The organism is Gilliamella sp. HK2 (assembly GCF_001690265.1).
Classification (GTDB): Bacteria; Pseudomonadota; Gammaproteobacteria; order Enterobacterales; family Orbaceae; genus Gilliamella; species Gilliamella apicola_C.
Genome location: NZ_LZGV01000099.1, coordinates 57,672 through 113,403, shown reverse-complemented (window position 1 = coordinate 113,403; position 55,732 = coordinate 57,672). Strand labels below are relative to the sequence as shown.

The 55,732-nt window shown below is 34.4% G+C and carries 44 protein-coding genes (1 of these 44 running past the window's edge); 10 read left to right on the top strand and 34 right to left on the bottom strand.

The annotated features are described in order from the left end of the window. Nucleotides 1-690 precede the first annotated feature (690 nt). The 8 genes from ggt to A9G45_RS12340 all read right to left on the bottom strand — a co-directional run bounded on the left by ggt (nucleotide 691) and on the right by A9G45_RS12340 (nucleotide 10,218). Nucleotides 691-2,391 (bottom strand): gamma-glutamyltransferase, encoded by a 1,701-nt coding sequence (gene ggt, locus A9G45_RS12375; RefSeq protein WP_065566918.1) that lies wholly within the window; start codon nucleotides 2,389-2,391, stop codon nucleotides 691-693. 413 nt (nucleotides 2,392-2,804) lie between these two features. Then, nucleotides 2,805-4,157: a PTS cellobiose transporter subunit IIC gene (gene celB, locus A9G45_RS12370; RefSeq protein ID WP_065566917.1), complete on the bottom strand. Its 1,353-nt coding sequence runs from the start codon at nucleotides 4,155-4,157 to the stop codon at nucleotides 2,805-2,807. A 14-nt stretch (nucleotides 4,158-4,171) separates the two neighbouring features. Then, complete coding sequence (locus A9G45_RS12365; protein ID WP_065566916.1) at nucleotides 4,172-4,660, bottom strand: hypothetical protein; 489 nt, start codon at nucleotides 4,658-4,660, stop codon at nucleotides 4,172-4,174. After that, nucleotides 4,657-5,019 carry a PTS cellobiose transporter subunit IIA gene (locus tag A9G45_RS12360; RefSeq protein WP_065566915.1) on the bottom strand — a complete coding sequence of 121 codons (363 nt, stop codon included), beginning with the start codon at nucleotides 5,017-5,019 and terminating at the stop codon, nucleotides 4,657-4,659. Before A9G45_RS12360 ends, A9G45_RS12365 begins: the two co-directional genes overlap by 4 nt. 2 nt (nucleotides 5,020-5,021) lie before the next feature. Next, the gene (locus A9G45_RS12355; protein ID WP_218057129.1) at nucleotides 5,022-7,037 is read right to left on the bottom strand and encodes a BglG family transcription antiterminator; all 2,016 of its coding nucleotides are present in this window, start codon (nucleotides 7,035-7,037) and stop codon (nucleotides 5,022-5,024) included. Nucleotides 7,038-7,194: 157 nt separating this feature from the next. Then, nucleotides 7,195-7,512, bottom strand: a complete 318-nt coding sequence (locus A9G45_RS12350) for a PTS cellobiose transporter subunit IIB (RefSeq protein ID WP_065566914.1) — start codon at nucleotides 7,510-7,512, stop codon at nucleotides 7,195-7,197. 78 nt (nucleotides 7,513-7,590) lie between these two features. After that, entirely contained in the window at nucleotides 7,591-9,027 is a 1,437-nt protein-coding gene (locus A9G45_RS12345; RefSeq protein ID WP_065566913.1) for a 6-phospho-beta-glucosidase, read from the bottom strand. 963 nt (nucleotides 9,028-9,990) lie between these two features. After that, complete coding sequence (locus A9G45_RS12340; protein WP_065566912.1) at nucleotides 9,991-10,218, bottom strand: ChaB family protein; 228 nt, start codon at nucleotides 10,216-10,218, stop codon at nucleotides 9,991-9,993. A gap of 270 nt (nucleotides 10,219-10,488) precedes the next feature. Here A9G45_RS12340 and A9G45_RS12335 point away from each other — a divergent pair, with 270 nt between their 5' ends. After that, on the top strand, nucleotides 10,489-11,544 hold the full coding sequence (locus A9G45_RS12335; RefSeq protein WP_065566215.1) for a DUF3829 domain-containing protein: 1,056 nt from the start codon (nucleotides 10,489-10,491) through the stop codon (nucleotides 11,542-11,544). A 105-nt stretch (nucleotides 11,545-11,649) separates the two neighbouring features. Here A9G45_RS12335 and A9G45_RS12330 read toward each other — a convergent pair whose 3' ends face one another. From A9G45_RS12330 to A9G45_RS12295, 8 genes are all read right to left on the bottom strand, one after another. Further along, on the bottom strand, nucleotides 11,650-12,387 hold the full coding sequence (locus A9G45_RS12330) for an acrylyl-CoA reductase family protein (protein ID WP_218057130.1): 738 nt from the start codon (nucleotides 12,385-12,387) through the stop codon (nucleotides 11,650-11,652). A 428-nt stretch (nucleotides 12,388-12,815) separates the two neighbouring features. Beyond that, nucleotides 12,816-14,066 carry a serine/threonine transporter SstT gene (gene sstT / locus A9G45_RS12325; RefSeq protein ID WP_065566216.1) on the bottom strand — a complete coding sequence of 417 codons (1,251 nt, stop codon included), beginning with the start codon at nucleotides 14,064-14,066 and terminating at the stop codon, nucleotides 12,816-12,818. Nucleotides 14,067-14,246: 180 nt separating this feature from the next. Further along, nucleotides 14,247-17,498: a hypothetical protein gene (locus A9G45_RS12320; RefSeq protein WP_065566217.1), complete on the bottom strand. Its 3,252-nt coding sequence runs from the start codon at nucleotides 17,496-17,498 to the stop codon at nucleotides 14,247-14,249. Further along, complete coding sequence (locus A9G45_RS12315) at nucleotides 17,488-18,837, bottom strand: SWIM zinc finger family protein (protein ID WP_218057128.1); 1,350 nt, start codon at nucleotides 18,835-18,837, stop codon at nucleotides 17,488-17,490. Before A9G45_RS12315 ends, A9G45_RS12320 begins: the two co-directional genes overlap by 11 nt. A 131-nt stretch (nucleotides 18,838-18,968) precedes the next feature. Further along, the gene (locus tag A9G45_RS12310) at nucleotides 18,969-20,726 is read right to left on the bottom strand and encodes an acetyl/propionyl/methylcrotonyl-CoA carboxylase subunit alpha (RefSeq protein ID WP_442902998.1); all 1,758 of its coding nucleotides are present in this window, start codon (nucleotides 20,724-20,726) and stop codon (nucleotides 18,969-18,971) included. Beyond that, the gene (locus A9G45_RS12305) at nucleotides 20,710-22,308 is read right to left on the bottom strand and encodes an urea amidolyase family protein (RefSeq protein WP_065566220.1); all 1,599 of its coding nucleotides are present in this window, start codon (nucleotides 22,306-22,308) and stop codon (nucleotides 20,710-20,712) included. The genes A9G45_RS12310 and A9G45_RS12305 overlap by 17 nt, the downstream gene beginning before the upstream one ends. A gap of 91 nt (nucleotides 22,309-22,399) precedes the next feature. After that, on the bottom strand, nucleotides 22,400-23,176 hold the full coding sequence (locus A9G45_RS12300; RefSeq protein ID WP_065566242.1) for a LamB/YcsF family protein: 777 nt from the start codon (nucleotides 23,174-23,176) through the stop codon (nucleotides 22,400-22,402). Nucleotides 23,177-23,191: 15 nt separating this feature from the next. Next, complete coding sequence (locus A9G45_RS12295; protein WP_065566221.1) at nucleotides 23,192-24,433, bottom strand: NRAMP family divalent metal transporter; 1,242 nt, start codon at nucleotides 24,431-24,433, stop codon at nucleotides 23,192-23,194. 477 nt (nucleotides 24,434-24,910) lie between these two features. Between A9G45_RS12295 and A9G45_RS12290 the strand changes: the two genes are divergently transcribed. From A9G45_RS12290 to A9G45_RS12275, 4 genes are all read left to right on the top strand, one after another. Continuing rightward, nucleotides 24,911-25,744 carry an ABC transporter substrate-binding protein gene (locus tag A9G45_RS12290; RefSeq protein WP_442902999.1) on the top strand — a complete coding sequence of 278 codons (834 nt, stop codon included), beginning with the start codon at nucleotides 24,911-24,913 and terminating at the stop codon, nucleotides 25,742-25,744. A gap of 2 nt (nucleotides 25,745-25,746) precedes the next feature. Further along, nucleotides 25,747-26,472 carry an amino acid ABC transporter permease gene (locus A9G45_RS12285; RefSeq protein WP_065566223.1) on the top strand — a complete coding sequence of 242 codons (726 nt, stop codon included), beginning with the start codon at nucleotides 25,747-25,749 and terminating at the stop codon, nucleotides 26,470-26,472. Nucleotides 26,473-26,478: 6 nt separating this feature from the next. Continuing rightward, nucleotides 26,479-27,153 carry an amino acid ABC transporter permease gene (locus A9G45_RS12280; protein ID WP_065566224.1) on the top strand — a complete coding sequence of 225 codons (675 nt, stop codon included), beginning with the start codon at nucleotides 26,479-26,481 and terminating at the stop codon, nucleotides 27,151-27,153. A 407-nt stretch (nucleotides 27,154-27,560) separates the two neighbouring features. After that, a complete protein-coding gene (locus A9G45_RS12275; RefSeq protein WP_065566225.1) occupies nucleotides 27,561-28,142 on the top strand; it encodes a response regulator in 582 nt (193 codons plus the stop codon). Here A9G45_RS12275 and A9G45_RS12270 read toward each other — a convergent pair. Then, entirely contained in the window at nucleotides 28,105-28,731 is a 627-nt protein-coding gene (locus tag A9G45_RS12270) for a YrbL family protein (RefSeq protein ID WP_065566226.1), read from the bottom strand. The genes A9G45_RS12275 and A9G45_RS12270 overlap by 38 nt on opposite strands. A gap of 275 nt (nucleotides 28,732-29,006) precedes the next feature. On the opposite strand from A9G45_RS12270, the gene rplM reads away from it, so the two are divergent. The 4 genes from rplM (at nucleotide 29,007) to A9G45_RS12250 (ending at nucleotide 31,197) form a co-directional block, all read left to right on the top strand. Next, on the top strand, nucleotides 29,007-29,435 hold the full coding sequence (gene rplM, locus A9G45_RS12265) for a 50S ribosomal protein L13 (protein WP_065566227.1): 429 nt from the start codon (nucleotides 29,007-29,009) through the stop codon (nucleotides 29,433-29,435). A gap of 11 nt (nucleotides 29,436-29,446) precedes the next feature. Beyond that, complete coding sequence (gene rpsI / locus A9G45_RS12260; protein WP_034915459.1) at nucleotides 29,447-29,839, top strand: 30S ribosomal protein S9; 393 nt, start codon at nucleotides 29,447-29,449, stop codon at nucleotides 29,837-29,839. Nucleotides 29,840-30,115: 276 nt separating this feature from the next. After that, nucleotides 30,116-30,748 carry a stringent starvation protein SspA gene (gene sspA / locus A9G45_RS12255; protein ID WP_065566228.1) on the top strand — a complete coding sequence of 211 codons (633 nt, stop codon included), beginning with the start codon at nucleotides 30,116-30,118 and terminating at the stop codon, nucleotides 30,746-30,748. A gap of 47 nt (nucleotides 30,749-30,795) precedes the next feature. Next, nucleotides 30,796-31,197, top strand: coding sequence for a ClpXP protease specificity-enhancing factor (locus A9G45_RS12250; protein WP_065566229.1), 402 nt, complete (start codon nucleotides 30,796-30,798; stop codon nucleotides 31,195-31,197). A gap of 242 nt (nucleotides 31,198-31,439) precedes the next feature. Here A9G45_RS12250 and A9G45_RS12245 read toward each other — a convergent pair whose 3' ends face one another. From A9G45_RS12245 to A9G45_RS12175, 15 genes are all read right to left on the bottom strand, one after another. Further along, complete coding sequence (locus tag A9G45_RS12245) at nucleotides 31,440-31,895, bottom strand: A24 family peptidase (protein WP_065566230.1); 456 nt, start codon at nucleotides 31,893-31,895, stop codon at nucleotides 31,440-31,442. Nucleotides 31,896-31,897: 2 nt separating this feature from the next. Continuing rightward, a complete protein-coding gene (locus A9G45_RS12240) occupies nucleotides 31,898-33,319 on the bottom strand; it encodes an RCC1 domain-containing protein (RefSeq protein WP_176701593.1) in 1,422 nt (473 codons plus the stop codon). 61 nt (nucleotides 33,320-33,380) lie between these two features. Continuing rightward, entirely contained in the window at nucleotides 33,381-35,357 is a 1,977-nt protein-coding gene (locus tag A9G45_RS12235; protein ID WP_065566232.1) for a pilus assembly protein, read from the bottom strand. A gap of 31 nt (nucleotides 35,358-35,388) precedes the next feature. Continuing rightward, nucleotides 35,389-36,150 (bottom strand): tight adherence pilus pseudopilin TadF, encoded by a 762-nt coding sequence (gene tadF / locus A9G45_RS12230; RefSeq protein ID WP_065566233.1) that lies wholly within the window; start codon nucleotides 36,148-36,150, stop codon nucleotides 35,389-35,391. A 15-nt stretch (nucleotides 36,151-36,165) separates the two neighbouring features. Beyond that, nucleotides 36,166-36,636: a TadE/TadG family type IV pilus assembly protein gene (locus A9G45_RS12225; RefSeq protein WP_141673683.1), complete on the bottom strand. Its 471-nt coding sequence runs from the start codon at nucleotides 36,634-36,636 to the stop codon at nucleotides 36,166-36,168. 30 nt (nucleotides 36,637-36,666) lie between these two features. Further along, nucleotides 36,667-37,830: a hypothetical protein gene (locus A9G45_RS12220; RefSeq protein ID WP_065566235.1), complete on the bottom strand. Its 1,164-nt coding sequence runs from the start codon at nucleotides 37,828-37,830 to the stop codon at nucleotides 36,667-36,669. An 18-nt stretch (nucleotides 37,831-37,848) separates the two neighbouring features. Further along, nucleotides 37,849-39,279 (bottom strand): type II and III secretion system protein family protein, encoded by a 1,431-nt coding sequence (locus A9G45_RS12215; RefSeq protein ID WP_065566236.1) that lies wholly within the window; start codon nucleotides 39,277-39,279, stop codon nucleotides 37,849-37,851. A 2-nt stretch (nucleotides 39,280-39,281) separates the two neighbouring features. Continuing rightward, nucleotides 39,282-40,154 carry a hypothetical protein gene (locus A9G45_RS12210; RefSeq protein WP_065566237.1) on the bottom strand — a complete coding sequence of 291 codons (873 nt, stop codon included), beginning with the start codon at nucleotides 40,152-40,154 and terminating at the stop codon, nucleotides 39,282-39,284. A 45-nt stretch (nucleotides 40,155-40,199) separates the two neighbouring features. Then, entirely contained in the window at nucleotides 40,200-41,609 is a 1,410-nt protein-coding gene (locus A9G45_RS12205) for a tetratricopeptide repeat protein (protein ID WP_065566238.1), read from the bottom strand. Nucleotides 41,610-41,622: 13 nt separating this feature from the next. Continuing rightward, the gene (locus A9G45_RS12200; protein WP_065566239.1) at nucleotides 41,623-42,492 is read right to left on the bottom strand and encodes a type II secretion system F family protein; all 870 of its coding nucleotides are present in this window, start codon (nucleotides 42,490-42,492) and stop codon (nucleotides 41,623-41,625) included. A 3-nt stretch (nucleotides 42,493-42,495) separates the two neighbouring features. Further along, nucleotides 42,496-43,425, bottom strand: a complete 930-nt coding sequence (locus A9G45_RS12195; RefSeq protein ID WP_065566240.1) for a type II secretion system F family protein — start codon at nucleotides 43,423-43,425, stop codon at nucleotides 42,496-42,498. Beyond that, nucleotides 43,422-44,729: a CpaF family protein gene (locus A9G45_RS12190; protein WP_081297921.1), complete on the bottom strand. Its 1,308-nt coding sequence runs from the start codon at nucleotides 44,727-44,729 to the stop codon at nucleotides 43,422-43,424. Before A9G45_RS12190 ends, A9G45_RS12195 begins: the two co-directional genes overlap by 4 nt. 190 nt (nucleotides 44,730-44,919) lie before the next feature. Further along, a complete protein-coding gene (locus A9G45_RS12185) occupies nucleotides 44,920-45,153 on the bottom strand; it encodes a Flp family type IVb pilin (protein WP_065566241.1) in 234 nt (77 codons plus the stop codon). Between the two features lie 595 nt (nucleotides 45,154-45,748). Further along, a complete protein-coding gene (locus tag A9G45_RS12180; protein ID WP_065567969.1) occupies nucleotides 45,749-45,982 on the bottom strand; it encodes a hypothetical protein in 234 nt (77 codons plus the stop codon). Between the two features lie 270 nt (nucleotides 45,983-46,252). Next, entirely contained in the window at nucleotides 46,253-46,474 is a 222-nt protein-coding gene (locus A9G45_RS12175; protein WP_065567968.1) for a Flp family type IVb pilin, read from the bottom strand. 239 nt (nucleotides 46,475-46,713) lie between these two features. Here A9G45_RS12175 and A9G45_RS12170 point away from each other — a divergent pair, with 239 nt between their 5' ends. After that, nucleotides 46,714-48,315 (top strand): phosphoethanolamine transferase, encoded by a 1,602-nt coding sequence (locus A9G45_RS12170; protein ID WP_218057126.1) that lies wholly within the window; start codon nucleotides 46,714-46,716, stop codon nucleotides 48,313-48,315. A 231-nt stretch (nucleotides 48,316-48,546) separates the two neighbouring features. Here the strand turns inward: A9G45_RS12170 and pbpC are convergent, their stop codons facing one another. Both pbpC and A9G45_RS12160 read right to left on the bottom strand, forming a co-directional pair. Beyond that, on the bottom strand, nucleotides 48,547-50,844 hold the full coding sequence (pbpC, locus tag A9G45_RS12165; protein WP_065567967.1) for a penicillin-binding protein 1C: 2,298 nt from the start codon (nucleotides 50,842-50,844) through the stop codon (nucleotides 48,547-48,549). A 115-nt stretch (nucleotides 50,845-50,959) separates the two neighbouring features. Beyond that, nucleotides 50,960-55,732, bottom strand: the 3' portion of a protein-coding gene (locus A9G45_RS12160) for an alpha-2-macroglobulin family protein (protein ID WP_065567966.1). It continues 381 nt past the right edge of the window; 4,773 of the gene's 5,154 nt are visible here — the last part of the coding sequence; its start codon lies beyond the right edge, outside the window; it ends in the stop codon at nucleotides 50,960-50,962.

Sequence of the window (55,732 nt, the reverse complement as noted above, 5' to 3'; positions counted from 1 at the left end):
TTATATGTTCGAAAAATAATGAAAACCGCCAGCAACGTCCCATAAAAAACTTTTGGTAAATCGTTATTATTTATAATTAAATATATATGTTTATTGTTAATTCGGAGTTAACATAAAAGGAAAAATATAAATACACTTGAAAGTAAAGTTATTAATTAATCATAAAGCTACTTTACATTCCAAACCGAATCATACAACAGCTAGAGCAACCATACCAATATAATTTCTTACCAACTTCTGGTAATGCATTACTATACTTCGATAATATTTTAGGAAATGCTTTTTCAACCAAATAACGATATTTATATAGGCTCCAATAATATTATCATTACCTTTTCATGAGGTTATTTAGTGTGCCTTTTTGACCAGAGATTGAAACGAGACAAAATAGTGCTCAACTCCCCAAATTTACTAAAAATATCTTGCCACAAACAACTATTAATCGGCACTATATATACCTCTAGCATTTCATGATATGCTCATTTATTGTAAATTTGACCTGTATTTGAAATTAAATTGTTTCGTTTTTCCTGATGGGTATGTGTTATTCTAGGCATAAAATGTTGTTATTGTTAGTTTCTGAGAAAATTATACTATAACAACATCTTTATGCCTTTGTATTGAAAGCTCAACAGCCCTAACAAAAATAATTAAAATTACTGTAATCAATAATACATTATAAAAAATGCACTATTTCACAATAATTGATTTACCCCTACCACGGATATCTGATACTGCTTCAGGTTTTTTATCTGTGATTTTTATCGCCTGAATATCACCGCTAAAATCTTGCTGCTCAAAGTGGTAGCCCATTTGCTTGAGTTTATCTTTTAAATCCTCTGGTACTTTGTTTTGAAAGCGTTCAATAAAAATAAGATTAGTTGGTAATAATTGATGATGATAACGAGGCGCATCCATTGCTGCTTTTAATGACATATGATTATCAAAAACATTAGTTACAACTTGAAAGATGGAGGTAAAAATTCTTGAACCACCTGGCGTACCAATAACCATTGCAACATCATTATTTTTAATAAAAATACTTGGTGTCATAGAAGATAAAGGACGCTTATTAGGCTCTATGGCATTAGCATCTTTGCTCACTACACCAAACTGATTAGCAACACCTGGCTTACTACTAAAATCATCCATCTCATTATTGAGTATAATACCTGTACCCTCAATCACAACCGCAGATCCAAACCAACCATTGAGAGTGTAAGTATTAGATGCTGCATTACCCCATTTATCTACAATAGAAAAATGCGTTGTCTGTAATTTTTCATGGTTGTTGTTCAGACCAGGTTTAACTTGTTCGGTAATAGAAATCGCTTTTGGGTTAACTTGTTTTGCTCTTTCTGCCAAATAATTAGCGTCAATCAGTTTAGCAACAGGGACCGAGATAAAATCAGGATCGCCCATATATTCTGCTCGATCAGCAAACACACGTTTTTCTATTTCTGCTAATAAGTGAATATATTGAGGTGAATTGACCTTAACATTCTTAAAATCATTCGCTAAATTTTGCTTCATTAATAATAGTTGAATTAAACCTACACCGCCTGAACTTGGTGGTGGTGCAGTTACAATTTGCATATCTTGCCACTTAGCAACTAATGGTTCTCGCCATTTAGCTTGGTAATTAGCTAAATCATTTTCAGTAATTAAACCTGCATTTTCTTGCATCTGTTTTGCAATTAATTTAGCCGTTTCACCTTTATAAAAACCGTCACTACCTTGATCGGCAATACGCATTAATACCTTGCCAAGCTCGGGCTGCTTAAATAGTTTTCCTTCTTGCATAGAACCAAAGTATTGCTTAAAGTGGCCATTAGCCGGCGCTAGTGATTCTACTTCATGATACCGTTTAACGAGTAGTTTATCTACGGTAAACCCTTCATTGGCAAATCGTATAGCTGGCGCCATAACTTCTTTCCAGGATAATTTACCAAAACGTTGATGCACAGCCCACATACCAGCAACCGTACCTGGTACGCCTGAGGCTTTGTAGGAATATAGACTTAAATTCGGGATCACATTTTTATGATCATCAAGGTACATATCTCGATCAGCCTTATTTGGGGCAATTTCTCTATAATCGATAAAATAAGGCTTGCCTTCCATCCAAAGCGTCATAAAACCGCCACCACCAATATTACCCGCTTCAGGATAGGTAACAGCCAGAGTAAATGCTGTAGCTACAGCAGCATCAGCGGCATTTCCCCCTTTTTCTAATATCTCTTGCGCAGCTAGCGCGCCATAATAATCTGGGGAGGCAACGGCTCCAGCCTCAAATTTTTGTTTTAAATTGTCTACAGCAAATACTGGGCTTATCACTAAAAAAATAACAAGGCTACAATACGTTATCAGCCTGCGTTTAAGATAGAACATGTTGTACCTCCTAATAAAATATGATTTATTCGCCCCACTTAACACAAAATCGCATAAAAAAATAGGAAAAATTATGCAATATTTGGTTAAGGGGAATTATCAATATAGCATAGAAAATAAAAATGTTGAGTAAATATTGATCATATAGAAATTTCTATACTTGACTTTGTGATGATTTTCTTATTAATTTCTAATCAAGCCTGCTTAGATAATTTTGATTTGCCTATTTTTTGTAAAAAAGATTCAGGAATCTATGCCGTTTCAATTATGGTGAGGATTCAATACATGATTAAAAGAAAATACTTTCTTATTCATCACTTTTAGAATTGGATTTCGTGTAATTAGCTCAAAACAATTAAAAAAGAGTGTAGCAAACTAAATGGCATACACCCTTTAATATAAACTAATTAAAACTAAGCTGTTTGAGCTTGATTTGCTGATTTACCTTGTTCATCTTTATAAAGTTTATTGTCATATAGTTTGACAAAAGGAATATAAATTAGCAGAGCTAAAATGGCCGACACGACCGCAATAACAGCAGCTTTATAATCACCACCCGTACCAATAAATGCACCTATGCCCATTGGTGATGGCCATGGAATTAATGCAATGATTGGATGGATAAAACCCGTATTAATTGCAAAATAACCTAATGTTCCACACGCCATCGGCGCTAAGAAAAATGGAAATGCCAAGTAAGGATTATATACAATCGGCATACCAAAAATAATAGGTTCGTTGATATTGAATATTGCAGGCACTGCTGAAGCTCGTCCCAAGATTTTTAGTTGGCTAGACTTAGCGCAAAAAGCAATAAAGAATGTCATTAATAAGGTAGAGCCCGAACCGCCTAAAATCACTAATGAATTATTAAATTCCCCAGCAAAAGGAATATGTTCACCACCAAGTGCATTTTCGTTCATATTAGCTAACATAATTGGGGTGATAAATGCGCCAATAATAGTAGCGCCATGGATCCCAACAACCCATAACGCATGGATTAAAAAGAGAATGACCATAACACCTAGCCAACTTTTGGTTAAATTGGTCACAAAAGCAAATGGCACAGCAATAATATTAAAAATATCAGTACCAAAATAGATAAAAACGCCATTAATAATGATCACAAAAAACGCAATAATAAACGTTGGAATCAGCGCAGTAAAAGACCGCGAAACACCTAGCGGTACAGTTTCTGGCATTTTCACAACCCAATTTCGCCTAACACATAAAAAATAAAGATGAGTTGCCAAAATTGCCATTACGATTGCAATAAATATACCCGATGTACCTAAGCGGAAGATAAAAGGTTTTAAACGTAGCCCATTAAAGACTAAATTACTTTCATCATTAAGTAATGTAATCACGCCTTTTTGCATAACTAATTCAGGCAAAGTCATGAAAAAAGCAAAAATAGATAACATAGCGCCGTTAAGAGGGTTAACTTTAAGACCAGTTTCTTCTTCTTCGATTTTAGTCAGTTCATAACCAACAACAAAGTTAAAATAAAGAGCTAAAATGCCGATAGTTGCTGTGTTGGCAATCATATAAAGATCGCTCACTCTAAAAAAAGTATTTTCAAAAAAGCCTTCTAACCCTGTAAATGTCATTGGTAAGGTATTGAATACTAAAAACATAGATCCCACAATTGAGAAAGGCACTGAAGCCATCCCCGCGGCCATTACTGCTCGAACAATTTTAAATTGCGATACTTTAGCCATTGGCGCCATTAAAAATTTCTGTAAAATTACAAATCCCGTATTCATTTTGTTATCCTCATCTAATTAATGACCTGTTGGTAAGCTTGAATTCTTTGGAAAGATTTATCCTTATTAAGCTCAATCTTTTTTATTTTTTTAAGCAGTAAAAAATTAATTAATAAACTTGCTGTTAACACTATCATTACGCTATTTAAGACATATTGAGTGTTTTTAAAAAACGGAAAGAATAGATAAAATAAGGATGTATTTACCGAAATCAGCAAAACAATACAAATTACCGATAGTGTAGAATAAAGCGCCTTTGCATACGGTAAACGATTATTATGAATTCGATAAAGTTTAATCTGCTCATACATCGTTAATATCGCTAGCACAAGGATCGATAGTGGCAAAAAGGCCACAATAGATAATGATCCACCTAAAAATACAAACCAATACAGATTGATAAATAAAAAAAATGCCGTGCTATAACGAATAGCTAAAAAGCGATTAAAATAGAGGTTGGTTAGGCTCGTTTTTTGGTGCATTTCTAATTTTTTAGTTGTCATATGATGGATTCCCCCCCTAATTTGACTGCTAAGCGGTGGTTTTGCTCATACAAATGAGCCATCTCAAGTGCAATTTCACGCATTGTCATTGTTGTCATTAAGTGATCTTGCGCATGTACCATAATAATTTCCATGGTGATTTTTGTACCGTTAGCATAATTTTGTAGTAACTCTGTTTGTGAGTAGTGAGCTTGTAAAATATCTTCATTCGCTTCGTCAAGAAGCTGGTTTGCGGTAATAAAATCGGCTTGTCTCATTGCCTTAAATGCATCATGAATTTTAGTTTTAGCATTACCGCTATATAAAATAATATTAAAAGCGATAAGTTGAATATCTTCTGAGCTCATTTCATCGTTCATTACTATGCTCCTTTTTCAATAAGTTGGATAAAAAGCCGTTTAAATTGGCCATAGTTATGCGTTTTCAACAGTTTTGATTGCATTGCTAAATCATCAATTAAATTAATAATGGCTTTAGTTATCATCGCTAAAGTTGAATTTTGATAAATAGAAGGGGAAATCATAAAAACAAAGCGAACCTGTGGGTAATTATCATCCCAAAATAATCCATCAGGGATCATCGCAACGCCAATTTTAGATAATTTCCCTACAGGAATTGCAGGGTGTGGCACCACTATCGCTTGGCTAAAAAAGATATCACCTAATAGCATACGATTTTGCATTTGCTTTATCATTTGTTGCTTATAATTGCTATCTTCATTTAACGCTAAAAGATCAAGTAAAGAATCTAAAATATGTTCTTTGCTTTGAGGTTGTCGGCATGGGTAGAAATAATCTGCAAATAAATCATCAATAATTTGCTCAATATCAATAAAATGATTGCAAGATTTTTGTGTTGCAAACATTGGAATTTGCATTCTACGCTCAGAGACAGGCATATTTCGTGACGCAAGATAACGGCGAATTTTTTGTACATCATCATCCGTTAAGAATACAGAAACATGAAAAACAGGCACTTTAAATACTTGCGCGGATAAATCAACGGACGAAATAATAAAATCGACCTTATTTAACGTTTCTGGTTCAATTTCATAATATCCTTGTGTCGCAACAATTTTGATTCGCTCATCAAACTCACATTCAACTCGATTTTTTAGTAGCTGGGCACTGCCAAGACCCGTTGCACAAATAATTAGCACTTTGGTTTTTTGTTCATTTTTTAATTTTTCAATCGAAGCTAAAAAGTGCAAAGTTAAGTAGCCCCACTCATCATCGTGAATCGTAAATTGATTAAGCTGGGGTAACTGGCTAAGGTAATTTTTAACTAATTCAAATAATTCTGGTGAATTGGCTTTAATTTCATCAAGTAATGGATTTTCTAATTTAATATTTTGTTGTAAACGAACGATCATCGGTTTTAAATGTTGAATAACGCCGTTTTTCAATTGTTCGTCATTTAAAAATAAATACCCTGTCTGCTGCTCAATTTCGATTAATATATTAGTCACAGATAAATATAATTCGCAATCCACATCATTATGAGTAACATTTGATTTACTCATCAAATGTAAAGTTAAATACATTTGTTCTTCTTTGGGAAAACAAAAACCAATTACTTTTTCGACTCTATTGATAATTTTCTTAGCAACTTGATATTCCAATGTATTTTTTGTCGATTGTGGCATATCAAGATTTTGAATAGAAAGCCCTGATTGTAAACGTTTAATGCTGAGTGATAGATGTAACACGATATTTTGCATCATAACATCAGATAATTTTATCTTTGCCTCACGACATTCATCTAAAATAATAATGGTTAAGGAGTCAAAGCTAATTACATCACTAAACTTGTTCAAATAAGTAAGGTGTTGTAAAAAATTAATTGATTCTTCATGAAAAAAATAACTTAAAATAAAATGCCTTTTAGCTTTTTCTTCGCCTTCAACATAAAATAAGGATCGGTTTTTTTTGACAGTAAGTCCATAAGGTTGAAGCTGGTGTTTGATTTCTAAAATATCTTTATTTAGTTGAGAAGAGCTAATAAATAATTGTTCTGATAACGCCTCTATATCAATTTTTTGGCTTTCTAATAATAATAGATTAAGAATATGGTGCTTTCTTTGACATGCTTCTCGGCAGTTTGCTTGCTCTTCGTTACGATCAAATAAATGATGTTCAATTAAAAATAGGTTGAAAGCCGTTCTATCTTTAATTTGTAATTGATAACCATAACCTTGTTTACTAACAATAGTTCCGCCATTGTTTTCAATCAACGGTTTTAAGTCCTTAAGGTAAGTACGAACAGTTCGATCTGATAATGATAATTCACTTGCCAGCAATGCGCTGCTTTTGAATAGATTTTTAGAGCGAACCATTAAACTAATTAGATCTCGTTGTTTGTTCTTAATCACAATCATCCGTACCTGTGACAGCTAAAAATAGGCTGTTAATCATAGAGTAGTTACTCTGATATGTTAGATAAGCACACATCAAGCAAGTTAATAAGGCGCTGCCATGTCTGGTAACCTAATGACAACGCCAAGCCATTTTTCTAAAACAAAGGCTTATTTTGGGCTATTTGATATTGTCTTCGGTTAACTTAGCCAATTGCTCAATACCCGACGGTATAGGGATATAGGCCTGAAAAGGAATACTTACTACAGGCTTACCCACTTCATCACCCAAATTTTTCAACTTATCAAACATCATCATCGTTTGTGGACTGATTAAAAATAATGAGAAATCACTATTTTTAATCATATTGCTTCCTTCGGTTGCCGATACTGCATCAACCGAAATAGCTTTATCTTTACTAGCAAAATATTCTGTTACTTTTTTAGCCATTAATGATGATGACATTCCTGCTGCACAAATAATTAATGCTTTTTTCATGGTTTTTCCTCAACGCAATTATGATCCCTTAATAAAACTTTTATAGAGCTTCTACTTTTATAGAGCATCTATAAGTTTCTATAAAACTTCACCGTTTGAAGCAATGACATTCTTAAACCAAGCAAATGAATCTTTTCGGCTACGTTTTAAGGTTCCATTACCTTTATTATCTTTATCCACATAAATAAACCCATACCGTTTTTCCATTTCACCAGTGCCCGCCGAAACCAAATCAATACATCCCCAAGGGGTGTAGCCCATTAAATCAACGCCATCTTCTTCAACAGTAATCTTCATTTGTTTGATATGTTCTTTCAAATATTCAATACGATAAGTATCATGAATGCTACCATCTGCCTCGACTTTATCATATGCACCAAACCCATTTTCAACAATAAACAGTGGTAATCGGTACATATCTGTTAACCAATTTAAGGTATAACGTAATCCTTCAGGATCAATTTGCCAGCCCCAATCAGATTTTTTAACGTATTGATTACCAATCAGATCCTTTTTTTCGTCATAGCTATAGCTGTTATCATTTTCCTTTTTCCTAATAGCATTGGACATGTAATAGCTAAAGCCAATATAGTCAACCGTGCCTTTAGTAAGTACTTCAAGATCCTGCGCTGTAATATCAAGCTCAAAACCATTGCGTTGCCAATATTTTTTAATATGATTTGGATACTCACCATGCACATGAACATCAGCAAAGAAGTATTTACGTTCCATCGCTTTTTGTGCCATCAAAATATCACCTGGTTTACAAGTTTCAGGGTAGATTGGTATTACCGCCAACATACATCCAATTTTAAAATCAGGGTTAATGGCATGACCGATTTGTACTGCTTTAGCACTAGCAACTAATTCATAATGGGCAGCTTGATACATAATCTGTTCGCGATTATCGCCTGCTTTATAGTAAATACCAGAATTAGTAAATGGTGCAAAATCTTCATTAAAATTAGCTTGATTATTAATTTCGTTAAAAGTCATCCAATATTTGACTTTATTTTTATAACGATCAAAACATACTTCAGCAAAGCGAACAAAAAAGTCGATCAATTGACGATTACGAAATCCGCCATATTCAGTGACAAGATAATAAGGCAACTCAAAATGAGAAAGGGTTACAACAGGCTCTATATTATGTTTCAGACATTCATCAAATAGATCATCATAAAATTTTAAGCCCTCTTCATTAGGAGCAAGCTCATCTCCGTTTGGAAAGATACGTGTCCAAGCTATCGAAGTTCGAAAACATTTAAATCCCATTTCGGCAAATAGCTTAATATCTTCTTTATAGTGATGATAAAAATCAATTGCATCGTGGTTAGGATAATATTCCCCTTCAATAATGCCTTCGGTGATCTTACGATAACTTTTAGGCGACCCCACCGTCATCACATCGGCAACACTAATACCTTTACCACCCGCTTGCCAAGCCCCTTCTAATTGGTGAGCAGCAACTGCACCTCCCCACAAAAAATCTTTTGGTAACCCGTTATTTTTCATAATCAAATACCTACATTTATTAATAATTCAAATTTAGTATAAGAAGAAAAAAATAGAATTACTAACCAACTTTTTCCGTATTGATCAGGAAAAAGATAAATACATTGTGAAAAATTTTACTTAATAACATTATTAAACAATAATTTTATGCGATTAGTTACACACATTTAGTGTGTAACTAGCTTAGTGCCCGATATCAAGAATATAGGCATGATGTGCCAGAGAGAAAAGCAAACTGGTCATGATAAAAATTAGTCAGAAAACCAATTGATTTTATTGAAGTTTTTATTTTAACAACAAATAACATTACTTCTTTTACTACAAACCTATCTTATGATGCAAGGCCCAATACATTAAATAAATACATTAAATGGGTAGTTTAATCCAGAAAAAACAATACAACCTTATAACGCATTTATATAGGTGGATGCGGCTAATATTTTGACTAGGATGAGATATTTTTTACAGGTGCATTTTGACACCAAATCCTTTTCTTACATAATTCACCCAATTCGGCATCTACTGTTATGACTTACTTTCTAAGCGCTGCCTGTCGCATTCTTGTTCCATAAGCTTGATAGTGATAATACCTCACCCACTTTAGCACTGAGCGCTTTGTTGTTTTTTCCAGATAAATTAGAATTGAGAATTAAATCGATCTCGTAGTATATCCATACTTTTCAGTAGCAAAAAGATAAAATCATGAAAATAAACACTAATTAGGATAGCCTATCCAAGCAATAATTTTGTGGAATTTAATGATTTATCGAAATGCGACAAACACAGCTACACTAACTTTTAGCATATAAGTAGCTTTTAAGTAAGTAATATATCATCACAAATTCTTTTCTGCTCAATCAATGAGAAAGGGTATATAGGTCAGTATATCGATAAAAATAGTAGATTTTCTCACTAATCGGGCAGAAAAAATTAAAGATGTTTAGTTTTATGGTTCAGCTTAAATTATTTAGCAACCCAGTTACCCTCTTCATCTTTATGATAGGTCTTTTCAACAGCAGCCCAAGCTACTTTGAAGGCAATCGTTTCTGGATCACTATGATCGCGCCTTTTGTGGGGATCTTGATATTCTTTTATTGCGCTATTAAATGCTTCTTTAAAAATATCTTGCGCATGCGTTGGCAAAACATGACGCACAGAAGCTGGCAAATCATCACGAGTTTGATATGGCATATAGATTTCCTCCATAAATTAATCTTTTATGGTTAAAAATTCCAAATAGCAATCGCAGGCATCATTTGCAAAACAACTTATAAGCGTCAAATTTATGACTTTTTAGAAAGAAACACAAGCATTATTAATAGCTAATAAACAGTATATTTTCTTTTCAGTTTTCCAAAATTAATATATAACACTAAAATAAACACATATTTTATTGGAAAAAAATAAAAAAAAATGTAAAGTGTCAAATTATTAAACTAATAATAACATTAAGGAAAAAAGATGCAGAAAAAATTCTTAACAATATTTATTGCTGGGCTTTTAATGATTGGTTGCAATGATCAATCAGAAAGTAAAACCGCTCAGTCGACCACAGTTTCCGAAGCAAAAACTTCAGAAAAAACTTCACAACAAATAGCAGCAAAAGCGAATAAAGGTAATCTGTGGTTAAGTGTTTTTAACACCAATTTTTCTTTAGCCGAGCAACAGTTAACAAACAGAGTTTCCTTGCCATCTACACTGATTAATCTTGATAAGGAAGTTGACAGATATTTAAAACAATTTCAAGACAAAAATGGTAACATCGATTACAATCGCATAAAAAATGATCCAACAAAACGTATAGATCTTTTTGTCGGTTCCAATCCTTCTCCTGAAGATCTTGATGATTATAAGCAATTGATTAATAAATTAATAGCAATCAAACCAGAACTTCCCGAGCTTGATAGTGCTGGCAAAGCCTTAGGTGATAAATTTGTTGAGTTAGGCTTAGCTTATGACAAAGCTGCTAAATATTATACAACGAATGAATATAAGTTAGATGAACTGGCTAAATTACCTGAACTATTCAACAATCTAGAAAATGCCTATAATCAATATATTGAAGCAGAAGATATTGCTTTTATCGCTTACGATAAATTATATAAAGAGATCCACGCATTTCAAAAAGCAGAAATTAAAAATCAAGGATTAATGCTTCACTACAATTGTATTGAATTCATAGATATATCTGAAGAAGTTGTAGCATTAATTAATCGAAATTTTGCTGAAAATAATGACTTTAAAAATCTTGATAAATCAATAATTGAACCAAAAATTGAACAACTAGAATCTATAGCCAATGAATTAATTGCCAATAAAGGCAAAACTGACTTGATCAAAAAACAAGCTTTGAACAATATTTATTATGATAGGTTTGCCGATACATTACCTCAATTGGTTAATCAAATGAAAGTTGTTTTAAAAGAGTTACAGACTGCCAAGATAGAAAATGAAGTCAAGTCTTTGAATGGTACACTTGACCATGTTATTGACCGCTATAATTCGGTAATCAATTAAAATTACGTTATAAACTAAGTTGGTGGTAATGCTGCACCACCAACTTTTAAGCGTTTGAGTGACTACAAGCGCTATTGATCAATATAATAGCCCAATATTAGCATCCTAAGTCGATTTGTTTACATCAACAACACAACGCCCCTTTATTTGCCCAGCTATCATTTTATTTGCTGCCTCAACACATTCAGTTAATGAAATTGTATTGCTAATATGCGATAGCAGTTTTTCATCTAGGTAATATGCCAATAAATTCCACGCAGCAATACGCTTATCATAACTCGCCATCACACTATCTATACTAGTTAATGTAACACCGCGTAAAATAAACGGTGCAACCGTTGTTGATAAATCTATACCTTGAGCAAGTCCACAACAAGTTACAATACCACCATATTGGGTTTGCGCACAAATATTGGCTAAAGTATGTGACCCAACAACATCCACAGCAGCTGACCATTGCTCTTTTTGTAATGGCTTACCTATTTCTTTTAATGTTTGGCTATCAATGATATTAACTGCGCCAAGTTGACGTAAATAATACTCTTCATCAATTTTACTAGTCGATGCGGTAACTTGATACCCAAGTTTGGCCAGTAACGCAACGGCAATTGAGCCAACACCACCTGTTGCACCTGTCACTAAAATCAGACCATCTTGTGGTTGTATACCAAAATCAATAATTCGTTGAACACAAAGTGCAGCAGTATAACCCGCTGTGCCAATAGCCATTGCCTGATGAGCGGTAAACTGATTGGGCAAAGGTATTAACCATTCAGACTTTAAATAAGCATATTGTGCCAAGCACCCCCAGTGAGTTTCACCGCACCCCCAACCATTTAAAATAACGAAATCACCAGACTAATAACGGCCACTTTGACACTCAAAAACCCTACCATCAATGCCCGGCACCATTGGCCATTGTCTAACAATAAGGCTTGTATTGGTCAATGCTAATGCATCTTTATAATTGATACTCGAATATTCAATTTGAACTAAAGTATCGCCTTGTTGTTGGCATAATTGCTATTTAGTGATAGTTTTTAGCGAATTTGAAAATCCATTAACCTCATCTTTTTCTAAAACAATAGCATTGAAAGGCATATATATTCCTTATTTTGTATTATGCGAATATAAATAATTTAATATTAACTCATAATAAATAGTCATATCACTAAAAGCAATAATTTGCCTTTTGATTAAAGAACTCAATTAACAAAAAAGCCTAATATCGATCAGGCTTAATTATCAATAGTCACTAAATTATAAATAAGTTATGAAAAAGAAGACATTTCCTTTCTTTTATCGCGTTTTAGTTTTGCCGAGACGGCACCAATAAAGACCACATCACTTGACGAGTTAAGTGCTGTTTCAACAGAATCTTGAACGACGCCAATCATAACACCAATAGCAACAACTTTCGCTGAAATATCATTCGGTATGCCAAACATACTACAAGCCACAGGAATAAGCAGTAAAGAGCCGCCCGCAACCCCTGATGCACCACAGGCACACACGCTAGAAACAATACAAAGTAATACAGCAGAAAATATATCAATATGTATATCCATTGAATATACCGTTGCTAATGTTAGCACTGTGATAGTAATGGCTGCGCCAGACATATTAATGGCAGCACCTAATGGCACAGCAACGGAATACGTATCCTCATCCATGTCTAATTTTCTACAAATTTCAATATTCACTGGAATATTTGCAGCAGAACTGCGAGTAAAAAAAGCAGGAATAGCACTATCTTTTAGTGATGTTAAAATCAATGGATATGGATTTTTTCGCATGACCAAAAATGCTAAAAGTGGATTAATAATCAGAGCTACGATGAACATACACGAAACTAACACTACCAATAAATGCGCATATTTTTTGAGTTCATCAAAACCAGTTTCAGCCAATGTAGAAGATACCAGGCCAAACACACCAATTGGCGCAAAGCGAATAATAATTTTAACGATAAACGAAATGGCTAAAGATAGATCGTGCATCATCGTTTTGGTTGTTTCACTCGAATGCCTTAACGCAATCCCAATACCTACACCCCAAACAATCAACCCAATATAATTAGCATCAACAAGTGCATTGACAGGATTGTCGACCATCTTATTCAATAACGTTGCTAATACCTCAATAATACTCCCTGGTGGCTCTACTTTGATTTGATCAATATCTGCCCCCAATGAAATTTTAGAAGGGAAAATAAAGCTAGCTACCGCTGCCAGTAATGCTGCCATCATCATACCTGCAAAATAAAGTATAAGTAATGTGCCCATGTTGGCGCGTTTACCATGTTGATGATTAGATATTGAAGCAATAACTAAAATAAGTACCAAGATAGGAGCAACTGATTTGAGCGCGTTAATAAAAAGAACACCAATAAAGGACATATTTAATGCAACGTCTTTATAAAAATAGGCTAATGCAATACCTAAGGCTAAGCCTAAAATAATTTGTGGTATTAGCCCAATTTTAAAATAAAAACGAATCAAAGGATTAGTTGAGTGTGTCACAGTATTTTCTCGTTATATAAAACAGTCCTAAAACCTTAACATAATTTGACAACATTTTTATAGAGAACAGTTATCATCATAATGTTTTTTTATATAACAATTTGAATAATTACTAAATTTAATTATTTACAAATTAAACATGCTTTACATTACCAAATATATTTTTAATAAATAACTACATTACTTAATAAACTCAAGCAATTGTCTTGCTTTATTTACTGCCGTTGATTTTACTTTTGCATGGGCTATGTCGGCTAATCCTTGCCAATGGGAATCAGATTCAGAGAGATAACCACGCTTTGTTGCTTCTTGTAAATAAGGCACATAAATGAATGACATATCTAAAATTCGATTGATCCAAGCAGGTATTTTTTCACCTCGTTTTGCTATTTTTCCTACAAACTTAATGCACTCAATTAATACAGGGTAAAATACTGATAATAAATTAGGCTTTTTTTCCAGTAATCGGATTAATTTAGCTGGGCTAAAATCGGGATAGTCAAGGAATAAGATAATTGCTTTACGCATGATATCAGCGTCAATGACGCCTTGTTCAACATTTTGTTCAAAAATTGAATTTGTGTGATAGGTATCACTATCTTGCGCTAATAATCCAATAATCACCATTACCAATGCGTTAGAAAAAATTAAGTTATTGGCATTTTTACCATTTTCCAACCAATATCGGCTCTTTTCAACAACCAAACATTGGCTCGCTTCACTCCAGTGTAACCAAACGCTTTCTGTTTGAGAATCAATGCAAAATTCTGAATGATTCAATGGCGCGGGATAAGCTTCGCATTGCCATTCGTTTTCTAAATCATAATACCAATCACCTTTAACAATCTGGAAAACTTGATTTGCTACATTAGGAAGTTTCAAAGTAAATAATAACGATTTAGACAAACGTTTAGAAAATTGAGAAGATGGGTTAATGACAGGTTTACTCACAGAAATAGAAACATTATCTTCAGGTACAACGCTAATTTTTTCCGTCTTTACCCATACTTGATCAAAATCATCAGGCGCCAGCATAGACACTTCTTGTTTTAAAGGCGCTGGTGCTATATTAGGGAGCTTGTCAACTATCGCTTGGGCTTTCTTTATTGCATTAGCACTACCTTTTTTACTGGCTAACATCCTGATGCCTAATAATTGTAATTGGCTTGCATCAGCTATACCCTGATCAACAGCATATTGAACTTCAGGTAAAAATTCAGCGATGGCATCGACCGTTTCAACAGTGCCTGATAACATTCTTAGCGCATTGCATGAAGCAATAATTAATTGATCGAAAATGGGCCAAACTACCGAAAGCATCCCTTGTTTTCCAATATCAGCTAATACAGCAACTAAACTTGCTATACGGGAAGGGGGCGAGCCTAAACGCTCCAATAGCAAAACATCGGCCACTCCAGGTATAAGCAATCCTCGTTGCCATGCTTGATTCACGGCTTGTGCTATATTACCAAGCACATGAGAGGAATGAGATCGCTGTGCTGCTAAAAGTGTAATTGCTGAACGAGGGGGAAAAGGAGAGCGTTTTTTAACAAGTTGCTCAAACACAAAACCTTGATGATATGATTTGGCCCAATCAATATCGGAAGGTATAGCACTATCGCCCCATAAAGGAAAAATAGAAAAAAGCTCAGCAGTATACCAACTATTGCCTATTCGTTCTGGAAAATCACTTAATGATTGAGGAAGAAACGATACATCATTAATATTAGCATTTAACGCTAATTTTGGTTCAATCACGGGATCATTAAGATACTGTAAGACCAAAGCCTCGGCATTTTGCGACATTCTTTGCCCTGACGGCAAAGTGACAGTAATTTTTAGTTTACTAAGTTTTTCTTTCGTTGATGATGATTGTGTCGATACATCAAGACGAGTCAATGCTAAAAATAGATCCGCTTCTAATACATCAATATTTAATTTCTGATAAGTTTCTAATCGCTGACAAAGATCATCCACGGTTATTGACAAATCACTCATACTCGGTGTTGACAGTAAACAAGGGATTTTTCCTAAGTTTTTACAGACAATATAATCGCGCGCAGTTAATAAACAAGTAAAATTATCGTGATACGGGATCTCTTTGCCTTTGCGCCAATAAAATATAAAACCGAGTAACTCATCAGCTCGCAATTTTACGCCGACTAAACTCGCTTTTGCGGCTTGAGGATCGTTATAAGCGATCGTATTGGCGACAGCTAAAAACCGTTCCATCACACAATCATGGGCAGATACGTCCCTTTTTACCAATTCAGAGGCTAGCTCTGTTAATATATCGGGTGAAATAGGCGCTAACTCGAAAGGTGGTAATTGCCAAAGCGATGGCGTTGGATGCCAAAGTTGCTTTAATGCCACTGGGCTAGCTTGCGTAAAATCACCATCAAGCTGCCACTGTGTAATTATTTTTCTGGTTAAAGCAACAATCGAGTCATCGGTTTGGCTAAGTAATAAAGTAAATAAAGGCATAAACCGATCAACATTTTGGGGTATATTACGGTTGAGTGCTGTTTTTAACACCAATTTTTGCGTCGATTTTATTTTAGACGATAAACTGGCCGTCATCACTTCAACTAGTAATTCATCATCAACAAACGGAATTAAAACAGGTGCTAATCGATTAATCATCGCAGCCTCCCCCGTTGTTAGCAATGGAATTAAAGCAGATGCCCGTTGGCAAAATTCAGCATCAGTAATACCTAAACCATCAAGTGTATAAAGCCATGCTTTACGATCTACAGGGCGAGAGGCGATATCTAGGGCTAAGAAAAGAAGTTCTTTTGCTTGCTCATACTCAAGCCAACCTAATTCTACCCCTAAACTAAATAACTGAGTAAAAGATTGTGTTGCTGGTATATTTAACGCTATAGCAATATGAATGTGTTCAAAAAATCGGCGCTGACATTGCGCTAAATTTGGCGGGGTTTTATCGTAAAAATGCTTTACAATATCGTCACCCCGCATAGCAACGGCTGCGTACAAAGTCCAATTACTTATATAATTGGGATTTTCTGGAATCGCTAAATTTAATTGATCGACTAACTGAGCAACAAGATCTGTTGGTGCTGATGCTGATTGTACAAATTTCTGCGCATAATTCTCACCGCGCGCCATAATAACGGGCAATAACAAAGAGGAATGGGCATAACGCACAAGCTTTAGTGCTCGGCTGGCTGATACCCCAATCCTAATAGCATACAACACTAAATATGCTTTATTACACTTAACATAGTCTTGTAGCTCGAAAGAGTCTCCCCTACGAACATACCCATCCCATTCGCCACTTTTTAATCCAGAAAGGGCAATTTTTTGCTGTTCCTTACTGCCTAACGGCTGTTGCAAAATATTATCTGGTGTAACATTATTCCAGTTTAATGAAGTAAAAATAGCTTCTGCTTTTTCTAAGTTAGCATTCATAAATATTTTCCTTAATTTGAACCGCTAAAATATGTTTGCAAGGTCCTTTTTTAAGCTGATGATTTAAATACCATGAGCAATTACATTGCGATACCATTTCATTATTCTGTCTAACTAAACGGACTTGATAATCTTCATCATTAGAATGAACAATCCAAGTGGTTTCATCAATCTGATCAATAAATTCAACTAGCTTATAGGCCGATTTTAAACGTGGGTTATCTTTTATGACTCGATTAGGATCTTCAGGCAATTGGCGATGAAAATAGTTTTTTTGATAGGCATCAAAACCAAGTTTGCCTGAAACAGCAAGGTAAGCCAACGCACTATCGATATTCCGAGCATCTAAATGAGTTTTTGAAGATAATTGCGCTGGATCAATCTGCGAATCAAATTGCAAAATAGATTGAACAAGTTGAACATTTTGTAATTGCTGTTTTGGCACAAGCGATTCAAGTAATGCTCCTTCACCTGAATACCCCTGCCATGGCTGAGCAGTTAAGCTTAAGGTAAGCCTTGCACCATCAAGAGCGACTTCAACCATGCATGGCCCTTGTTCTCCGCTTTCCAATCGATAAAACGTTAAGCTTTTTATGTTGGTCATTAACCGCTTCAGTGCACTTAATCTATGTAAGCCAGAAATATAGACACTATTAATATCACCTTGAGACGCCAATTTAACGCCCGTATTAGATGGAACGACCCAACTTGCTTGTTGTTTGCTTGTTACTGCTGGTAATCTTGCAATAAAAGTTTGCGCATGAATTCCCGCTACAGTAAAAACAGCCGCCATTTTAGTATGAATTTCAGTAAGATTGCCAAGTGCTCGAATCCACCTATCGGGCATTTCAACTGGGCGCTCAACAACAGTTTTTATACTGATCACATCGTGATCTTGTTGTTGGATATGGCGCGTTGCTAAGCCTTGCTCACCAATATTGAGGTGAAGTTTATCCTTACTATTAACCTGATTAAGTGCTTGCCTTAAACCAAGGCCAATATCGACATTGGTTGTACCGCGTAATATTTGCCCATCGAAGCCTTGTTGTAATAAATCCAAACGAGCATAAACACTATTACAGGCAGAAAAAACCTCAGCTCTTAATTGATCCCCCTGAGCAGATAAAATAGGATCTCGCAAAGCCACTGGTACGGGTTTAAAATATCGGGTCGCAGTAATATCTGCTAATACAAGTAAACATCTAGCAAGAATTTGTGGATAAAGTGCGTAACCAGTAAAAAATTGAGGGTTATCAATAATCCCATTAGGTGTTAAGGCTGATGATAATGCTAAAGCTAAAGCCCCATTTGTTAACGTTGATTGCTGAGAAAACTTCAATATAAATCATCCTACATATGAACATAGACAAACTATCTGACGCAACGAGTATAAAATAAGCTTAATATATCGTCTATATTTGATTATTTCAGTGATTTTGATAAAAAACATGATTGTTTTTTCTGTTTAATCTATACAATTTCAGCAATGGCAACATCCGCATTGACATAGTTACCTTCTTTGATTATTTGTTTTAAAACACCATGTCGATGTGCTATAACTTGCACTTCCATTTTCATGGCTTCCATAATAGCAATCACATCCCCTGCATTTACCCTTTGATTATCGTTTATCGCCCATTTAAAAAGGCTACCTGAGACAGGCGATGGGACAATTAACTCAGAAAGCGCCGCTTTGCCACAAGAAGGTGTAGCCAAATTAACATCTGTTTGCAAAGATAATCCAGCTAATAATTGTGCAGGTAAACCAAGTTTACAACGCTTACCATCAATTTCAATAAAAGTATGTGTAAGTATTTCTTCTTTTTGTGGTACTTGCCTTTTTGCTGACGCTATCGCGGTATCAAATTCAGTTTCGATCCAACGTGTATGCACGTTAAAATCATCACAAAAATCAGGGTGCTCAATGACCGCACGATCAAATGGTAATACACACGCAACGCCCTCAATTGAAAATTCCGCTAATGCACGCCGAGCTCTTGCTATAGCTTGCTGTCGGTTATTTCCAACAATAATAAGTTTTGCAATAAGTGAATCAAACATTGCAGGAATGGACGATCCCGCAACTACGCCACTGTCTAAGCGTACACCAGGACCTGTTGGCGCATCAAAACGCGTAATCGTTCCAGCTACGGGTAAAAAACCATTTGCCGCATCTTCAGCATTAATACGAAATTCAATAGCATGACCTTGTGGTTTAGGCGTTTGAGCAATACTAAGTGGCAAGCCTTGCGCAATGCGTAGCTGTTCAATAACAAGATCAACACCGGTTGTTTCTTCTGTAACAGGGTGTTCAACTTGCAACCGAGTGTTGACTTCAAGAAAAGATAATTTGCCATCTTGGCTAAGTAAAAATTCAACTGTACCAACACCTACATAGTTTGCTTTGGTACAAATAGCAATCGAAGCTTGAATAATTTGTTGTTCTACATGCTCGGAGATAAAAGGTGCGGGTGATTCTTCAATTAATTTTTGATTGCGACGTTGCAATGAACAATCACGTGTTCCAACAACTACGACATTTCCTAACTTATCAGCAATAATTTGTGCTTCAATATGCCGAGGGTTATGTAAAAATTGTTCTAAAAAGCATTCTCCACGCCCAAATGCCGCTGTCGCTTCACGTACAGCGGAATGGTAAAGCTCTTCAACCTCGTCCTTGTGCCAAGCAACTTTTAAGCCTCTACCCCCCCCGCCAAAAGCAGCTTTAATCGCAATCGGTAAACCATGAGTATGAGCAAACTCAACCACTTCTTTAACATCTTGTACTGGCGCTTTTGTTCCAACCACTAAAGGAGCGCCAACTTGCAAAGCAAGCTGTCTGGCTTTCACTTTATCGCCCAGTATGTCAATCGTTTCTGGATTAGGACCAACCCATATTAAACCAGCTTCTTGTACTGATTTAGCAAATTCAACACGCTCTGATAAAAAACCATAACCAGGATGTACCATTGTGGCACCTGCTTTTTTTGCTATCGTAATGATTTTAGCAATATCAAGATAAGTTTCACTTGGTAGATTACCTAACAACCCATAAGCCTCATCAGCCATTTGCGCATGAAGTGCATCAATATCTGCATCGGCATAAACTGCGATAGACAAAAAACCCATATCACGACACGCTCGTATAATACGTACGGCAATCTCACCTCGGTTAGCAATCAATACTTTATGAGTTATTTTTTGACTACTTTCAGACATGATCAACATCACTCCCTTCAAATTCTTTAAATATCCCGATAGGATTAAATTTTATTCTAGCATTAACTGGAATTTGACCGGCTAAATCTAAATGATAATTACACACAGCGCCAATAACAGGATATCCCCCAGTTAATGGGTGATCATTTAAAAATAGCACGGGTTGCCCATTAGCAGGAATTTGTATTGCACCAACACAAGTTCCTTCGCTTGGTAATTCTTGTTGCTTGTCACGACTTAAAGCTATGTCACCAGATAAGCGTAAACCAATGCGATTAGAGGCTGGTGTAACCTGCCATAGTTGCGAAGAAAGTAATTCTACGGCTTGCTTAGTAAACCAGTCAGTGCGCGGCCCAAGCACAATATCTAATACAATAACATCATCACAAGTAGGATAGCGCATAGCGGGGGTTTCCATTAATGACACCGCATTTAAGTTTTGATTGTGCTTAATAGCTAGCGTTTGACCAACATTAAGCGGTGATGGCCCAACTTGCGCAAGAGTATCATAAGAACAACTTGTTAAAATAGGCGATAGCTGAAAACCACCGCGTACAGCAAAATAACTACGTACACCACATTTTGCGCTGCCTAAGCTAATAATATCACCGGTTTCCAATTGGATCGGTTGATACATTGCAGCATGATACATTTCACCCGCTGATGTTGTAATACTTATTTCACATTCAGCCCCTGTGACGGCAACTAACATACTACGATTTATCTGTGCTTTAAACCCACCTTGCGTAATTTCTAATACTGCTTCATTAATTGGATTTCCTAAAATACGATTGCTACTGTGCAGAGCTCCCTTATCCATGGCGCCAGACTCAGAAATACCTAACGCTGCCTGACCAATTCTACCCTTATCTTGTATGAGTGTTTGTAATCCCGTTGCTAATATTTTAATATCTTGTTGTTGGCTAATGCTTTTATTGGCTTTTTTAGCAGCCGGTAAATAATATTTTTTAGATGACTTACTAGCATCAATGAAATTAACGCGGTTACCCGGCTTCAATAACGCAGGTTGATCACGGTTTAAGTCCCACACTGCTGTATCAGTTGTTCCAATAAGTTGCCAACCACCAGGGCTTGCTTGGGGATAAACACTGCTAAATTCACCCGCTAATGCAACAGAGCCAGCAGGAATACGAACTCTTGGTGATTGACGGCGTGGCACGTTAAGTTCAGCATTTTTAGCTACCATATAAGCAAAGCCTGGAGCAAAACCACAAAAAGCCACTTGATATTCATTATTGGTATGTCTGGCAATGACTTCACTAACGGTTATCCCTAGATATTCAGCCACTTGGGATAAATCCTCGCCATTATACCTAACTGGTATTATGATCAATTCGCCAGATTGCATTACATGTTCTGCAATATCCAATTGAGCAATATGCTTAGCAAGCGTATTAGCATCAGTCACAATGGGGTTATAACGAATTAATATCGTGCGTGCAGCGGGGATTATTTCTTCTATATTCCAATGTGGAATAACATGTTGAAGTGCATCAGTCAACGCCATTGTTTGTTCAAGGCTTTTGAGTTCAACAATAAGCGCATCAAGATTAACAGGTAAAAATCTCATTAAGCACCTCTATACATAGATCAAGTCCTAATTACCAAATATATAAATTTTATTTTGTTATATCATGTTAAAAGATACATTTATAGCCAACTTAAGCAGCAACCTTCTTGGCAAATGGGGTTATTATGATGCCATTTTGTTGTAATTTCTCCCGTACTTTTTGTGCCATAGCTAAGGCTCTAGCACTATCGCCATGCACACAAATTGATTCAGCATTAATATCCACAAACTGCCCTTCTACAGAGATAACTCCCCCATCATTAACAAGCTGTAGCATACGCTCAGCTACTAAATCAGGATCGTGTAATACAGCACCAGCTTCTTTGCGAGAAACTAATGTTCCATCAGCACAGTACGCTCTATCAGCAAAAGCTTCAGCAACTACACACAAACCACTTTCTTTAGCCCATCCAATGAGTGGTGATCCAGCAAGAGCAACCAAAATCAACGAAGGGTCCATAAGGCAAATCGCATTAATTACCGCCATTGCCTGACGTTTATCATGTGCTATAGTATTATATAATGCGCCGTGTGGTTTCACATACCGAACGTTGGTACCAATCGATTTTGCTAATCCTTTAAGTGCACCAATTTGATAAATTACATCAGCGCTTAGCTCATCGGTGGCAATGTCCATATTACGGCGACCAAAACCAACTAAGTCAGGATAACCGACATGGGCTCCCACCGTCACATTATTCGCCTTAGCGGCTTTTAAGGTTTTTAAAATACCCTCTGGCGAACCAGCATGAAACCCACAAGCAATATTAGCACTACTAACAACATTTAGTATTGCCTCGTCATTGCCCATTTTCCATTGTCCAAAACTTTCGCCAAGATCACTATTTAAATCAATAAATTTAGTTATTGTCATATTGTCCTTCTATTTTAAATAGTTAAAGATAGTGGCTACAGACATCGCCCCCATATACCAAGTAATGGCACAGACAATCAGACCTGACCACAATAACCATCTAGGATAATGATAGCCTGACATAAGATCGGCACGCTTCCAACCAATATAAATAAAGATAGTTAAACCAATTGGCAATACTAGACCATTAAAACCACCGGCAAAAACCAATAATGATACAGGTGCGGTTCCCATTGCTAAATAAATAGCCAGAGAAGCCATAATAAAAATAGTGGTTGCAAATTGGCGTTGCTTTTCAGTAATAGAACGCCTAAAAGGAGTAATAAAAGTCATTGAGGTATAAGCAGCACCAATAATACTAGTTATTGCAGCAGCCCATAAAATTAATCCAAAAATCCGTAATCCTAATTCACCCAAAGCTGCCTGAAAGGCTTGCGATGCAGGATTGGCAGCATAACTTGAAATATCAATAGTGACACCACTTGCTACCACGCCTAAAATGGCTAAAAATAAGATATAACGCATCAAACCCACAACTATAATTCCTTTTGTTGCTGCGCCTGAAACATATTTAATATGCTGAGCGCCAACCATCCCTTTATCAAGTAAACGGTGAGCTCCAGCATAAGAGATATAACCACCAACCGTACCACCAACAATGGTCGTAATTGAGGCAAAATCAATATTGCTTGGAAAAACGGTTTCTTTTAAAGCTTGTCCAATTGGTGGATGTGATGCAAATACCACAAATAAGGTCAAAATAATCATCAACAAACCAAAACCAATCATTAAGCGATCAATAAAATTGCTGGCTTTGCGTGATGAAAATATATAAACCGCTACTAATGCGCTGATTGCACCACCCCACTTAGGATCAAGCCCAACAAGTGCATTTAAACCTAAGCCTGCACCCGCTATATTACCAATATTAAACACCAACCCACCAAATATGATCAGTACTGCGAGTACATAACCACTGAATGGAATAGTCACATTAGCAATATCCGAAGAGTTCATTTTAGTTAATGCAACAATTCGCCAAATATTTTGTTGAACAACAAAGTCGATAATAATAGAGGCTAAAATACCAAAACCAAAAGCAGTGCCAAGGGTAACTGTAAAAGTCGCTGTTTGAGTAATAAAACCTGGGCCAATTGCTGAAGTTGCCATTAAAAAAATAGCACTGATTAACGAAGCTCGCCGATTTTTAACAAAAGCAACGGCGCTACTGCTATGATCTTGATCTTTCATGTGCTTATCTCCTTTTAATTTGTTTTTTTTAATTATCGACACGGCCACCCTATTTACGAATTTTTACTACTTTTGTAAGTAATGCAAACATTATGCCATAGGCTAACAACATCTATTAATAACAAGAATGGTTCCTATAATTACTGTTTTCGAGTAAAAAAACTAATTAAAAATAATTATAATTACCTACCACCAAGGAATGATAAGCGAATAATTAACACACAATAACGCTAATTTGCACCAAAATGAACATTAATAACTTAATTTAGTGCATCTTGCGTTAGTAAAAGTTAGTAAAATTTTCTATCTTGGTATGTGATACCCAACTTTTATTAGTTTTATTCATTATTGATAAAATCCTTAATCAGATAATTCTCCATATAACTTTAAGTTATAACCATGTGAATATTTGCTATTTATTCATTTGATTCTTTATTGATAGACTTTAAACGTAGATAAAAACCTTTATAGTGGAGAATCAAGATGAAATTATTAACCAAATTACTTACGACTATTACCTTAATAAGCACACTATTAGGTACCAGTTCTGCCTACGCAGATCGGCTTGATGATATTGAAAAACGAGGCGAAATCAAAATAGCGGTATTTGATAGTAACCCGCCGTTTGGGTACATTGATGAAAAGACCAATAAAATTACAGGACTTGATGTTGATTATGCTAACGAGATAGCCAAAGGGTTAAACGTTAACGTTAAGCTAATCCCAACTAATCCCGCTAATAGAATTCCGTTATTGACATCAAAAAAAGCTGATTTAATTGTCGCTAATTTTACCATTACTGATGAAAGAACAAAAACAGTTGATTTTAGTCTGCCTTATTTTGCGACTGGTCAAAAATTTGTAGCAAAAAAGGGGGTATTAAAATCAGCTGACGATTTGAAAAATCTTCGTATTGGTGCTGATAAAGGTACAGTTATGGAAATTACATTACGTGAAAAATATCCAACGGCTAAGGTGATTTCTTATGATGATACGCCATTTGCATTTGCAGCATTACGTAATGGTGTTGTGCAGGCAATCACTCAAGATGATGCAAAATTAATTGGCTTATTAGCCAATTTACCTGAAGAGCAACGAGCAGCATTTGAAATTTCACCATTTAGTATTACTGAAGAATATCAAGCTGTTGGTATACCAAAAGGGGAAACTCGTTTAAAAGATAAAGTAAATCAAATTTTGTTAACGCTTGAAAAAAATGGCGAAGCATTAACAATTCATAACCGTTGGTTTGGACCTGAAACAACATCGGCTATGCCTCGTGGTGATTTTAAAATAGGTAAAGGTCAGTAGTTATGTACGAGCAATTACTTGAACCACGTTATTTGTGGTGGTTATGGGATGGTTTTTTAGTTACGTTGGCTATTTCATTGCTTACCATTATTTTTTCAACATTACTGGGTTTTTTACTAGTTATTGCTCAACAAAGTCGAATTAAAATCATTCAAATAATCGTAATGGGGTATAGCGCAATTTTTCGTTATTCTCCGTTACTACCTCAACTCTTTTTTTGGTATTTTGGGGTAGGTAGTTTATTGCCAGTCGAATTTAAATTATGGTTATTTGAAGAACCACAAATTCAATTGTTCTTTTTTTCAGTGAAAATGCCATCATTTGAATTCATCATAGGCTCAATTAGTTTAACTTGTTATTCCTGCGCTTTTATTGCCGAAGAGTTTAGAGCAGGTATTGCTGGAGTTAGAGGAGCGCAAGAGCAAGCCGCATTAGCATTGGGTTTAAGTTGGTGGCAAAGTATGCGCTTTATTATTTTACCACAAAGTTTTCGCATTGCTTTTCCACCTTTAATTGGTCAGTACATGAATATTATTAAAAATTCATCGTTAACTATGGCTATTGGTGTGTTAGAACTTTCTTATGCCTCACGCCAAATCGAAACTGAATCATTAAAAACCTTTCAAGATTTTGCCATTGCAACTTTACTTTATATTATAACAATAGTAATAGTTGGAACTTTAGGCAATATTTATCAAACAAAACAATTGCAAACAGGTAAGGTGTGATTATTTATGGGCTTTAAAGGATTTGAAGTTATTTGGCATAATTTAGGTTACTTAATGTGGGGAAATTTCCCTGGAGGTATTTTCTTAACATTACTAATAAGTATTATCGCTATCTTGTTTTCAACAATTTTAGGTATTTTGGCAGGGGTAGGATTAACGGTTTTAAAAGGGATTTTACACAATTTATTAATTAGTGTGCTTAGTTTTTTTAGAGCTATTCCGGTTATTATGCTTATATTTTGGAGTTACTTTCTGTTACCTATGGTGCTTCATGTTGATATACCAGCAATTGCAACCGTGATATTTGCTCTATCTTTAATAGGTGCTGCATACATTGGTCATTCCGTTCATGCCGGCATGATTGCGGTGGCTAAAGAGCAATGGCAAGCAGCGTTTTCATTAGGTTTAACTAAACAACAGGTGATTATATTACCTCAAGCCGTTAAAATGATGTTACCGTCTTTTGTTAACCAATGGGTATCGCTTATTAAAGATACTTCTTTGGCTTATATTGTCGGGGTGGCTGAATTTACTTTTGTTGCAACACAAATTAATAATCGTAGTATGGTCTATCCAACCGAAATCTTTTTATTTGTCATTGTAGTTTATTTTATTATTTGTGCCACACTTGATCTTGCGGCTTCGATTTTACCAAAATACTTATTATGCTTTTTTAAATAATACATTATCTATTTTCTATCCTTATTTCTTAATTGTTTTTTTATTTTAAGGTTGCCTTAAGGTTTTTGCGTTAAATTATTACTAGGTTAAATAGATCTAGAAAACGGTTTATTTGCATAATTTACAAGCAACCTTTTATTTTTGATTAACAAGTCAAAATATAAATCCCACTTATTTTTATGTGACATGTTTTGGATATTCAATTGTCATTAGGGGTTATTGTTGGATTTATTGTGAGCCTCATATCCGCATGTTTAATTAAAAGCTTGGGATAAATATTCATAAATTTCTTAATCGATTGTCGCTTTATTGGACTAAATAAACAGATTTAGCAATGTAAAGCCCAATATAAAATAAATTATTGCGCATGTTCAATAATGCTAAAATCGGTATTAAGGTAATGAACAATGAAGATATTAATTATTGAAGATGATAGTTTGTTACAAAAAGGACTATACGACGGTATAACTTCAAACGGTTATGTCTGTGAAGTTGCACAAAATGGTAATCAAGCTGAACAATATATCCAATTTGGACAATTTAGCTTAATCATTTTGGATTTAGGGCTACCTGATTGTGATGGACTTGAATTGCTAATGCATTGGCGAAAAAATGGTATTACAACACCAGTTTTGATTTTGACGGCACGAGATACAAGACTACTAACACGTAATTTAGTTGAAAATAGTTATCAATACAGCCCCAATGAGACTAAAATCTTGGTAAGTTGCAATAAGGATAAAAAAGACATCCTTATCACTGTACAAGACCAAGGTAACGGCATTGATGAATCTAAAAGCGAAAAGCTAACCCAAACCTTTTTTCGTATGGCTCGCAAACATAATGGTATAGGGCTTGGTTTAAGTATTGTTAATCGTATTGCTAAATTACATCAAAGCCTATTTACCTTAAAAAATAGAACAGATAATGCAAAAGGTGCTATTGCAGAATTCAGGATGACTGCTTCACTTCATCAACTAAACGAGTAATTAATCGATTATTGCTATTCTCTTTAACAATTGAGTTTAAAAAACGTTGCCAAGTTCGTTCAATTTTCGCTTTAGCAAAAAAAGAAATGTAATTAGCAATAGGGATAAGCGTCGAATTACCAATATTATCAATAATAATCAAACGACTTTTATCAGCACTTAAGTGCTGAAACAAGATATTCTTGCTTTTTATTGTCATAGTAATAATACGGTTTTTTAATAAAGCCGATTTTAAATTTTTTAATGAAATCACTAAATCAGCATAATATTGTTGTGTTAATTTTTCATCAGAAAGGTATTTCTCAAGTGATGTCGCTGTTTTTCCATCATAATCACGGATAAGTTCAAAAACATGACCTTGACCATAATTGGTTAACACCGAGCCATAATATTTAGCTAACGCTTCAAATGAAATATTGCGCCTGATCAGATGTTTATAATAGGCAATTTCGCGGTTAGTTTCCTCTTCGGCACCATCATTATAATTTACTTTAATACACTTATTAAGATCACTAGGATGATGATAACATTTACGATGCAATCCTTTGTTAATATAATCTTTTTCTGAAAGTTGAATAGTTTTGTTCATTTGTATAAATATTGTGTTATTTAATGTTGATTTTAAGTTTATCAGTAAGGCTTCTTTCTCGCCATGATTTTTTATTTTTACTCTAGCGCTTTTATATTATTTCTGTATAATATTGCCACCCACGTTACGACAACGTTTTTCCCAATGTTGTTTTAGGTTGTGAGCATTAATATAACCACTCGAAGGGGTGTGTTGATTAATAGTAACAATCAAAAAGTGTAAATAAATCAACTGATTTATTAACGTGAGATTAATTAAAAATTGGATAATTACGAATGAGTACTTTTTCAGCTAAACCAGAAACAGTTAAACGCGACTGGTACGTTGTTGATGCAGCAGGTAAAACGTTAGGTCGTTTAGCTACTGAAATCGCAAGCCGTTTGCGTGGTAAACACAAAGCAGAATACACACCACATGTTGATACAGGTGATTATATTATCGTTATCAATGCAGAAAAAGTTGCTGTAACAGGCAAAAAACGCACTGATAAGATCTATTATCGTCACACGGGTTACATCGGTGGGCTAAAAGAAGCGACTTTTAAAGAAATGATTGAACGTCATCCTGAACAAGTCATCGAGATTGCTGTAAAAGGCATGTTACCGAAAGGTCCTCTTGGTCGTGCAATGTACCGTAAACTAAAAGTTTATGCTGGTAATGAGCACAATCATGCGGCACAACAACCGCAAGTATTAGATATTTAAGGGGATAGAAGATGGCTGATAATCAATATTACGGTACAGGTCGCCGCAAAAGTTCTGCTGCTCGTGTATTTATCAAACCAGGTAGTGGTAACATCGTTATTAACAAACGTTCATTAGAGCAATACTTTGGTCGTGACACAGCTCGTATGGTTGTTATGCAACCGTTAGAGTTAGTTGAAATGACTGACAAACTTGATCTTTACATCACTGTTAAAGGTGGTGGTATATCAGGTCAAGCTGGTGCAATTCGTCACGGTATTACTCGTGCATTAATGGAGTATGACGAAACTTTACGCTCAGCGTTACGTCAAGCAGGTTTTGTTACTCGTGATGCTCGTCAAGTTGAACGTAAAAAAGTGGGTCTACGCAAAGCGCGTCGTCGTCCACAATTCAGCAAGCGTTAATACAACTTTACAAAAGTTCTCAAAACCCGGCCAAGGCTGGGTTTTTTTTCGTAAATACATCCACATAACTAAAAACACTATTTTCATTGGAATTAGCTTATATAGTAAAAAGCATTTTCTATTAAAACGTATATACCACCTGATATCTTATTGCCATAAAACAGTTTCTTAAAATAAAGATAACAATAAAATTCATTTTTTTAACAAATTTGTTATTCAATTTGTTAGAATAGTAATCAATGAAGCTTATTTTAATTTTTCATATTTGGAGTGAATATGGTTGTTGCTGTTAATAAACGTTCTGTGATGACATTATTTTGTGATACAACAGATATTTACGGGCATCAGATTCGTTTTGTGCTGGCAGAAAAAGGGGTAACTGCGGAAATTGAGTTTGTAACGGCAGATAATTTACCTCAAGAATTATTGGATCTTAATCCATATGGTTCAATCCCAACATTAATTGATCGCGATCTAACGTTATATGAACCACATATAGCATTAGAATATCTTGATGAACGTTTTCCCCACCCACCATTAATGCCTGTTTATCCTATTGTTCGTGCTAACTCTCGATTAACAATGTATCGCATCAAAAAAGAGTGGTATAGTGCTTATGAAACTATTGTTAATGATCCTAGTAGTAATGAAGCACAGCTTGCACGTAAAAATTTACTTGATGATCTTGTTTCTATTTCGGTCATATTTAAAGAAAAGCCTTATTTTATGAGTGATGATTTTACGTTAAGTGATTGCTATTTTGCTCCATTATTATGGCGTTTACCTATGCTTGGTATTGAGTTACCTAAAGTTGCTGAAAAAAATTATTTGGCATATATGGCACGAATTTTTGAACGACCAGCTTTCATTAATTCATTAACAGAAGACGAAAAAAAGATAAGATCATAATAATAATTTTATCTGACTTATAATAATCGTAGACAAGGTGGCTTTTTATGGAACTTGAGCAAATGACTCCTCGCCGGCCTTATTTATTTAGGGCTTTTTATGACTGGATTCTAGATAATGAATTAACACCTTATATTGTGGTTAATACTTCGAAATATGGTGTGATAGTTCCTCAAGAGTTCATTCAAAATAATCAAATTGTATTAAATATTGCTCCTCATTCTGTAGGTCAATATTGTGCAACGAACGAACAAGTAGAATTTAATGCTCGTTTTTCGGGTGTCCCTCAACACATTGTTGTACCGATGGCGGCAATTGAAGCAATTTATGCGCGTGAAAATGGCATTGGTATGGGATTTGAAGATGAACCGCAATATCATCAAGACCAATGCGAAACTCCACCTCAACAACCGAAACCAAAAACTAATCCATTTCGTGTTGTAAAATAGCTATTTTATTTGTTATTACGCCCATGCACATATTAGTAAATGGGCGACATAATATTAATTAGTGTAAAAATATCACTACATTTAACTAAATTGATTCTACTACTTTTTGGCTGTACTATTTTAGGGGGTAGTTACAAGAGCTTAATCTTAGCGTAAAGAATATACAGAGCTAAATAAATGCCCCCCCAAAAAAGCTATCCATCAAAGTGTAATTATTCGGGGGGGAGAACAATAAGTAATTATTAGAATACTGTTTTAAATAGTGTAATTGACGTTAAAAAATAACTTCCGCTAATTGCTAGACCATAAGGTAATGTGACTCCTGCTTTTGGTTTTTTAATATATTTATATATTATTGCTATAATTGCAATCGGCAGCCCAAGTAATGTAATTAGCACTAAAAAACCCCAAACATCATTCGGTGGAATAGATATCAAGAGTGCTGTAATTAATTTTATATCTCCTGCTCCAACTAATCGGCAATAAAACATAAATAGGCCACAAATCAAAAATATTCCTGATGCTTTATAATTTAGTTGGCCTGCACCAAAAATAAAATTCAAAATAGCGAGGATGAATATTATACAAACAATATAATTTGATATTATTCTGCGTGTTAAATCAGTATAACACGCAACTAATAAACATCCCCAAATTGTTAAAATAATAACATCATTAATTAATAGTTGATTCATCATTATTACTGCACTTGCCCTGGGATATAATCATTACCATAAACTCTTTTCATCTCATCAGTAAGAAATTCCATTTCCAATCCTGGCCAATCTCGTCTTCTATTACTACGAGGACTAAATTTTTTACCCGAACCGTATCCAACACCAAATGCTTGTCCTTTTTCATTCCAATAAAAAAAGTGTTGATGACCAACATCTATTTTGGTCAAAGGACCATGAATATTATCTCTAATTACCGGATTTGCTCCATACAATATATTTTTATAAAGTCCGAGTTTATGTCCCCATGTCACTAATTTATTATTATTAGTGATAGCAACACAACCACGAAAACGGCAAAAAAGTGAGCGAACATGTTCTGTAACCAACGTTGGGACAGGATGTGTAGAGCCTCTAACTGCTCTTCTTTCATTTTCCTCATCTAACTCTTCTGGTGTTAACTCGTGATTATAGTCAGCACGGTCATCTTCTATTTCATCATTATTTTCATCCAAATCATCACTGTCTCCTTCATCATTCTCTTCGTCTGTTACTTCATCTTCTTCATATGGACCTTGAATACCTAAGCGGCTAGATTTTCCCATGCCATAAACTCTACCATTATCAAGTAAAATCATAGTATAAGCACTTCCACCACCAATATACAAAATCTGTTTACCACTAGAAAAATGAGATATCGCTCTCAGGTTCTGTGTAATAACTTTAGGTTTAGCTTGAAATCTCTCTCTACCTACCAGCCTTTCACCAAAAGCACCTCGATCTCCGTCTCCCCAAGCAAATACCTCCCCGTCTTCACTAATGGCATAACCACTATCATAGCCAGCGCCAATTTTTACTATCTTTTTACCATCAAAGTCAGTAATTTTTGTAAGTGTAACTTTAGAAGAACGAGTACCCGTTCCAGCTTGACCATGAGCATTCCTTCCCCAAGAATATACATCCCCACTTCTTGTCAAAGCGAAAGAATTATATCTCCCACATGCAATTTCAATAACATCTTGATCCTTCAAAACAGGAACAGGTTGATTGACATATGTGTCATCTCTCCGCCCTTCCCTTTGTTGACCGCCTGTAGCTTCATGGTGTAAGTTTCTACCCCACCCCCAAACATCACCACGATCATCAAGAGCAATAATATGATATTTACCCGCAGCCACTTGAGTAATAGATAGTCCAGCTCGAACAAAAGTATGAACCCTAGCGGGCGGGCGGTCACGACGAACATGAGTAACCCCATTACCTTGTTGTCCTGTATATCTGTAGCCCCAAATCCAAAGATCGCCATTTTCTATAGTTAGACCCGTTTTCCTTAAACCAGTTTTTGCAATTGGATCCGCTTCTGACGTATTCAGAAAAACTAATGCATCTGTACGTTTATCTCCTGATTGTCCATTATCCGCTAACAATGGGAAACATATGCAGGTCATAAATAACATAATGATTTTTGTAATTCTCATTTTTGGCAACTCCTATTCATCATTATTTTGCTTACTCACTTTTATTAATAAAGTTACCTGTCTCTACCTCAATAATTCTATTTATTGCATCAAATAATGACTGGTAGTCTCGAGCTTCAAATAGATAATCTTTATTATTTTTCATGCACTTAGTAAACCACTTGCCGTACATAGCCTCATATTCTGCATCAGTTGTCAAGTTACTAGCGTTAGGATCTAGTTTTATATAATAAATAGCGGCTGTGTTAGCAGGCTTTTTAATATAACCTCTATTATAGTTTTCCTTAGATGTTAAACCGTCTGTTATACTCTGGCAAACATTACCATCTAAAAAATCGTCTCTAAGTTTATCCGCACCTTTGTCATCTTTGCCATCAGTAATAATAATCATAATTTTATTATTAGAGCTTTCTTTAGTCATCACAGGGACAGTTCTCAGTAAAGCAGTCATAGTATCCGTTCCACCACCAGGCTGCCAAGTTACATTATTATCACTAATAAATTCTCGAAGCTCTCTATTGTGAGCTTTATGATCTTCATTATCATCACTTAAAGGGACTAAATGAGGTAATGCTTTAAAATTTCTAACATGGTTTGCTGCTTCAGCAAACCTTTCCGAATCTGACATATTAATCATTTCTTTACTCATGACACCATTACTGTATAAAGGCGATTGACACATCCCTTGAAATGGAGAAAAACTAGTCATGGTAGGCGATATAATACGGTTAAACGTTATTATATTCTGATTCATTCTAGTAAATAATGACTCGATAGTTCCATCGACATCAACTGTCTTAGTGTTGGCAAATGAACCGTGCACATCATCATAGTCACCAGAAAACATATAATCATATAATTGAACTATTTTAGCGTATTGTCTCTCAACTTTTCTTCTGTTTCGAAGGGATAATGGGTAGTCATCAGGGGCTTTCTTATTGCAAGCATATCGAGAAGATCCCATATTAACCTGTTCAATATTATGCCTATATTCACAAAGGTTTCTATCTACTAAATCACTATCACTATGAGCACCTACCGCAGGACCGATGATTTTTGAATAATAAAGATAATAATAATAATCCAGATAGTAATATACTGTATTTTTGTTAAATCTATTGAAATAGTTATAGGTTAAATAATCATCAATTAGATTTACTTTTTTCAACTTACTCCATTTTGGATATGCGATATTTTTATTTGCCCAGAAATTATAGTCAATTGAATCGTAAGGCGCCTGCATTTTGTACATAACCGAGCACGAGTAACCTTCACCATCAGCTGGATTGTTAACGTTTGTTAAAACAGGGACTCCAATATCATAAGGAACCAAAGCAAAATTATATATGGGATACTCTTCAAATCTGCTAATAGCGTCTCCTATTGCCTTTCTCATATAATTAAGGCGCCGTGTATCATTATTTCTAACAACTGAAGTATAATCATTACATTGTGTATTACTGTACTCACATGTTGCTGAACCTGAAAAATCACTAATAAACGCAATAGCAACTGTATCACCAACATCATATTTTTGAGTATTGCCATAGCTTTCCGTTTTATTACTTACAGAAATCGCTTCACTTTCCCTATTGGCAGTGTAATCGTTACGAGTAATTAAAGAATTAAAAATTTGATTATAGGCAATATCATATTCTTTTTTATCTGCTTTATATTCTATTTTTATATTAGCACCATCTAATTTATCACTACTAATTTTTTGATGAACAAAATAATTAATATAATTCAATGCCATTTGCTGATTTTGTTCAAGTGCTGTCTCATCAGTATTTTTATTATTTATAGCAATAACGGCTAACGAAGCCTCATTAGCTGCTTCTGACAATCTAGCCCGATTACGCATAGTTTCGGTATGATCAATTGAAACCAACATGCAAGTAAACATAGCTGGGAGCATAATTGCAAAACTTATAATAACGTTTCCAGCAGTACACTTAAAAAAATTGTTCTTTTTATAATTGTTCTGTTTTAATTTGTTATTACTCATATATCCTCTCACACTTTTAAAAGAGCATTGATTAGCGATGATAAATAGGGCAAGCCGTGCCATTATTTTCCGCAATGTTATTGCAACGAGATAATAGTGCAATATTACTACACAAATTTGGGAAAGTATCTGTTGTCTCTCTATTGGAATTCATCCATTTCAAATAAAGGCTCTCTTCATTAACAATGCACATGCTAATTCGATATAAAGGAATCCAACGCCCAGTCAATCCCGTCGCCGTATCAATTGTTCTTTTAACATAGGGTATAAGTTTTAAATAATCGTTGGTTCTTGGTCTTTCAATTATGTTAGGTAGTGAATTAAAATAGCTAATAGCGCTATCACAAGCTCCTGCAGAACATGATTCTGAACTTAGGGTGGCTAATTTAGCTCGGCTAAAGTCTTGCGGATGCCTAGGATCTTGTAAAATAAATAAAGCATCGACTCTTATCGCAACGTCACGATCTAATAATGAACTAGCCAATTGACGCAATTCTTGCACTTGGCTCTCGTCAAATAACTCATGAGACTTGTAGCAAGATTTAAGATCCCTGATGCATGTTAAATAATTATTAGAACTATTTGTATTACCCATTATCGGATAAATAGCCGACCTTTCACGAAAAATTGATGCTACTGTATAATTTGCCCGTTCAAGTTTATTTTGTAGCATGATAGTACTATATACATCATAAATAATAAACACTAATAGTGAAAATAAACAGAAACATGCCGCAAACTCAATTGAGACAACGCCTTTTTTATTGCGAAAAAAATTATTCAAATATTTCATTGCTAGTTTATCCCTTTAATTTTCATAAAACTCACGATAAACAACAGTCTTTTTTGTTAAAGAAGAGTCCAAAATACTTGAAAACATGTCGGAAAACATAGCTCGATAATCGTATTGTAAATTAAATGATATTAAATGACTATCATTACTAAGCGTGCTTTGACAAGAATTAGTTATTAAATCTTGTATTGTATTACAAAACGTTAATGTTATATGAAAATCATCCGGATTAGTTATATAAGGCCACAATGGAACTTGAGAGGTAATTAGATCATTCATTTTTTGGGAATAATTTATATTTTTAGAAATTGCTACTTCTCTTGGTATTTCGGTAGATATTAAATCCAAAGCAGAACCAATAATCATAATTCTGCTTAACTCAAGCATAAATACAAATAGAACGATTAAAAAAGAGAAAACAATTGCAAATTCAATCGAAACACTCGCTTTCTTTTGACAAAAAAATAATCTCCAACATTTCAACATAATTTTCTCTGCCCTATTCCACATTAAAAATTAATCTTTTTTTCTTTTTAATATCGTAAAAGACTTTTTAGACTTACCGTTTTGAATGCTCTTATTCCCAATAATAGCTGAAGAGATTTCTTTTACTTCACTACTATTAGCAGCCTTTTTAAAGTTACTTACCTTTGATATAAATTTACGTTTAAAATCAATATTTCGATCTAAAAATTCTTCAATATCGTCGTCACGTAAAGCATTTTTTTTATCGTAAACAGTGTTATCATTTAAACAAACCAGAAAACGTTTATTCAAAAATTCTGTTTTTTGAGCAGTGCTACGTGAAATTTCCTCTAATATTTTTTTAGCTACTTTAATTGAATAAGGATCTCGATTTATCACAATAAATATAATATTAGAAATAGTAATAATATCATCAAGGTGCTTAAATGAAGATGATAATCCCATATTTTGATCAATAAATGTAATATTAAATTGCCCTGAATTAAGTTCATCATATTTCCAAGCACTAGCACTATTTTCTACTTTTACTTGTAAAGCACTCTCAATATTAGTCAATGAACCATCTTGAGATATTGGCATTTCAAATAAAAAATCAGCATTAGGACTTGTTGTTGCTCCTTGAATATAGAGTAGAGGATAATTCGTTAATTTACTAATATTTTTTAGTACATGAACCGCTAATGACGATGTACCAATTCCGCCTTTACAGCCTAGAAATGTAACAACACTACCGACTCTTTTACTTGAACCTGGTGGGGTTAAGCTTCTTGAATTTAAAATAGTAGGGATCTTCTCTAATTGACTGCTTTCTAATAAGAAATGTATTCCTTTTTTTAACAAAAATTCAGAAAATTGAATCGAATCATGACTGCCTATAAGTATTGTTGATGCTTGAATAGGTATACAGCGGTTGATATTTTCTGACAAGAATTCAGCATCGCCTTCATCTTTAATATCTAAAATAACTACATCATACTGATTCCAGCGAGTATCTTCTTTCAACTCGGATAATTCTAGTGAGATAACCTCCATACTTAATACATTATAAAGAAATAACACAGAACGAATCTTTTCAATCAATTCACTTCTTTTACTTAAAATTGCGACTTGAAAACCCGATATGCGTCCAGCAACAAACTCCTGTGGAGAATCTTTTGATCCATTTGTATCTTTTTTATTACCAAATAATTGCATAAGAATCCCAATAACCTTTTATTCAATAAAGCCCATATCGTTAATAAATTTTTCACTTTCGTTAGACACTGGTATAGTTTTACGTCTTTGTTTATCAATGTTATTTTTAATATTGAAGAAGCCATTAATCACATCAGTGCGATCTAAAATTGGTAACTCTACTCCATCAAAACTATTATTGGATGTCACTAAGTTAACTGTTGCAAATACAACCATTTCAGTCTTACCACGAGCTGTTGTTGCGCTACGAGCTAGTGCACCTAAAATAGGAATCTCACTAATAAAAGGAAGCCGAGACAATTGTTCTTCATCTTTTTCGTTAATTAATCCAGCAATAACAAAGCTATCGCCATTAGATAAATCGATAGTTGAGCTTGTTCTTCGAGTCGATAACGTTGGGATATTATAATTATTAAATGCATATGAGCCAGAAACTGAGCTAACTTCGTTATCAATAAATAGCCTAATACGCTTATCATTATTAACTTTAGTACTAATATTTAATTTAATACCATACTCTTTATAGGTAACATTTGCATCACCATCTTTATTCTTCGTTACAATGGGTATTTCACCACCGACTAAAAATGAGGCACTTTCACCTGATAGTACCGATAAATTGGGCTGCGCTAGAACTTTAGCTAAATGATCATTTTTAATTGCCCTAATCACTGTAGTAATATTGTGGATATCAAACCCTTTTTTAAGTCCTAATAATGTGAACTCTCCCACACTGTTCATAGTCGAACCACCAGATACCATGCTGTTTAAACTTAAACTTTGCCATTCAATGCCTAATGAATCGGTAAATTCTTTGCTAACCTCAACAAAAGTTAGTTTCACATTAACCTGATATTCTTCTATTACTCTAATATTATCGATAATATTGCTATAAATATAATGATCCTGAAACGATAGATCCGGCTTAACTGATGCATCGCCTGACGCTTCTGTCCGTATTCGCTCGGAATTTTGCCCAACAAGTGAACCAACAACTGTAATAATTTTATTTTTTGTTGTGCTATCAGGGGTCGTACCGTTTAGTACATAGACAAATCGACCATTTGCATCTCCATTATCATAACGATCTATTGTCACACTACTATTTGGGAAGTTTTGAGCTAGCCTATACGTAATTTGAGACAAAAGTGGATCAACATTGATAGTATCGTTAATGATAATGTTGTTTGCATTATCATAAACTATCAAACTAGTTCTACCATTTGATTTCCCATATATAATTAATGACTTATCATTAACAACCTCATAATTTGCTACAGTATCTTGACTAATAAACACTGTTCCTACATTTTCAGGTAAAACAATTGTTTTACTTTGCCCTATTTGTAAATTATGAATATTAGCAAAAGTTAATGAGGAAAATCCCATAAGTAATAAGCAAAAGGGAAGCTTGACTTTGTTTAGAATTAATTTAATTTTTATTAGCATTCTTAATTACCTCTGAGCAAATTAATCCGTTTCTGTTTCTCCAAAAAGATATCATTATCAGATATCGGCCAGTTTTTTTCTTTATCACTTAATGAGCGTAGTCCATCTTCAACATTTTTTTTGTAAATGCTCGGGTATATCATAATTTTAGAGTTCGTCATTAATGTTCTTAGTAATTTTATTTCTTGATTAGAAAGCTCTAGTTGAATTTGCCCTGTATCATTTTTTTGAAAATTTTGATCAAATGCATCGCCTAAATCAATATAGAGAATTTTCTTGCCAACAATAATTGGTTTTATACGATTTTTAGCAAAATCACTACTTGGCGAAACTAATTTACCTGCTTCATCATTATTGCGAGAACGCACCGTTTCATCAGCATAAAAAATATAAAGATCGACAAGATCGCCAGCTTTTAAATTCTTTACTAAATAAGAATCCATCGGCTCCAATTTAAACGGAAACATATAATTTCCTTCTTTTAGTGCTAAAAGCAGGTAATCAGGCGAATTAGGCGAAGCAATAAAACTATGTTCAATAAAAGAATCTTTCGCAATATTATTCTTAGCGACATAAGCATCTATCTCCGCTGAATCGGTTATGTATTTCGACTTTTCAGGGCTGTCTTTGTCAATTTCTATTGACTTAAAATAATAATCATCTTTAGTTAATATCTTTTTCTTATTGATAGTATGTTTTGCAAAAGCAACCGTTATCATTTCTGTTTTGGGCTGCTCTACTTTAGGGGCTTCGATCACAACTTGCTGTTCGACTGGATGTTCAACAACAGCAGGAGGAGGCGACTTTGTAAATAATAATGCTATTCCAACAACTAACATTAATACATATAAAATAATCAATTTCTTATCTTTCATGCAAACTCCATATAATACTTATATTTATTGTTATTTTAGTTGCATTTATTTATTTTCTAAATAAAAATCAAATGCAAAGCAATGAGCCTTTCCTTTTGAATTGAGGCCTGCATAAAAATCTTTCACAATTGAATTTTGTTTAGTTTTTATGTTTAAAACTAATGTATTTTCAGCCGTCAACGTTCCTGTGACGTCAGAAAAATCTCGTTCACTATGCGAAATTCGGTTAATAATATAATTTATACCCGCTGCTGGCAATGTAACCTTATAAAATGATAATTTAAACTCTGTTGGAGAAATTTTTTCAACAAAGTATTCACTCTTATTTAATTGGCTTACAGTTTCGATAGTAATTCGACTAAACTTTTCATGCTCGCCAGAACGAACAGCTAAAATAGTTGATTTAGTTGCTGGCTGTTTTGCTTCATTATTTTGCTTAGAAACACTAAGATCGTTGGCCTTTTCTGGTTTTGAATTAATCGCACTAGAATCTACCCGCTTGTCTGTAACCGTTTCTAATTTAGTCATATTGGACAATTTAGCATGCGCGGTTGAACTTGCTACATTCTTCGATTTATTCCCTTTTTCTGATTTTACAGCTATCTCTTTTTCAATCTTTTGTGATGCTACTTTTTCAGTTGTATATTGCTTTTGATTCTCAACTTGCCCTGGTGTAATTTCATTAAATTTGATAGCTTTATTTGGTTCAATTTGTTTTAATTCTTGAATTAATATTTCAGGATCATTAGATAATTTATGCGCTATGCAAAATGATTTAGCTAGTTGCATTTTATTCAATTTTATCAATGTGTAAAGTAAATTATGAAGAATGGTTTGATCACGATATCCTTTTGTATATAAGATATTTAGATGCTTATAGGCTTCATTATATTCTTTATTCAAAATCGATAACATGGCTAAATTATTTGTGACTTTATTTTCATCATAAAAATTTTCTCTAGCTAAATTAAACGAATAACGCGCAGCATCATATTGTCGTTTTTTCAGTAAAATAACACCTTTTACATTATAAGCTTCTCCATTTTTACCATTGATTGCGATCGCTTTATCTAAATATGTTAACGCCGTATCATTATTACCAAGCCTAGACTCAACATGACCATATAAAACAAAAAGACCGTCGTTCTTAGTTTTATTTAAAACTGGCGTTAAAATCCTCTTTGCTGCTTCAAAATCATTAGAAAGGTAGTAGATACGCGCAAGTTTATACCTTGTATCTACGGTATCAGAACGTTGCAATCGTTGTTTATAAAGCTCAATTAAACCACCGTAATTTTTTGTCGTTTCATGAATATAAATTTTTTGTTGCTCATTTAAATCGTACTTTAAGGTGCTATTTTGACACCCTGCAACAAAAAATAATATTGAACAAAGCACAATACATTTTGGTTTTATTAATTTTTTTGGCTTACAGCATATTGAAAAGTAATTCATTATCTCTAAATCCTTATCCATTACTTAATGTCGATATAATATTCATAACAACAGGACCTGCAACAATAACAAGAATAGGGGCTAGAAAAAAGACCATCATCGGTACTGTCATTTTGGCCGTAACAGCAGCAATTTTTTCTTCTATCGTTAATTTTTGTATTTCTCTAATTTCTGCTGATAGCTCTAATAAAGCCTCATAAATTGAGTTACCGTAACTAATACTTCTTTTTAAAGTTACACAAAACATTCTAATCTCTTTACAAGGCACTTCTCGCTGGATCAAATCGATGGAAAGCTCTATACCATTCACATCCATCATTAAACAAGCCCTTTCTAAAATAGCAGCCACATCAATGTTAATTGGTTTTACTCTGGTGCTTAAATATCTAAAACCATTTTCAACAGTCATACCTGATCTAACCATAATCGCCATCATATCGATAATCAATGGTAAATCTCGCGAAATTTTTTTGATTCTTTTTGCTGTCTGCCTTTTTACTAGCCTATCAGGTAGAATAATAACCATAATAACAATTAGTAACAAAACTATTAGCAATGTACTTGAATCAAGTTCAATAAATGAAAAAACTTGATTAAACAAATAGAATAGCGAAAAAACAACAATAACTGCATACACTTTCCAACTATTTTGTTCTTGAAACCGGCGCAAAAAGCTCAGGCTTACACTATTTTTGGCAGCAATTTTTTCAAAAGCAATATTTTTTTGGTCAACATGCTTTCTTGGCGTTTTCTTTTCTTTATTTTCGCTGTTCAAGAGCAAGCTAATTTTTTCTTTTCTTTGATACAACCAATATGAATCAAATAGCTCTTTACAGCCAATGTAAATTAAAAAAACTGGAATTAATATATGTAAACTATCCATAATTTAAATAATCTTATTAATCATACCATTGATTATCAAGTAGCCTATAGTTACGCTAGCTATAACATAATATAAAAGATAATGACCAACGGTTGTATCAATTAAATAGAGGTAATGTGTTTCTGAGATCCCCTTAAGAGCCAAAATAAAACCAAAAGGCATGCAACCTAAAATCTTGATTGACATCCTTAGTTCGGCAGTTTTACCATCTCGAGTTTTAGTAAGGATACGATTATTTGTTAACATTTTTGCTAATCGACTAAAAATTTCCTTCAATTCTCCACCACTATCAAGATTAACCATTATTGTTAAAATAAAGAAATAATATTCTGGAAAAGGAAGTCGTTGATAGGAATTAAATAAGATGCTTTCGGCACTTTCACCAATTTCTAGTCGACTATCAATTTCCTTCATTATTTTACCAACAATTCCATCCATAGAGTTTCCACATGCTTTAAATCCCGTTGTCACCGCATATCCAGATGACACAACACCAGAAAAGACATTCAATGCTTCGGGAAATGTTTCATAAAATTGCTTTGTAACTTGTCTTTTCTTAATGAAAATAATAGCAATAATTGTAGCAATAAAACTAACAGGAATTACGGTGTAATTGTCATAACCAATATATTTTTGATTCAAAAACACACCCACAAAAACCCCTGCTAAAATATAAATAATCAGTCTAGTTGTCGATTGATCCATCATGAGTAAGGCATAATAAGATTTAATTTTTATTTTTAAATTCAAAGCTATTTGAGCAAAAAAAGAGCCTTTTTGCTTGGTTAATCGATCTTCAACTAAACTAGCTAAAGATTCATCTTTTTTGACCTCGACTCTATAGAAAGCTTGTAATCTTTCTCGACGATTGCGCAACGAAAAAATATTCATAGCACTAACAAGAACGAGTACAATTGAAAGAACGATTATCATGTTGCAATCCCCATAGCAGTAAACATAAGCTTTTCTAAAATGTCTGACATTTCATAATATTGGGCGCCTTCATAAAGCGCAGAACGTTTCACCAATCCATTACAGATAAATTCACCTTGAATCTTACCTTGATCATTTCGTTCATCACTGATCTGGAATTTAAAAACATCGTGGGTGACAATATTGCCAGATTCAACGCCAAGAACTTCAGTGATACTCATCACTTTACGTTGTCCATCTGGAAGGCGTGAAACTTGAATAATAAAATTGACTGAAGAACTAATATAACTTTTAATGGCAATCATCGGTAATTCAGATTGAGCCATAATAATCATGCTTTCTAAACGAGATAGCGCATCTTTAGCGGTATTGGCATGCAGTGTTGACATTGAACCATTATGGCCTGTATTCATAGCTTGAAGCATTTCAAATGCCTCTTCTCCACGACATTCTCCTACGATAATTCGATCTGGGCGCATACGCAACGCATTAACTAATAGATCTCTCATAGTTACTCTTCCTCGACCATCATCACTACCTGTTTTGGTTTCCAGTCTAAGAACATGGTCTTGTTGTAACCTTAACTCCGCAGCATCTTCTAGTGTAATAGTACGTTCATGTTCGCCAATAAACCCAGACAATGCATTGAGCATTGTTGTTTTACCAGAACCAGTTCCCCCCGAAACAATAATATTCATTCGGCAACGCGCAGCAATAACTAAAAAGTTTGCCATATGTTCATTTAAAGAACCAAAATTTATTAAATCATGGAATGTTCGACGACCAGTACCAAATTTACGAATTGACATGGATGTGCCATCAATGGCAATGGGTGGAATAACAACATTGAGACGGCTACCATCAGGCATACGTGAGTCAACTAAAGGATGTGATTCATCGATATTTTTGCCAACTTTGTTAACTAAACGCCTAGCAATATCAAGAAGTTGACGCTCGTTGATAAAAAACTTATCGGATTTACTAAGAATTCCTCCACGCTCAACATAAATGCTATAAGGACCATTTACTAAAATATCATTAACAGCTTCGTCCTTCATTAACGAATCTATTGGACCGTAACCGACAATTTCATCGCAAATCATACTTGCCAACACACTTGATTCGTCTGCTGTGATACGAGCACCACCAGAATTAATAATATTTCTGATTACTGATTGAACTTCACGAAGAACTTGGTTTGGATCGCCCTTTAATTGCTCAATTAGTTCAAGATCGAGAACTTGAAACACTAAATCACGAACTTCGCCCCACTCATTAGAAAACTTAAATCCATCACTAGCCATAGTATATTTTCATTGTAATTGTAATACTAACAGAAGCTACCAATTACTCCTGCTGACTTTTATCCTATATCGTGAGGATAACCCTAATAGATCATCCTCACGCAGTGCAATTAGATGTATATAACTATATAGTATGATACAAATTATTAATAATAACCATCTACTAAAATAAATTAATACACCCTATTAGTTACGAACGGCTACCAGAACCAATAGTGTCCACAAGTTTAGTCTTAAGATTTGTAAATACATCATACAACATGCTATAAACAGGACCACTATCTTTCTTGAAGATAACTAATACTACTGCTGCAACACCTGCTGCAACAACAGCATATTCAATCGCTGTAACACCTTTTTCGTTTTTAACAAATTTGCCAGCAAAATTTCTAGCTTGCGCACGAAGCGCTGATAAATACATCATAATTTTCTCCTTTAAATATTTCTTACATTTCTTTTATTTTAAAATATCACTTTCTAAACAGAAAGTGAGCGTATAATATACTCAATTCTATTGCTTGCCAAGATGGAAAATAAAAAATAATTGATAATAATTTATTATTAATCATAAAATTAAAAAATAGTAGCTTGTTTTTTCAGTATATTTTTTAACTAAAATGTTTTTTATCAAAATAACAAATGAGAAAAATTATTTTTTTATGGATAGGATTTCTTCAGATTGCTTACACATTTTTGTTAAAATAAAATTCGAGTATCTCATAAGGCGTAGCAACATTTAAACTTTTATGTGGTTTAACAGTATTGTAAAAATTAATAAAATAACGGAATTTGGCTTGTTGGACAATTGCATTGGTCAATACTTTTTGTTGATGCCAATTTCCATTAATGTCCTTATCACTTGCTCAACTTTAACACTGGTTTAAGGACTGGCGAACTCAGTCAACTTTTAATTGATTTTATTGGCTTGGAAAACTTAACAAAGGTATATTCAACAACCCCCTTTGTATTCGGTGCTATTATCTCAGAACACATAACATCAATGGTGTAAGGTATTTGTACTAACACATCATACTGTAAAAATACAATTGAGCTGAATTGCGATTTATTGCCATAAACATCCAATAATTTTTGTTATAACGCTTTGCTTGCCGCTTTAGACCTTCTTCTATCATATTCTCAACTTTAACCAACCTCTTAAACCCATATTTTACTGTTTTATAACGTTCATTTGGGCATAATTGTGGCTTACACCAAAGTTTTGATGCTTTATAAATAGTGGAGGCGGCTGACATTGAATCTCAACGCTAAGCCGGTAACTGTGGCTTGTTATTGTATAAACGCTAAATCTCTTCTCAATGACAAGGCGTTAATTTTGTATTTTATAGATATTCATGACAGATTTTTCTCCTAATACTGTAAACAATGCAAGTAAATTCTATATCAGAATCAACTTGCGAGTTTAGTAGCATAAAATTTTAGGTAATTTGACATTCTAATTATTGTTTAATAATAACAAATAAAAATAATTAACCCATTTTGTCAATAATAAGTACTGCATATCATTACCAACTAGCAATCACTCCTAATCGATTTTTTATCGATGTAAATACATTATCAAACATATCATACATAATCGATCCCGATCTTCCTTGAAAGATAATTAATACGGTTGCCGCAATACCAGCCGAAATAATAGCATACTCAATCGCCGATATAGCTTGTTTATTTTTAATAAATTGAGCTAAAAAAGCTTTAATCTGTATATTAATTGCAAGTAAATACATTATATTCTCCTTTAATACTATTTTACTTCTATATGCTTATACACAAGCTACTTTGATATTTGAACAATAGTGCTTGCTATTTTAACCAAAATAAGTGTATTTTTTAACAAAAAATTGCATATAATTTAGAAAACAGCCCACTCTTTTATATACACTTTTTTATATATGAAGAAAATACTTACTTAAGTAGTATAATCATCTACTGGCTACACTAAATTAATAATAAAACAAGATAAGCTATGCAAATAAGTAAAATTATTAAAAGAAAAACTGCAATTTTATTGCTACTTTATACCGTTTTTAGTGCTATTTGGGCTTATATCGTTATAACAAAATCCGATTTTCTGTTTAACAAATCTGTTTTTAAAAATCTACTATTTTATATAAATTTAACAACAACATTGTGTTTTATTGCACTTGTGCATATAGGCATTTATAGTCGCCATTATTTTATTGTTACGCTTAGCACATTATCTTTATTTCTATTTTTATCCGAAATCAGTTATTTCATTTATTATGGAGAAATAATATCAACAGGCGTACTTGATTCTATTATAGATACGACTTCTAATGAAGCTCTGTCAATGTCTAAACAAGTTTTAATCATAACAGGCCCCGCATTGATTACGACTTACTTTATTTTATTTATTTTTAGAAAAAAAATAATTACTGTTAAATTAAACCCCGTTACCCCTTTGTTCTTTTATATAATCGTTTTGTTTATAGTTGCTATTGTAACAATAAATTCATCTTTAAATAATGACATTAAACGTGGTAATTATAAAGAAATCACAAGCCTACTTCGTTTTACTCATCCTGCTGTTTTAGGTAACTTATCCTATCTTTTAGCTAGTTTCGCCTCAACAGACATCTATCCTAGTAAAAATGAGATTGAAAAATTCAATGAAGCTATTCTTTTACCACCCAATAAATCTGATAACGATTTAGTAGTATTAATTATGGGCGAATCTTCATTAGCAACCCGATACAGTGCTTACGGTTACCATAAACAAACAACACCGTTTATAACCAAAATTTTTAGTCAAAATGGTGCTTGTATTATTCAAAACAGCCACTCTGTTGCCGCTATTACAAGAGATTCATTAGCATTAACACTTTCATTTAATGTTCCAGAAAGCGATGATAATTTATTTAATAATAAATCGATTATTGAGATGGCTAAATTCAATCATTACAAAACTTATTGGCTAGCCTCACCTGCTCAGGAGATTAAAGGGTCATTTGATACTAAATTTGGTTTTATTGCACGTAAAAGTGATGTTGTCGCTTTTGGTAAAGGCAAGCATGATATTCATTTAAGTCAATTATTAGAAAGAACGCTCCAAAAAGACAATTCACCCAAAAAATTCATTTTCGTACACTTACGAGGGAGTCATCAACCTTATGAAAATTATGATGAAATTGATAAGCAAGCTTTACCTGATGCTGAAAAATATGATCTGACCATCCATCATACAGATCGTACAGTGAAAGCATTGTACGATGTTATTAACAAATACAGCCATAATTATACCTTAATTTATACCTCGGATCATGGCGAAATCGTTAATGTTGGGCATGGTGTAAGTAACACAAATGTTGACCAATTTTTAATTCCGTTTATGTTTATATCAACAAATGATCGTTATAACTGTCAATTTATAGAGTCGTTTCGAAACCCAACTGGTTATTTAAGTGGGTTGATGAATAAATATATTTTATCTAATCTTTTAGGGTACAATGTTGATCAAACTATTCTGAACAAAGAAAAAAATAATGATCGTGTTTCTATGCCTGATGGTAGCGTTATGCCTTTTTTAAAATTTTATAATAATGATTAGGTTTTATTATAATTTTTCATCAATAAATTGCGATATCTAATATAAATTTTACAATACAAAAATAAAGGAGGCATTTGTTTAATCTGATGGAAGAAAAGATCAATTAACAATATGCTCCTTTAAATATTTTACTCTGATACTTGTATACTATACTGATTAATACAGTGAATAACGCTAGCAAATTCTACAAACAATGTTCACCTAATAGCCATAAGTTTGCTCTCTATATGATTAATCGAGAATAAATGCCATTCGCACAATTTGCCCACTCTGATCTAACAATAAAAGGTTATGTAAGCCTTTTTGAGTGATAGTTAAAGATGTTTTTTGCTCGTCATGAGTGCGCACAATGAGTTCGCCATCTAAAAACCACCATTTATCGCCATTGCCACCTTGTGGTGTTAAATCAATGGTGACATCGTTTTGCCCTGGTAGGCGTTTTACCAATTGCTTATCGCGCAATCCGATAATATTCAGTTTCGAAAAGGTATCTTTACCAAGAATGGGGCAATTTTTATCAACCTCAGGGAGCCTTGATTGTCGGCGCTCTTTGGGTAATAACCAATTTTCTAATGCTATTGGCCAAAGTGCAATTTGTTTTTTATGCGCATTGCTACAATCTGCTGATACTCGTTTTCCTTTATCATTTACCCAAATAGTCGCCCAGCCAGAGCGATAGATGTTATTATTAAGCGATGCAAGAGTATCAAGCGTTGGCGGTACCATATTATTTAATATCCAAGCACTTTTTTGACGATGGCAGTTTTCATCAGTTATAGGCAGTATTTGCCCTGATGGCCAGCAAATTTTGTGTAAGGTAACGGTTACTGGTTTGGTCACCACGGGTAATGGACGATTCAATCGCCGTTCTTTATTTAATAATAGCGTGTTAACCTGTCGCAAAATTGGCACCGCTGTGATAGCACCATATTGGCCAACAACGGGGGTACCATCTGGGCGACCAACCCAAATACCAATTAAATAGCGAGGATTGATACCTATTGCCCAAGCGTCACGATAGCCATAACTAGTCCCTGTTTTATAGGCAAGTTGTTGGTTATTAATTAACATTTGCCTTGTGATCCATGCACTTCCATCACTAATAAATGGTTTACTTAACAGTGGTTCGATTTGCGTAAATCGTAAAGGACTGACTTGTCCATGACGTGCAAAAGCACTATATGCGCTAACTAAATTATCCATTCTTAGCGATGCGCCTCCTAATATATATGAAATATTAGGATTATTACCAGTAGATACAAGGGATAAACCAATATCCACAAGGTTACTGGTAAATCTTTTAGGACCATAGTGTTCAATTAGTTGAACCGCTGGTAGGTTTAGCGAATTTTTTAGCGCTTCTGAAGCACTTACAGGACCATAAAAGCTCTTATCAAAATTAGTAGGAAGGTAATCAGAGTTAATTCGAGGCGTATCTTGCAATAATGATTCAGAATGAATCATGCCATCATCAATCGCTAATGCATAAATAAAAGGCTTTAATGTTGATCCTGGTGAACGTAGTGCACTGATCATGTCAACCTGACCAAATCGTTCTTTATCATTAAAATCAGCTGAGCCAACATAACCTTTTACAGTCATATCGGTATGATCGACAACTAAAATAGCAAGTGAAGTTTTAGGTGGTAACTGGTTTTTTCGATTTCTAGCAATATCTTCAAGATTATATTGAAGAGATAGATCAATATTTGAATGAATAATGTCAATATTAGGGTATTGTTGACTGAGTCTACGAGCTAATAAAGGCGCAAGCTGTGGCTTTTTACGTGGATAAACCCAGACTTCTTCTTTTTGAACTTGCTTTATAATATCGGGCGACCATATTTGGTATTGAGATAATCTTGTTAGAACTTTATCTCGAGCTTTTTTGGCTCTTTCAGGGTATCTATCTGGGCGCAAACGACTAGGAGCTTGAGGCAATATAGCTAATAAAACACTTTCGCTACGCGTTAATGCTTTTGGTGCTTTACCAAAATATGACCAACTGGCAGCACCTAAACCTTCAATTGTGCCACCAAATGGTGCGTGGTTAATATATAAAGTTAAAATTTCATCTTTTTTGAAGTGCAACTCAAGTTGTAGCGTTCTAAACACTTGTTTCAGCTTACCTATCATGGTGCGATCGTGAGGGTAAAGCAGCCTTGCAACCTGCATTGAAATAGTACTACCACCTGAAATAATTTTTTTATTGGTAATATTTTGCCAAGCTGCGCGCAGTAATGATGCTAGGTTAACGCCAAAATGATGATAAAAATAGCGATCTTCATAATTTAATAAAGCATCAAGATAATCATTGGGCACTTCATCTAATTTGATAGGATATCGCCACACACCGTTTTCGTCAGCAAATCGCCAAAGCGGAGTGCCATCTTGTGCAAGAATTGTTTGTGTGTTTTTTTGTTTTGCTATTGATATTGGAAATAAGCAATCGGCAACAAAAAAAATACCAACTAATAGTAGGATTACAAAAAGCAATAAAGCCAGAATTTTTAGCAGGCGCTTTTTCATTTTTGTCAAAAAGCCTCAAAAAATCTATGGTTCAATATAAAATGGTGCCGCTAACTTTCGTTAGCGGATCATCGTTTTGTTTGTATTTTATTAATCAATTCTAATACCAATGCTATTATTGCTCGGCATTATTCGATTCTGATTTGCGTTCAACAATAGACATGAAGTTAAGCGATTGACCAACAGCGAATCTATCTGGGTGGTACATTGATTCAACATAAGGATACGGAACCCTATAATTACCAGCTGTTACAGCCCGAACTAAGTAAGCTACACGTGAACGATAAGAATCTTCACTCACATAATGATTGATATCAACCGCAGCAACAAATCTATCGTCACGGAATTCTTGATGTTTAATATCATTACTATCATCATCTTTCAATAGATTGGCTAATTCAGGGATCGCCTGTAAGCTGACACTACTGTTAGTTAGATTTTGATTTTCTATTTCAAGTCCAGCAGGTAAGAAATCAACGATTAATGCATCATGAATAGCTTCTTTATGAGCGTTGACATCTAATAAAACCACCATTAAATCACCTACTTTCATCTGATCAGGTTGGATTTTATTTCCTTTTAAATCATAATAAGAGCGATTAATTGTTAATTTATTTTCATCACTTGTTGGCGCAGGGGGTTTTTTACCATAACCAGAAACGGTCAATTCAATATAAAGTGGCTGTGCATTTTCTGGATTCGAAATCGTTAATCCGTTTGATAAATTAGCAAAATCGAGTGAGCGTGATAAACTAGTATCTACATCATTGCTCTGTTTATTAATTGTAACATTAAATTGCTTTGAAGATTTATGTTGATCCAATGACCAACCCGCCACAAATAATGCACTAAGCTCTTGGGTTGAAAAATAGCGAGTATCATTGAGTAAATCAGATAAATGGATTAAGTAGTCAGCTTGTTTATCAATACTCAACTTGTTTTCAATCAATAAAGCTAAAATTAACGCATTATCACGAACTGCACTCCCATACTCTCCAAGCCAAGGATATTGATTGTCGTAACTTTTTGTAAATACTTGTGGCATTAAGCTGTTATAGATATTTTCAAAACCTGCAAGTTTGGCTGATAATGCTAATTGAGCAACTGGCAACGGCGAAAACACCTTAAAATCGCTTGCGGTGATCTGTTGATACATTTTATTAATTTCATTACGTACAGGTGCAGTGATTTTATTTTGTTTGGTTAGTACAACTAAGGCATAAGCTTTAGTTGCAAATTGCGTGTAGTCGCTTACTTGTGAATTATCATTATAGTTTTGTAAACTATTAAATGCATTCACATCATAAATATATTGGTTAATACGAGAAATAGCCGCATCAAGTGCAGCATTATTAACATTATAACCACGCTCTTTAGCTTGCAATAAAAAGTCGGTCGCATACACGGTTAACCAATGATCTTCTGAACTATCTTTAGTCCATAAACCAAAACTACCATCATTACGTTGCATTGATAATATTCGAGAAATCCCTACTTGTACTTTTTCGCGACGTTTGGTATCCGATTCAGTTTTGATTCCTAATGCAGCCAACTGTTCTTGGTTTGCATATAATGATGGCATTAAGCTACTAATAGTCTGTTCTAAACAGCCATACGGATAGGACAATAACGACTTGATATACTGAGCTATATTCAGCGGTGGTTGATTTGATACAATCAATTTACCATCAACCGTATTTTCAATCATTTCAGCAATACTCTCTTCAGGTAAAACCCAGCTGTCACCACCATTTATTGCTGCCGCATAGTATTTTGTGGTCGCAGCATAAGCAGGTCTAACGCCTACATGCCATGAACGTTTGATTTGGTAATTTGAACCATCATCTAACAAAATCCCTTTAACATTAATTGTTATAGATCCTTGCCCATAGCCATAATTAGCAACAACAGGCAATTGAATAATCTGCCTTTGCTTGCTTTCTAAAGTTATTGCTGTAGTGTTTACCGAATTTTGAAAAATCAAACCTCCTGTTGAAACTTCAAGCTGTATTGTTTGTTTTTTTTCGGTTAAATTATGAAGATTTAGCGCTAATGTGGCTTGATCGCCACCAGATAAAAATCGCGGAGTGGATAGCTCTGCAATTACTGGTGAAGCAACTATCATAGTTTGTTCTGCTTTACCAAAACGGCTATCATCCCATGCTTGAGCCATTATGCGCAATTCGCCATTAAAATCAGGTAAAGTAAGATTAACAACCCCCTCACCTTCATTGTTCAGTTCGATAGTTTGCAATTGCTGGGCAACAATATTGACGTCAGTTAATGGTGTTTTCCCCCCCGTATTTTCTGCGCCGAGTAAAGCATCCCCCCCAAAACTTATATTTACATTACGCCCTTTGCCTTCAATCAATTTGCCATATACATCGTAAAGATCAACATTATAGCGTTTACGCCCTAAGAATGCACTGTATGGGTCAGGTGTTGCAAAACCAGTAATGTTCAATACCCCCGAATCAACGGCTGAAACCAATACGGTTACTTTGTGATCTTGTTGTATTGCGTTTTTATCTATTTTAACTTTAATTGGAATTGTTTTTTCTGGCTCTGTTTTTTGCGGAACGTCAAGGCTCACGGTTAATTGACGATTTGACGTGTCAATTGGCAAATAAAGTAAACCAATTGCTCGTTTAATTGTTTGTACAGCAGCATCAGTTGATGGTCGAATGATCATCGCATTAATATAAATATCATGGCGCCCCCAGTCTTTAATTGGTATCTCAACATCTAGGCCTTGGTCATCAACAGCAATATCTTTTTTCCATAACATTCCGTCATTAGTTTCAAGTGAAATATAGCCTGATCCAGCAACAGGAGCTTGTACTCGTACTTTAGCGGTATCACCAACTGAATAAGCAGTTTTATCAAGGCTTAGTTTAACTTGATCAGGCCGAACAGCATTTGTACCATTTGTGTTATCTTCCCAATTGTAACCACTTCGAAAACGTAAACTACTGCTAATATTATTTGTAGTATCAACAATTTCAATACGATAAGATCCATAATCCTCTGTTTGATAACTTACTTTAGCTGTACCATTTTCATCAATAGTTAGTGGTTGTTCTTGAACAACAAATTCATTGAAATTAGATTCTTGGTGCCACCCTGCATCGTCAGACCAACTCCAATAATAGTTGCGACGTTCACGAATAATTTTTGCTTTTAAATGATTTGATGCTAGCTTTTTTCCGTCAGTATTGACATAGGCAACTTCAAATTCAGCATTAGCGCCTTTATCAACTGTGGGACTATTTTCATAACGATCTGTTGACCAATCATAATAAAGCGATTGAGAAAACAACGCACGTACCACAGGCATTTTTTCATTTGGCCAAATTGTTTGGCTTGCATAACGCGTAACAGGGCGCCCACCAGAATCAAGCAAACTTGCTTGTAAAATAACTTTAATTGGAGAGCTTAATTTACCCCAATCGCTAGTATCAATGCCAACTTGTGCAATCCCATTTTTATCCAGAACCATGTCAATATTATCAAGTTGGCGATCAAGATTATCATCAGTCACACGTCCAATTTTATAATTGGCTAAGTTAACAATTGAATCTGCTTTTTTAAGATAAACATGACCTTCTAAGTTATTACCTATTGCTGGAGCACCATAAAGATACCAACCTTTAACATTAAAACTGACATTCTTATCCAAGATAACCGGCTTGTCTGATGCGGTTGTAATTTCCATTGCCATGCGTTCTGGCAAAAATTCTTCCACATGAAACTCGGCATAACGGTAGTTATCATCACCTAGATTAAAACGAAAAGCCCATTTACCTGTTGCTGCATTAGCAGGAATAACATATTGCCACTGATATAAGCCATTTGAGTCAGCTTTAGCATTGATAGTAAAATTTTCAACAATTTGATTATCAGGTAACATAACATCAACCACAATAGGTTGGGTTGGCAATGGCTTACCATTAGCATCACGTAAAAGCGCATTAAAATAAACCGTTTCTTGAGGGCGATATAAATCACGAGCGCCAAAAACAAATAGCTGTTTTTGATAAAAAGCCGAACCAACTAAGTTATACTTGCTTAAATTTAATGCATTACGATCTAAATTTACAAAAGAAATTTGTTGCCCTTTATTTGCGGTAAGTAAAGCATAATCCATACCTTTTGGTAAGGTTACTTCAGCATAACCGTCTGCATCAGTTTTAGCTAAAATGGTGGAACAGTTTTTATTGCTCTCTCGAATACTTTTATTACATAAAATCAATATACCAACGTCGCCAAGAGGCTGACCATTGTCTAGTGCATGCGTAAGCACTGATAATTTACCATTTTCATACGCATGAACAGCAATACCAATATTGCTAATCGAAAATAGTGATGTAGGGTTGGAATAATTGTAAGTTCCCGCTTGATTCATAACGGCAAAATAAATACCTTCTTGCTGTAATTGAGAAATTGAGGATAAGTCAAGCAATACCGTTTCTTGAAAATTACGTTTAGGGTTAAGATCAAAGCGAGATGAATAAACTAAATCAGCAAATTTATTGATATTATTTGAGTTCCAACTTGTTATTTGATTAATAAACCCATAATCAGAAATAAATTCCGATAAATGTTCAGGTTTGATTTTAAAGAAGTTAACATCAATTTTATTAACATTAAGCGTAGTAATCGGTAAACCACTCATTGATTTGCTAGGCAGTAAAACACCACTATTGGCAAAACCAACAAACGGCTGGCGATCTTGGGTTTTAAATTCGGTTTGGTAGACTTCTTTTAAACTGTTGCCATTAATTGCAACTAACATTTTATCGATAGTGAGCTCTAATTCACGGTTGGGTTCAAGGTATCGATGTCTTAATTCGAGTCCATTATCTGACAGTTCCCAAGCTCCATCAAC

What these genes read in the sequence shown, in the direction of transcription:
- ggt (WP_065566918.1), bottom strand. Translation starts at nt 2,391, where the DNA reads ATGTTCTATCTTAAACGCAGGCTGATAACGTATTGTAGCCTTGTTATT.
- celB (WP_065566917.1), bottom strand. Translation starts at nt 4,157, where the DNA reads ATGAATACGGGATTTGTAATTTTACAGAAATTTTTAATGGCGCCAATG.
- A9G45_RS12365 (WP_065566916.1), bottom strand. Translation starts at nt 4,660, where the DNA reads ATGACAACTAAAAAATTAGAAATGCACCAAAAAACGAGCCTAACCAAC.
- A9G45_RS12360 (WP_065566915.1), bottom strand. Translation starts at nt 5,019, where the DNA reads ATGAACGATGAAATGAGCTCAGAAGATATTCAACTTATCGCTTTTAAT.
- A9G45_RS12355 (WP_218057129.1), bottom strand. Translation starts at nt 7,037, where the DNA reads ATGATTGTGATTAAGAACAAACAACGAGATCTAATTAGTTTAATGGTT.
- A9G45_RS12350 (WP_065566914.1), bottom strand. Translation starts at nt 7,512, where the DNA reads ATGAAAAAAGCATTAATTATTTGTGCAGCAGGAATGTCATCATCATTA.
- A9G45_RS12345 (WP_065566913.1), bottom strand. Translation starts at nt 9,027, where the DNA reads ATGAAAAATAACGGGTTACCAAAAGATTTTTTGTGGGGAGGTGCAGTT.
- A9G45_RS12340 (WP_065566912.1), bottom strand. Translation starts at nt 10,218, where the DNA reads ATGCCATATCAAACTCGTGATGATTTGCCAGCTTCTGTGCGTCATGTT.
- A9G45_RS12335 (WP_065566215.1), top strand. Translation starts at nt 10,489, where the DNA reads ATGCAGAAAAAATTCTTAACAATATTTATTGCTGGGCTTTTAATGATT.
- A9G45_RS12320 (WP_065566217.1), bottom strand. Translation starts at nt 17,498, where the DNA reads ATGAATGCTAACTTAGAAAAAGCAGAAGCTATTTTTACTTCATTAAAC.
- A9G45_RS12310 (WP_442902998.1), bottom strand. Translation starts at nt 20,726, where the DNA reads ATGTTGATCATGTCTGAAAGTAGTCAAAAAATAACTCATAAAGTATTG.
- A9G45_RS12305 (WP_065566220.1), bottom strand. Translation starts at nt 22,308, where the DNA reads ATGAGATTTTTACCTGTTAATCTTGATGCGCTTATTGTTGAACTCAAA.
- A9G45_RS12295 (WP_065566221.1), bottom strand. Translation starts at nt 24,433, where the DNA reads ATGAAAGATCAAGATCATAGCAGTAGCGCCGTTGCTTTTGTTAAAAAT.
- A9G45_RS12285 (WP_065566223.1), top strand. Translation starts at nt 25,747, where the DNA reads ATGTACGAGCAATTACTTGAACCACGTTATTTGTGGTGGTTATGGGAT.
- A9G45_RS12280 (WP_065566224.1), top strand. Translation starts at nt 26,479, where the DNA reads ATGGGCTTTAAAGGATTTGAAGTTATTTGGCATAATTTAGGTTACTTA.
- A9G45_RS12275 (WP_065566225.1), top strand. Translation starts at nt 27,561, where the DNA reads ATGAAGATATTAATTATTGAAGATGATAGTTTGTTACAAAAAGGACTA.
- A9G45_RS12270 (WP_065566226.1), bottom strand. Translation starts at nt 28,731, where the DNA reads ATGAACAAAACTATTCAACTTTCAGAAAAAGATTATATTAACAAAGGA.
- rplM (WP_065566227.1), top strand. Translation starts at nt 29,007, where the DNA reads ATGAGTACTTTTTCAGCTAAACCAGAAACAGTTAAACGCGACTGGTAC.
- rpsI (WP_034915459.1), top strand. Translation starts at nt 29,447, where the DNA reads ATGGCTGATAATCAATATTACGGTACAGGTCGCCGCAAAAGTTCTGCT.
- sspA (WP_065566228.1), top strand. Translation starts at nt 30,116, where the DNA reads ATGGTTGTTGCTGTTAATAAACGTTCTGTGATGACATTATTTTGTGAT.
- A9G45_RS12250 (WP_065566229.1), top strand. Translation starts at nt 30,796, where the DNA reads ATGGAACTTGAGCAAATGACTCCTCGCCGGCCTTATTTATTTAGGGCT.
- A9G45_RS12245 (WP_065566230.1), bottom strand. Translation starts at nt 31,895, where the DNA reads ATGATGAATCAACTATTAATTAATGATGTTATTATTTTAACAATTTGG.
- A9G45_RS12240 (WP_176701593.1), bottom strand. Translation starts at nt 33,319, where the DNA reads ATGACCTGCATATGTTTCCCATTGTTAGCGGATAATGGACAATCAGGA.
- A9G45_RS12235 (WP_065566232.1), bottom strand. Translation starts at nt 35,357, where the DNA reads ATGAGTAATAACAAATTAAAACAGAACAATTATAAAAAGAACAATTTT.
- tadF (WP_065566233.1), bottom strand. Translation starts at nt 36,150, where the DNA reads ATGAAATATTTGAATAATTTTTTTCGCAATAAAAAAGGCGTTGTCTCA.
- A9G45_RS12225 (WP_141673683.1), bottom strand. Translation starts at nt 36,636, where the DNA reads ATGTTGAAATGTTGGAGATTATTTTTTTGTCAAAAGAAAGCGAGTGTT.
- A9G45_RS12220 (WP_065566235.1), bottom strand. Translation starts at nt 37,830, where the DNA reads ATGCAATTATTTGGTAATAAAAAAGATACAAATGGATCAAAAGATTCT.
- A9G45_RS12215 (WP_065566236.1), bottom strand. Translation starts at nt 39,279, where the DNA reads ATGCTAATAAAAATTAAATTAATTCTAAACAAAGTCAAGCTTCCCTTT.
- A9G45_RS12210 (WP_065566237.1), bottom strand. Translation starts at nt 40,154, where the DNA reads ATGAAAGATAAGAAATTGATTATTTTATATGTATTAATGTTAGTTGTT.
- A9G45_RS12205 (WP_065566238.1), bottom strand. Translation starts at nt 41,609, where the DNA reads ATGAATTACTTTTCAATATGCTGTAAGCCAAAAAAATTAATAAAACCA.
- A9G45_RS12200 (WP_065566239.1), bottom strand. Translation starts at nt 42,492, where the DNA reads ATGGATAGTTTACATATATTAATTCCAGTTTTTTTAATTTACATTGGC.
- A9G45_RS12195 (WP_065566240.1), bottom strand. Translation starts at nt 43,425, where the DNA reads ATGATAATCGTTCTTTCAATTGTACTCGTTCTTGTTAGTGCTATGAAT.
- A9G45_RS12190 (WP_081297921.1), bottom strand. Translation starts at nt 44,729, where the DNA reads ATGGCTAGTGATGGATTTAAGTTTTCTAATGAGTGGGGCGAAGTTCGT.
- A9G45_RS12185 (WP_065566241.1), bottom strand. Translation starts at nt 45,153, where the DNA reads ATGATGTATTTATCAGCGCTTCGTGCGCAAGCTAGAAATTTTGCTGGC.
- A9G45_RS12180 (WP_065567969.1), bottom strand. Translation starts at nt 45,982, where the DNA reads ATGTCAGCCGCCTCCACTATTTATAAAGCATCAAAACTTTGGTGTAAG.
- A9G45_RS12175 (WP_065567968.1), bottom strand. Translation starts at nt 46,474, where the DNA reads ATGTATTTACTTGCAATTAATATACAGATTAAAGCTTTTTTAGCTCAA.
- A9G45_RS12170 (WP_218057126.1), top strand. Translation starts at nt 46,714, where the DNA reads ATGCAAATAAGTAAAATTATTAAAAGAAAAACTGCAATTTTATTGCTA.
- pbpC (WP_065567967.1), bottom strand. Translation starts at nt 50,844, where the DNA reads ATGAAAAAGCGCCTGCTAAAAATTCTGGCTTTATTGCTTTTTGTAATC.